The following is a 57,671-nucleotide window of genomic DNA, read 5'->3' as shown; positions in this document are numbered from 1 at the left end:
CAGGGCCGGGCTGCTGTCGGGAATCCCGACGCCGAAGTACAGATTCCACGGCAGGAACACCGCGACGACGAGCAGTGCCACCGCGGTCAGGTCGCTGACGATGGGCCGGCGCCGCCCCGTCCCCCCGGAGGCGGCCGGTGTGCCGCCGGTGGCGTGCGGGCGGATGATGCGTGCCGCGGGCGCCTGCTGGACCTGGCCGCCGATGGGGCCGGTCGGTGTGTCGTCGCTACTCTGGCTCACCATGCCCTCTCCGTTCGGACGCCGTGGCAGTGGCTGAGACCGGCCGCGGGGCGGAGATGATTCCGCGGCGACCGTCCTGTCGTTCGAAAAGCTGGTTACGCTGCGCTAGTAGGCGAACCTTGTCGCCGAATAACTGAGTACTGCCGACGGTATCGCAAGTGTAATGATGCCGGGACATTGCTGGTTGCGGGGTAGCCGGGGTGAAGGAGAAGCGGGATGGACGTCGTTTTGGGGGTTGCGGTCACCGGCCCCGTCGCCCGCTTGGCGCTTCTCGGGCCGGGCGCGCAGGGGGCCGACGTGATCGACCAATCCGTCGTCGACCTCGCTGACAATCCGGTCGGCACGCTCACCGAGACCGTGGTCGGAACCAATCGGCTGCTGGCCGACGAGAACCACCGGTTGGTCGGCACCCGGCTGTGCTGGACCGGCGATCCGCGGGCCGACCAGTTGCGCCGGGCGCTGGAGGATTCGGGCGTTCACAACGTCGCGGTGCTCTCGGAGTCGCAGGCGGTGGCCGCCCTGATGCGCGCGGCCGGGCGGCCCGGCGCGGCGCTGGTGATGGACGACGCGACGGCCACCCTGTCGGTGGTGGGTTCGGGCGGCGGCGACCCCGACGCGCCGCCGACGGTGTTGGCCACGGAGTCACTGGCCGGCGCCTCGGGGGGCAATGTGACCGGCGCCTTCCAGACGATGATGGCGAACCTGCGCACCGATCCGGATGCGCCGGGGGAGGTTTATCTCCTGGGTGCCTCGCCCGACCTCAATCGGGTCGCCGATGAACTTCGCGACGCGTCGACCATGCGGGTGCAGGTCGCCGACGACCCCACGTTTGCGCTCGCCCGCGGCGCCGCGATCGCCGCGGCGGCGCCCGCCGCCGGGGCTGCGACGGCCATGGCACCGGTGGCCGGTTTGACCGGTGACGCCACCGCGATGGCGCCCGCCGTCGGGGATGCGACCGCGATGGCACCCGCGGCGGGGCTCACCGGGGATGAGACGACGGTCGTGCCGGCGCCGGAGGCCGAGGAACCGCAGCTGGCGTACTCGATGGCCGACGAGGGCGGGGTCTATCCGGGCGAGATGGACGAGTACGACCCCGAGTTCGACGACTACGACTACGGTCCCGAATTCGGTGGCGACGCCGATGTCGACGAGGCCGCGCCGTCGAAGCTGTCGCCGCGATCGTTGGTGATCGGCAACGCGGTGGTCGCCTTCGCGGTCATCGGATTGGCGTCGCTGGCCACCGCGATCGCGGTCGCCGTTCGCCCGACCGCCAGCCAGCAGCCGGTGGTGGGCGTCCAGAACGGCACTCCGGGCAAGTTCATGCCGATCCTGCCGAGCCAGCAGCAGGCGCCGTTGCCGCCGCCCCCGGCCGACCAGCCCAACGCCGGATTCCAGGGCGGTACCGTCCCGGCTCCCAACTCCGGGCCGGTAGCCCCTCCGTCTGGAGGGGGCACGCCGGCCGTTCCCGAGGCCCCGGTCAACCCCGGTGTGGTACCCAATCCGGGTTGGGCACCGCACCCCAATCCTATTGTGCCGGTTCCCATTCCGATTCCCATCCCGATCCCTGGGTGGCAACCGCCCTACAACCCGCCCTATAATCCGACGCCGCCCTCCACGCCGTCGACCACCCCTTCCGAGCCGCCGACCACGACGTATTCACCCCCGACGACCACGTATTCGCCGCCGACCACGACATACTCGCCGCCGACGACCACGTATTCGCCCCCGACGACGACATACTCGCCGCCGACGACGACGTATTCGCCCCCGACGACCACGTATTCGCCGCCGACCACGACGTATTCGCCGCCGAGCACCAAGGCAACCACCCAGGCGCCGACGCAGACAAACACCCAGCAGACCGCGCCCCCGACCAATTCGCAGCAGCCGCTGTTCCCGCAGGAACCCCGCCCCCGCCACGGGTTCTGACGGGTGCCCGACACCGACGGCCTGGTCACGGTGGTCCTGCCCTGCCTCAACGAGGAGGAGTCGCTGCCGGCGGTGCTGGCCGCCATTCCCGCCGGCTACCGGGCGCTGGTGGTCGACAACAACAGCACCGACGACACCGCCGGGGTCGCGCGGCGCCACGGCGCCCAGGTCGTCACCGAACAGCGGGCCGGGTACGGCTCGGCCGTGCATGCGGGCGTGCTGGCCGCGACGACCCCGATCGTGGCGGTGATCGACGCCGACGGCTCGATGGATGGCGGCGACTTGCCACGGCTGGTCGCCGCGCTCGAGCAGGGTGCCGACCTGGTGGCCGGCCGGCGCCGGCCGGTGCCCGGGCTGCGCTGGCCGTGGGTGGCCCGCGTGGGCACGGTCGTCATGAGCTGGCGGCTGCGCACCCGCCACGGCCTGCCGGTGCACGACATCGCGCCGATGCGAGTGGCCCGGCGCGAGGCGCTGCTGGGGCTGGGCGTCGCCGACCGGCGATCGGGTTATCCGCTGGAACTCATGGTGCGCGCCGCGGCCGCCGGTTGGCGCGTCGTCGAACTCGACGTCAGTTACGGCCCGCGCACGGGCGGCAAATCGAAGGTCAGCGGATCGCTGCGGGGCAGCATCACCGCGATCCTCGACTTCTGGAAGGCGATCTCGTGACCGTGCTGCCGGTGACCCTGCTGGTGGTGGCCAAGGCGCCCGAGCCGGGCCGGGCCAAGACGCGGCTCGCGGCGACCGTCGGTGACCGGGTCGCGGCCGAGATCGCCGCCGCCGCGCTGCTCGACACGCTGGACGCGGTGGCCGCAGCGCCGGTGGCCGCGCGGGTGGTGGCGCTCACCGGGGAACTGGACGGCGCCGCGAGTGGGGCCGATATTCGAGAGCGGCTGGCGTCCTTCACCGTGATCACCCAGCGCGGCAAGGACTTTGGAGTCCGGCTTGCCAACGCGCACGCCGACGCATCGTCGGACGGGCTGCCGGTGCTGCAAATCGGGATGGACACCCCCCAGGTGACCGGCGATCTGTTGACCGGTTGCGCGCGGCGGCTGCTCGAGGCGCCGGCGGTGCTCGGGCTGGCCCGCGACGGCGGCTGGTGGGTGCTGGGCGTGGGCGCGCCGGCGATGGCCCGGTGCCTGCGCACCGTTGCGATGTCGGAACCCGACACCGGGGAGATGACGTTGAAGGCGTTGCGCGACAACGGTATCGACGTCACGACGGTGCCAACGCTGGCCGACGTCGACGTCGCCGGCGATGTCGCGGTGGTGCGCGAGGCCTGCGGACCCGACAGCCGCTTCACGCGGGTTACCCGCGCGGCCGGCCTGTAGCCGTCCCTACCAGTTCGTCAAGATGACCGTGTTGAGGGCCGCGGCGCCGACGGTGTTGAGCGCCAGCCAGATCCGGTGCGACCGCACCGGCAGCAGTGCGGCCGCCGCGGTGAGCCAGATGGTGAACGGCAACCAGATGCGTTCCACCTCGGCCTTGCTGAGCATGCTCAGGTCCGCGCACACGATGGCGGCCAGCACGCCCAACAACAACAGGTGAAAACCGGATCGACGGCGGATGGCGGCCCAGTCGAACACCCGGGCGAGCCCGGCGACACCGCCCAACCCGATCGCGCACACCACGCACGCCAGGTTGGCCCAGCTCCAATATTGAAATGGCCGGTCTTTGGCGATTCCCTGCCAATAGCGTTGTTGCACAAGGTGATAGCCGTCGAACCAGGAGAATCCCGCGATAGCGAAGGCCACCGCCACCGCGATCGCGGCCAGCGCCGCCGGACCCACGGCCCGCAGGATCGCGCGCCACCGGCCCCAGCGGTTGCCCGGGGGTTTTTGGGCGGACGCCAGCACCGCCAACGCCGGCAGCCCCATCAACATCAGGCCGTAGTTACAGAACACGCCCCAGCCCAGCAGCAGCCCGGCCCCGGCCGCCGTCAGGGCGGGGAACCGGACCGGGCGGTGCACCGCCACGGCCAGCAGCGCGATGCCCCACGCGGCCACCCCGGCGAAGTAGCCGTCGGCGGAGACCGCCACCCAGATCGCCGTCGGCGCCAGCACGACGAACGGGGCGGCCCGTCGCGCCGTCGGCTCGTCGGCCAGCGCTCGCACGGCGATCACCACAGCGGCCGCCGCGCTCGAGCCGACCGCCAGGCACAGCAGCCCGGCCCAGGCGCCGCCGTGCAGGCCGATCCGGTCCAGCCAGACGAACGTCAGCAGCGCACCGGGCGGGTGCCCCGACACGTGGGTGGTCCACGAGTCCGGTTGGTAGTCCACGATCCGGCTGGAGAAGGTGCGCAGCGCGGCCGGGATGTCGGTGATGCTCGGCACCTGCGACAGGTATTCGTCCCGGGTGGTCAGCCGGCCGGCGAAGCCGCGCTGCCAGCCGTCGATCATCGCCAGCGCGAACGCCCATCCGCCGGCGACGGCCCAGCTGCCCATCGTCAGTGCCCGCCACGAAAGGCGTTGCGCCAGAACAGGCCCCCAGGCTATGGCGGCGACGGCCAAGGCGATGGCCGGCCCGGTTCCCCAGCCGGCGTGGATCAGCCACTCGCCGAAGATCGGCGCGGCTCCGGCGTGGGTGGCGAATTTTTCCGGCCCGACATCGAGGCGCGGCCGGACGCCCGTGTTGATCCGCGGCAGCACGAACGCCGCCGCCACCAGCGCCGCCCCGGCCGCGACCGCGACCGCGACCCGCGCTGCCTCCCGTCGAGCGAGCCTCACGGACGAACAGCCTATTGATCGCTCGCGCCGGCGAAGCGGCGCACCAACGCCGCGCGGTCGACCTTGCCGATACCGTGGCGCGGCAGCGCGTCGACGATGTGCATCTCGCGCGGCGCGGCGGTGGCGTCCAAGGTGCGGGTCACCTGCGCGCGCAGCGCATCCAGGCTCGGCGCCGCGCAACCGTCGCGCACCACGATCGCGGCGGCCACCCGTCGCCCCAGGCGTTCGTCGGGCAGCCCGAACACGGCGCAATCGCTCACGGCCGGGTGGGTGCACAGCGCCGCCTCGACCGGTTGCGGCAGTACGGTCAGCCCGCCCGTGCTGATCGCGTCGTCGGCACGGCCCAGGACGGTGAGCACCCCCTGGTCGTCGATGGCGCCGAGATCGTCGGTCCTGAACCAGCCGGGCTCGGCGAACGGGTCGGGGTCGACCGGGTTGCGGTAGCCCTTGGCCACCGTCGCGCCCCCGATGACGATGCGCCCGTCGGCCACCCGTAGCCGCACGCCGTCCAGCGGGGCACCGTCGTACACGCACCCTCCGGCGGTCTCGCTCATGCCGTAGGTGCGGACCACGGTGATGCCGGCGGCGGCCGCGGCGTCCAGGACCGGCCGCGGGGCGGGTCCGCCGCCGAGCAGCACGGCATCGAGTTCGGCAAGTGAGGCCGCGGCCGCCGGCTCGGTGAGCGCCTTCGCCAACTGCGCGGCAACCAGCGAGGTGTATCGCCGACCCGAGCCCAAAACACTTATGGCACGCGGTAATTCGGTGACATCAAATCCTGCCGAGACGTCTATCTCGCCCGGTGCCGTGCCGGCGAGCACGCTGCGGACCAGCACCTGCAGCCCGGCGATGTGGTGTGGCGGCAGGGCGAGCAGCCAGCTGCCCGGCCCGCCGAGACGGTCGTGGGTGGCCGCCGCGCTGGCCTGCAGGGCGGCGGCGGTCAGCATGGCCCCCTTGGGTGTACCGGTGGTTCCCGACGTCGCCGCCACCAGGGCCACGTCGTCGTCGATGGCTTCCCCTACCCGCAGCCCCACTCGCAGCGCTTCCGACTCGCGATCGTCGGCCAGCGCCACCAGTGCGGGGTCGCGTCCCTGCAGCACCCGTTCCAGGGCGGGCAACAGCGTCGCGGCCGCCCAGCCCGGCGGGACGTGCAGCGCGCGCAGTACGGCTATGCGGGATCCCCGGCCTGGTCGGCGTCGTCGAACGGCCAGCCCTGGGCCGCCAATCGAACCCGTACCCGCTCGATGTCCTCCGGTGACGGCAGCTCGTCGGTGATCTGGGTGATCAGCACGCCGATGTCGACGTCGTCGAACTCGCCGCGCCGGACGAGCTCGCGAGCCACCTCCTTGGCCTCGTCGTTGGACAACCGGCGGGCCAGCAGCGCGAGCACCGGGAAGGTGTCGGTGGGTGGGACGCCCTCGGGATAGCCCGCGCGGAGCCACGAAACAATGGAATTGAGAAATCCGTTCACGCGGATACAGCTCTCCCCGGCATCCGGTTCGCCGACTCGGTGGGCATCGATCGATGCTACTTGGGCCTCGCTCCGAGGACCGGGTAGCCGGTGTGGTGGGCGATGAAGTCCCGGGCAATGTAGAGCAAGGCCAGCATGACCACCGCGATGACCAGCGCGTAGATCGCCCACGCCAGCGCGGTCAGCATCGGCTTGCGCCGGGGGGCGGCGCCGTTGGTGGCGCCGCCGGAGTCGATGTCGCCGGCACCCGCGGACTGCAGCCGGATCCCGAAGGCGAACAGTCCCGGCAGGGCGGCGCCGGCCAGCATGGCGAAGAGCAGAATCTTCAAGCTGGCTTGGTAGTTGAACCAGTCGTCGATGTGACTCACGAGGCGCTCGCTTTGAGCGAGGGGTCGTCGGTGTCGTACCGGCCGGCCGTGGGTCCGTCGTCCGTGGGCGGGTGCCGGCCGTCGGCCGCGTCCAGCCCGCTGGTCAGGTCGCCCTTCCATTCGGCGTTGACGTTGTTGTGGTCGACCTTGACCTTGCGCGACCGGACGTAGATGGTCGCCGAGACCGCGGCCAGCAGCGCGAAGCCGACGATCGCACCCGGATAACCACCGATCAGGTGCACGATCCCATAGGTGAGGGCGCCGACCAACCCGGCCAGCGGGAGGGTCACCAGCCAGGCCACCCCCATGCGGCCGGCGACACCCCAGCGGACCTCGCCGCCGGGCTTGCCGAGCCCACTGCCCAGCACCGAACCGGTGCACACCTGGGTGGTCGACAGCGCGTAGCCGAAGTGGGCGGACAGCAGGATCACCGCGGCCGAGGAGGACTCGGCCGCCATGCCCTGCGGCGACTGGATTTCGACCAGGCCCTTGCCCAAGGTGCGGATGATGCGCCACCCCCCGAGGTACGTGCCGGTCGCCATCGCCAGCGCGCAGCTCACGATCACCCACAGCGGCGGCATGGTGGCGGTCTTGCTGACCGAGCCGTAGGAGATCAGCGCCAGGAAGATGATGCCCATCGTCTTCTGCGCGTCGTTGGTGCCGTGTGCGAGCGAAACCAGCGACGCCGAACCGATCTGGCCGCGCCGGAAACCCGCTTCGGTGCGCGCTTTCGGGACACCGCGGGTGATCCGGTACACCAGCCAGGTGGCGACCGCGCCGATCAAGATGGCCAGGATCGCCGAGACGACGGCCGGGATGATGGCCTTGGACATCACGCCCTTCCAGATCACCCCGTGCACGCCGACCGCGGCGATCGTGGCGCCGACGATGCCGCCGATCAAGGCGTGCGATGAACTCGAAGGGATACCGAGGAGCCAGGTCAGCAGGTTCCAGACGACACCGCCGACCAGGCCGGCGAACACCAGCTCCAGCGTCACGATGTTGGAGTCGATCAGGCCTTTGGCGATCGTGGCGGCGACGGCGGTGGACATGAACGCGCCCACCAGATTCAGTGCCGCAGAGAGCAAGACCGCCGTTTTGGGCTTGAGTGCGCCACTGGCGATCGAGGTCGCCATCGCGTTGCCCGTGTCATGGAAGCCATTGGTGAAATCGAAAGCCAGAGCAGTGATTACGACAATGATCAAGAGGAACAATTGGATGTTCACAGCGCCTGATTCTGGTGGTAGGGGCGATCCATTGTCGAATGCGGCGTGACCCGAAACGCGGGTTTACCTCGAGTCGTCGCCAGATGTTACCTCTGGGTTAACCGGAATCTCCCCGTCATTCGCCTCGGGTGTCGCGGCGCAACGGATGGTCCGCGGGGATCTGAATGAAGATGAGCGTGATCCCGTCGGGGTCCAGCACGTGCATCTCGTGCAGGCCCCACGGTTCCTGGCGTGCCTCGCGGGCGATCGCCACCCCGCGGCCGCGCAGCTCGGCCTGGGTCGCCTCGATGTCGCGGACCTGCAGCCACAGCGCCCCCGGGAACGGGCCGCGGGAGTGGTCCGGGGAGCCGTATCCGGCGAGTTCCAGCAGTGACTGCCCCGCGAAAAACACTGTGCCGCCGCCGTATTCACGGGCTATCGCCAGGCCGATCTGGTCGCGATAGAAGGCCAGTGACTGCTGATAGTCCGCCGGCCGGAGCAGCATCCGGCTGGCCAGGATTTCCATAGCCTCGTGTCTATCACAGTGCCTGTTTGACAGGCCGGTCGCGCGGGCCGGGTCAGCTATCGCTCTCGCGGTTGGGCTGGATACTTTGGCGCTGCATCATGGCGTTGACCCAGCGCGGGCCGAAGGTGTCCAGCGCCTTGGCGGCGATCGCCATCCGCGGTGCGATGCGCACCGGCCGGGTGCGGGCGGCGGTGATCATCCACTCGCCGGCCTCTTCCGGCGTCAACGCGGGCATGCCCTGGTAGGCCTTCGTCGGCGCGATCATCGGGGTGGCCACCAGCGGGTAGTACAGCGCCGTGGAGTGCACACCCCGCTCGCCCCACTCCGTTTCGATGACGCGGCTCACCGTCGATAGCGCGGCCTTCGACGCGTTGTACACCGCGAACAGCGGCGATGCCTCCGAGAGCACCCCCCACGTCGAGACATTGATGATGTGGCCGTCGCCGCGCTCGATCATCCCCGGCGCCAGGCCGCGGATCAGCCGCAGCGGCGCGTAGTAGTTGAGCACCATGGTCCGCTCGACGTCGTGCCAGCGTTCCAGCGACTCGGCCAGCGGCCGGCGGATGGACCGGCCGGCGTTGTTGATCAGGATGTCGACCCCGCCGAGCCGTTCCTCGACGTCGGCGACCAGCGCGTCGACGGCGTCCATGTCCGAGATGTCGCAGGCGATCGCCATGGCGTCACCGCCGGCCGTGGTGATCCGCTCGGCCAGCGCGTCCAGCAGCTCTTGGCGCCGAGCGACGACGACCACCGTGGCCCGTTGGCGGGCGAACTGCTCGGCCGCGGCCTCGCCGATCCCCGACGACGCCCCGGTGATCAGGATGCGCTTTCCCGCCAGGTCGATCGGCTTGATCAGCGGCCGGTTGACCAGCACTTGCGGGGCCATGGGTGGCCGCATGGTGGCCAGCACCAGCTGGTCGGTCAACCGTCGAAGCGGACTCTTGCTCACGGGACGCGAGTCTAGGCGGGCGGGCGGCCTCAGAAGTACCGGGGAAACCGGCTCCAGTCGGGGTCCCGCTTTTCCAGGAAGGCGTCGCGGCCCTCGACGGCCTCGTCGGTCATGTACGCCAGCCGGGTGGCCTCACCCGCGAACAGCTGCTGGCCCACCAGCCCGTCGTCGAGCAGGTTGAACGCGAACTTCAGCATGCGTTGCGCCTGAGGGGATTTGGCGTTGATCTCGCGCGCCCACTGGACACCGACGCGTTCGAGGTCGGCGTGATCGACGACCTCGTTGACTGCGCCCATGTGGTGCATCTGCTCGGCGGTGTAGGCGCGGCCCAAAAAGAAGATCTCGCGGGCGAACTTCTGGCCCACCTGGCGGGCCAGATAGGCGCTGCCGTAACCGCCGTCGAAGCTGCCGACGTCGGCGTCGGTCTGCTTGAAGCGGGCGTGCTCGCGGCTGGCCAGGGTGAGGTCGCAGACCGCGTGCAGGCTGTGCCCGCCGCCGGCCGCCCACCCGTTGACCAGGCAGATGACCACCTTGGGCATGAACCGGATCAGCCGCTGGACCTCGAGGATGTGAAGCCGCCCGGCCCGCGCGGTGTCGACGGTGTCCGCGGTCTCGCCGCTGGCGTACTGGTAGCCGCTGCGCCCGCGGATGCGCTGATCCCCACCGGAACAAAATGCCCAGCCGCCGTCCTTGGGGGAGGGGCCGTTGCCGGTCACCAACACCACGCCGATGTCGGGGGACATCCGGGCGTGGTCGAGCACCCGGTAGAGCTCGTCGACGGTGTGCGGGCGAAACGCGTTGCGCACCTCGGGCCGGTTGAACGCCACCCGCACCGTGGCGTCGTCGACGTGCCGGTGATAGGTGATGTCGGTCAGGTCGTGGTAGCCGTCGACCACGCGCCAGGCGTGCGCATCAAATGGGTTGTCACTCAAAGCCGTTCAACTCCTATATCGGGTCGAGCCGAAATACCGCGCAGCGGCCGGCCAGCGCCTCGAACTCCTCGGGACGGCCGTGCGCGACAAGCCCCGCCCGCTTCATGAAACCGACGCCGGTGGGCACCTCGGCCGGGAAGGCCCGCAGGATCGGCCGCGCGTCGTCGGGGGACAACTCGGCCATTCGCACCCGCTCGGCGTGCCGGCCGCGGGCGATCGTCGCCTGCTGGGCGGCCCGCGCGTTGGCCACCCAGTCCGCGCCCGGGAATCCGGCGACGACGTACCGCTTGCCGTCCACCGTCATCGGCGTCACCGGGGTCGATCGCGGGGCGCCGGAGTTGCGGCCGCGCACGGTCAACACGACCGGGCTCTCGCCGCCGAAACTCATTCCCAGCCGCGACATCCGGATGAAGACCTTGTTCGCCGGTTTCAGCCACCACGGTGGCCGGACGCGTTTGCCGCTTCCCATAGGCAGCGACGTTACCTGTCGGCCCGTCGAACGGGACAGCACAGTCACGCTGGGTCTCGAACGTGACTGCTGTGTCACACTCGAGCAGAAACTAGCCCACCGCGCGGCCGGCGCCCTCCCAGAACCGCGCCCGCACGGCCTTCTTGTCCGGCTTGCCCAGCCCGGTCAACGGCAGCGAGTCGGCGATCACCACCCGCTTGGGCGACTGCACCGACCCCTTGCGGTCCTTGACCGCTGCCTGGATCTCGGCGGTCATCGTCTCGATCGCCGCGTCATCGCGGGACGCGTCGGCGCGCAGCACCACCACCGCGGTGACGGCCTCGCCCCACTTCTCGTCCGGCGCGCCGACCACGCACACCTGCGCGACGGCCGGGTGCTCGGCGACCACGTCCTCCACCTCGCGGGGAAAGACGTTGAAGCCGCCGGTGACGATCATGTCCTTGACCCGGTCGACGATGTAGTAGAAGCCGTCGGAATCCTCGCGGGCCATGTCGCCGGTGTGCAGCCATCCATCGCGGAATGTCTCAGCCGTCGCCTCCGGCAGATTCCAGTAGCCACCGGCCAAAAGCGGTCCGCTGACACAGATTTCGCCCGGCTCGCCCTGGGGAACCGGCTTACCGTCCTCGCCCAGCAGCGCCACCCGCGCGAACAGCGTCGGGCGTCCACACGAGGTGAGCCGCTTCTCGTCGTGCTCACCCTTGGCCAGGTAGGTGATGGCCATCGGCGCCTCGGACTGCCCGTAGTTCTGGGCGAAGATCTTGCCGAACCGGCGGATCGCCTCGGCGAGGCGCACCGGGTTGATCGCCGACGCGCCGTAATAGACGGTCTGCAGCGACGACAGGTCGCGGGTGTGCGAATCCGGGTGGTCCATCAGCGCATACAGCATCGACGGCACCAGGAATGTGGCCGTAATACGCTTCTCCTCAATGGTTTTCAGTACACCGGCGGGGTCGAACTTGGGCAGCACGTGCATTTCGCCGCCCTTGATCAGGGTGGGCAGGAAATAGGCCGCGCCCGCGTGCGACAGCGGGGTGATCATCAAGAACCGCGGCTCCTCCGGCCACTCCCACTCGCTGAGCTGGATCTGGGTCATGGAAGAGATCGACTGCGCGGTGCCCATCACGCCCTTGGGCTTGCCGGTGGTGCCGCCGGTGTAGGTCAGCCCGATGACCTGATCCGGCGGCAGGTCCGCGGCGGCCAGCGGCTGCGGGTCGTATTTGGCCGCCTCGGCCGCCAGGTCGACGGCGACCCCGTTCAGCGCCGCGGGCACCGGGCCGATGGTGAGGATCTGCTGGAGCCCCGGCACCTTCTCCAGCAGGGCCAGCGCCCGCTCGACGAACATCGGGTTGGGGTCGATGATCAGCGAGCTGATGCCGGCGTCGTTCAGCACATAGGCGTGGTCGTCGAGCGAGCCCAGCGGATGCAAGGCGGTGCGCCGGTAGCCGCGGGTCTGGCCGGCGCCGATGATCAACAGCACCTCGGGACGGTTGAGCGACAGCAGCCCGACCGCCACACCGGTGCCCGCACCCAGCGCCTCGAACGCCTGGATGTACTGGCTGATCCGCTCGGCCATCTGACCACCGGTCAGCGTGGTGTCGCCGAGGAACAACACCGGCTTGTCCTTGTGGCGCTTGAGCGCGCCCACCAGCAGATGGCCGTTATGGGTCGGGTTGCGCAACAGATCGTCACTCATCAGGCCAGACTAGAACGTGTTGCAATTTAGGTCAGCCGCGCCCTCGGACCGATAGCATCCGTGCACATGGCGCAGGCAGAACTCGTCGTTACCGGAACCGTATTGACCGTCGACGACGCCCGGCCCACCGCCGAGGCGCTCGCCGTCGCCGGCGGCCGCATCATTGCCGTGGGCACCCGCTCCGACGTCGCCGGCCTCATCGGCCCGAACACCCAGACCGTCGACGTCGGCGACGGCTGCGTCATGCCGGGATTCGTTGAGGCACACGGCCATCCGCTGATGGAGGCCGTCGCGCTGTCGGACCGTCTCGTCGACATCCGTCCGGTGACGATGCGCAGCGGCGACGACGTTGTCGAGGCGGTGCGCTCCGAGGTCGCCCGACGTGGATCCGACGGCGCCTACCTCAACGGCTGGGATCCGCTGCTGCAGAGCGGCCTTCCGGAACCGACGCTGAGCTGGCTCGACGGCATCGCGCCCGACGGCCCGCTGGTGATCATCCACAACTCGGGGCACAAGGCCTACTTCAACTCGCGCGCCGCCCGGCTGCACGGCCTGAACCGCGACACCCCCGACCCCAAGGGCGCCAGGTTCGGCCGCGACGCCCACGGTGAGCTCGACGGCACCGCCGAGGAGACCGGCGCGGTGTTCCCGCTGCTCGGCGGCGCCATCGACGTCGCCGACTACCCGCGGATGCTGCTCGCCGAGTGCGCTCGGCTCAACCGTGCCGGGTTGACCACCTGCTCGGAGATGGCGTTCGACCCCGGGTTCCGGCCGCTGGTCGAACGCCTGCGCGGGCAGCTGACGGTGCGGTTGCGCACCTACGAGATCTCCAACCCGCAGATGTCCACCGAGGCCACGCCCGGCGAGGGCGACGACATGCTGCGCCAGGTCGGCATCAAGATCTGGGTCGACGGGTCGCCGTGGATCGGCAACATCGACCTGTCGTTTCCCTACCTGGACACCGACGCCACCCGGATCATCGGCGTCACCCCGGGTTCGTGCGGGCACGCCAACTACACCGCCGAGCAGCTACGCGAGATCGTCGGCGCCTACTTCCCGCTGGGCTGGCCGATGGCCTGCCACGTGCAGGGCGACGCCGGTGTGGACACCATCCTCGACGTCTACGAAGAGGCGCTGCGCCACCATCCGCGCGACGACCACCGGCTGCGGCTCGAGCACGTCGGCGCGATCCGGCCCGAGCAGCTGCGGCGCGCCGCCGACCTCGGCGTCACCTGCAGCATCTTCGTCGACCAGATCCACTACTGGGGCGACGTCATCGTCGACGGCCTGTTCGGCGAGGAGCGCGGAACCCGTTGGATGCCAGCGGGATCCGCGGTGGCCACCGGCATGCGGATCTCGCTGCACAACGACCCGCCGGTCACGCCCGAGGAGCCGCTGCGCAACATCAGCGTCGCCGCGACCCGCACCGCACCCAGCGGCCGGGTGCTCGCGCCCGAGGAGCGGTTGACGGTCGAGCAGGCGATCCGCGCGCAAACCATCGACGCCGCCTGGCAGCTGTTCGCCGACGACGTGATCGGCTCGCTGGAGGTCGGCAAGTACGCCGACCTGGTGGTGCTCTCCGCCGATCCGCGAACCGTGCCGCCCGAGCGGATCGCCGACCTGGAGATCCGTGCGACGTATCTGGCCGGGCGCCGGGTCTACAGCGCGTGAGGCCGCCTTTAGAGGATCTACTGGACCGCCTGCACGTGGTGGCGCTGCCCATGCGGGTGCGGTTTCGCGGCATCACCACCCGCGAAGTCGCGTTGATCGAGGGCCCCGCCGGGTGGGGGGAATTCGGGGCTTTCGTCGAATACGGCCCGCCCGAGGCCGCGCACTGGCTGGCCTCCGGAATCGAAGCCGCCTACCGGGAGCCGCCGCCGGCGCGCCGCGAACGCATCCCGATCAACGCCACCGTGCCCGCCGTGCCCGCCGCCCAGGTGGGCGAGATCCTGGCCCGCTTTCCGGGGACCGGGACGGCCAAGGTGAAGGTCGCCGAGCCCGGGCAGACGCTGGCCGACGACGTCGCCCGGGTGAACGCCGTGCGTGCACGGGTGCCGATCGTGCGGGTGGACGCCAACGGCGGCTGGAGCGTCGAGCAGGCGGTCACCGCCGCCTCCGCGCTGACCGCGGACGGCCCGCTGGAGTACCTCGAACAACCCTGCGCGACGGTCGGCGAACTCGCCGAATTGCGGCGACGGGTCGACGTGCCGATCGCCGCCGACGAAAGCATCCGCAAGGCCGACGACCCGCTGGCCGTGGTCCGCGCCGGCGCCGCCGACATCGCGGTGCTCAAAGTCGCTCCGCTGGGCGGGATTTCGGCCATGCTCACCATCGCCGACCAGATCGACGTCCCCGTCGTGGTCTCCAGCGCGCTGGACTCGGCGGTGGGAATCGCCGCGGGCCTGACCGCCGCGGCGGCGCTGCCGCAGCTTCGGCACGCCTGCGGGCTCGGCACCGGCGGGCTGTTCGCCGAAGACGTGGCCGAGACCGCCGCACCCGTCGACGGCTGCCTCCGGGTCGGGCCCGTCGCGCCCGACCCGGAGCGGCTGCGCGCACTGGCGGCACCGCCGGAGCGGCGGCAGTGGTGGATCGACCGGGTCACGGCGTGCCATCCGCTGCTTGTACCGTCGTCCGGGTGATCAACCTGGCTTACGACGACCGCGGCTCCGGTGAGCCCGTGGTCTTTATCGCCGGCCACGGCGGTGCCGGACGGACCTGGCACCCCTATCAAGTCCCCGCGTTTCTGGCGGCCGGATACCGCGTCATCACTTTCGACAATCGCGGGATCGGCGGCACGGAGAACGCGGAGGGCTTCTCGACGCAAACCATGGTCGCCGACACCGTCGCGCTGATCGAAGGGCTGAACGCCGCCCCGGCCCGCATCGTCGGAATGTCGATGGGCGCCTTCATCACCCAGGAACTCATGCTCGCCCGGCCCGATCTGGTCAGCGCGGCGGTGCTGATGGGTACCCGCGGCCGCATGGACCGTGCGCGGCAGTTCTTTCGCGACGCCGAGGCCGAGCTGTCCGACGCCGGCGTGATACTGCCGGCCGCCTACGAGGCGAAAATCCGCCTGCTGGAAAACTTTTCCCGCAAGACGCTCAACGACGACACCGCGGTCGCCGACTGGATCGCCATGTTTTCCACCTGGCCCGTCAAGTCCACCCCGGGTACGCGCGCCCAGCTGGATGTCGCGCCGTACACGAGCCGGTTGTCGGCCTACCGCAGCATCGCGACGCCGGTGCTGGTGATCGGCTTCGCCGACGACGTGCTGACGCCGCCCTATCTGGGCCGGGAGGTCGCGGACGCGCTGCCCAACGGTCGTTACGTGCAGATACCCGACACCGGCCACCTCGGCTTCTTCGAGCGGCCCGACGCCGTCAACGCCGCGATGCTCAAGTTCTTCGCCGAGAAGAGATAGACCGCCCAACGTCGACTTGTCGGGCGAAAGCGCGGCGACTGTGCCCAACTACTCCACGTTGGGCGTGCGGTAAGTCGGCTGTGACACCCTGTAGGAGTGAACCCCTCGACGACACAGGCTCGCGTCGTCGTCGACGAGCTGATTCGCGGCGGTGTCCGCGACGTGGTGCTTTGCCCCGGTTCGCGGAACGCCCCGCTCGCCTTCGCGCTGCAGGACGCCGACTCCTCCGGCCGGATCCGGCTGCACGTCCGCATCGACGAGCGCACCGCGGGCTATCTGGCGATCGGCCTGGCGATCGCCGCCGGCGCGCCGGTGTGCGTCGCCATGACGTCCGGCACCGCCGTGGCCAACCTTGGCCCGGCGGTGGTGGAGGCCAACTACGCGCGGGTACCGCTGATCGTGCTGTCGGCCAACCGGCCCTACGAATTGCTGGGCACCGGGGCCAACCAGACCATGGAACAGCTGGGCTACTTCGGCACCCAGGTCCGGGCCGCCATCAGCCTGGGCCTGGCCGAGGACGCCCCCGAGCGGCTGGACGCGCTCAACGCCACCTGGCGCTCCGCCACCTGCCGGGTGCTGGCGGCCGCCACCGGATCGCGCACCGCCAACGCCGGCCCCGTGCAGTTCGACATCCCGCTGCGCGAACCCCTGGTGCCGGATCCCGAACCCCGCGGCGCGGTGATCCCGCAGGGGCGGCCTGACGGGAAGCCGTGGACCTACACGCCGCCGGTCAGCTTCGACCAGCCGCTGGAAATCGACCTCACACCCGACACCGTCGTCATCGCCGGCCACGGCGCGGGCGCGCACCCCGCGCTGGCGCAGCTGCCGACCGTCGCCGAGCCGACGGCGCCGGCCCCGGAAAATCCGCTGCACCCGCTGGCGCTGCCCTTGCTGCGGCCCAAGCAGGTGATCATGCTCGGCCGCCCCACCCTGCACCGGCCGGTGTCGGCGCTGCTGGCCGACCCCCAGGTGCCGGTGTACGCGCTGACCACCGGCCCTCGCTGGCCGGACGTCTCGGGGAACTCGCAGGCCACCGGCACGCGGGCGGTTACCACCGGGTCGCCGGACCCGGCGTGGCTGCACCGCTGCGCCGAGATGAACCGGCACGCGGTCGCCGCGGTGCGCGGCCAGCTCGCGGCGCATCCGCTGACCACCGGCCTGCACGTCGCGGCGGCCGTGGCCGACGCGCTGCGGCCCGGCGACCAGCTGGTGCTCGGGGCGTCCAACCCGGTCCGCGACGCCGCGCTGGTCGGTCTGGACGTCCACGGCATCCGGGTGCGCTCCAACCGCGGGGTCGCCGGTATCGACGGCACCGTGTCCACGGCGATCGGGGCGGCTCTCGCCCATGAACGGGACGGCGACGCGGACAGCCCGGCGCGCACCGTGGCGCTGATCGGCGATCTGACGTTCGTGCACGACAGCTCCGGGCTGCTGATCGGCCCCACCGAGCCCACCCCGCGCCACCTGACCATCGTGGTCTCCAACGACAACGGCGGCGGCATCTTCGAACTGCTCGAGCAGGGCGACCCGCGGTTCTCCGACGTGTCGTCGCGGGTTTTCGGAACCCCGCACGACGTCGACGTGGGGGCGCTGTGCCGCGCGTATCACGTGGACAGCCGGCAGATCGAGGTCGACGAATTGCACACCGCCTTGGACGAACCCGGCGCCGGGATGCGGGTGCTGGAAGTCAAGGCGGACCGGTCTTCGCTGCGGCAACTGCACGCCGCCATCAAGGCGGCGCTATGAGGCGCGAGTAGATGGCGAGATCTCCAAAGGTTCTGCTGCACATACTGATTCACGGACGCAGTGACGAACCGCCGAAAACGCGTGCCAGGGTCGTGTTGCGGTGGGCCCGGATCGCGGTACTGATCGTCACCGGCCTGGTCACGTTGCAGTCGATGCTGCTGGTGGCCGGCGCCTGGCGCGACGACCTCGCGATCACCCACAACAGGGGCGTCGCGCAGGCGGAGGTGCTCAGCGCCGGGCCGCGCCGCTCCACCATCGAGTTCGTCACGCCCGAGCGGGTCACCTACCGTCCCGAGCTCGGTGTGCTCTACCCGTCCCATCTGGCCACCGGGATGCGGATCTACGTCGAGTACAACAAGAACGATCCCAACCTGGTCCGCGTGCAGCATCGCAACGCCGGGCTGGCGATCATCCCGGCGGGATCCATCGCGGTGGTGGGCTGGCTGGGTGCGGCGGGCGTCCTGGCACTGCTGGCGCTGCTGGACAAGTGGCTGGACCGTCGCGCCGAAAGTGCCGGACCTGCAGATTTCGCGTGACGGATGCCCGGAGGCAACCTTGCCGACAGCCGGTGCTGACACGGTGGTGATGTGCGCGTTGCCATCGTCGCGGAATCTTTCCTGCCGGAAGTCAACGGTGTCAGCAACTCGGTGATCCGGGTGCTCGAGCACCTGCGCCGGACGGGCCACGAAGCCCTCGTGATCGCCCCCGACACGCCCCCCGGCCAGCCCCGGGCGGAGCGCATTCACGACGGCATCCGCGTTCACCGGGTGCCGTCGCGGATGTTTCCGAAGGTGACCACGCTGCCGCTCGGCGTGCCGACGCCCCGGCTGGTGAGCGTGCTGCGCGGATTCGATCCCCACGTCGTGCATCTGGCGTCGCCGGCGCTGCTGGGCTATGGCGGGGTACGGGCGGCGCGGTGGCTGGGGGTGCCCACGGTCGCGGTGTATCAAACCGACGTTCCGGGTTTCGCGGCGAGCTACGGCATTCCGATGACGGCGCGGGCCGCGTGGGCCTGGTTCCGCCATCTGCACGGCCTCGCCGACCGCACCCTGGCGCCGTCCAGTGTGACCATGGAATCGCTTGTCGCCCAACGATTTCCGCGGGTGCACCGCTGGGCGCGCGGCGTTGACTTGCTGCGGTTTGCGCCGTCGGCGCGCAACGAGGCGCTGCGCCGACGGTGGTCGCCGCACGGCAAGCCCATCGTCGGGTTCGTGGGCCGGCTCGCGCCGGAGAAACACGTCGAGCGCCTCATCGGTCTGGCCGCCGGCGACGCGGTGCAGCTCGTCATCGTGGGCGACGGTGTCGACCGCGACAGGCTGCGATCGGCAATGCCGACAGCGGTTTTCACGGGTGCGCTCTACGGCGACGAGCTCGCCGCGGCGTACGCCAGCATGGACGTGTTCGTGCATCCCGGTGAGCACGAGACGTTTTGTCAGGTCGTGCAGGAAGCGCTGGCGTCGGGGTTGCCGGTCATCGCCCCCGACGCCGGCGGCCCACGTGACCTCGTCACTCCGTGGCGTACGGGTCTGCTGTTGGGGGTCAACGAGTTCGAGGCGCGGCTGCCCGAGGCCGTCGCACACCTGATCGCCGAACGGCCGCGCTACGCGCCGGCCGCCCGGCGCAGCGTGGTCGGCCGCAGCTGGCCGGTCATCTGCGACGAACTGCTCGGCCACTACGAGGCGGTGCTGTCGCCGTTCGCCCGGCGGCGCCTCACCCCGCTACGCGGCCCGCATCGTCGCCGGGCGTAGCGTCTTGCGCGTGAGTCGCGCGGAGTTGGACAAGGACCCCCGGGACGTCGCGTCGATGTTCGATGGCGTCGCCCGCCGGTATGACCTGACCAACACCGTGCTGTCGTTGGGCCAGGACCGGTACTGGCGCAAGGCCGCCCGGTCGGCGCTGGCGATCGGTCCCGGTCAGCGGGTGCTGGACCTCGCCGCGGGCACGGCGGTATCCACCGTCGAGCTGAAGAAATCCGGGGCGTGGTGTGTGGCCGCCGATTTCTCGGTCGGCATGCTGGCGGCGGGCGCCGGGCGCGACGTGCCGAAAGTCGCCGGTGATGCCACCAGGTTGCCGTTCGGCGACGACGTATTCGACGCTGTAACAATCAGTTTCGGCCTGCGCAATGTCGTCGACACCCAGGCCGCGCTGCGCGAGATGGCCCGCGTCACCCGCCCGGGCGGCCGACTGGTGGTGTGCGAGTTCTCCACCCCCACCAACGGCGTGTTCGCCACGGTCTACAAGGAGTACCTGATGCGGGCGCTGCCGCGGGTGGCCCGGGCGGTGTCCAGCAACCCGGAGGCCTACGTGTATCTCGCGGAATCGATCAGGGCGTGGCCCGACCAGGAGGGGTTGGCGCAGCAGATCACCCAGGCGGGTTGGGTGGGGGTGCGATGGCGCAACCTGACCGGTGGCATCGTCGCCTTACACGCCGGGCACATGCCCCCGCGCTGAGAGAGTTCTAGTGATTACCGGCCGCTTGGACGACGTCGAGGTGCTCCGGGCAGTAGTGGTCGACCGCGGCGCCGAGGAACTGCAGCGACTGGCCCTCTGAGGTGCCGCGCGGCAGGTTGCGCTGGATGAAGGTCGCCGACTGGTGGGCGTCGTGGTCGACACCGTGGTCCAACCGGTCGCAGGTGATCTTGCCCAGCCATGCCAGCTGGTCCTGCGGCTGGTAGATGCCGAAGCCGTTGACGGTGCTCTTGAACGGCGCGTCGTAGTCGCTCGGGGGCGACGGTGTCCGCGGGGTCGGGTACGGCGCCGTCGGCGGCGGGTCGGCAAGTGCCGGCGCGGCAAGCGCGGCCAGTGCGATAGCAGCAGCAGCGGTGGCTCCGATAGTAGCCAGCCTCGTTCCCTTCATTAGCCGGACTATACACGCCCCGACCGGGGCGTGCCGACAAACGGCGGCCGCCGATCGCCGGCCCCATCGAGCGCGCCACACCCGCCGACCAGCGGCGATGCGGGTATTCGGTCAGCTGAACGGCGTTCGGCGATCGATCAGCCGCGACACCCTGCCGCCGCCCCGCCAGGCGCGCGCCACCCAGTCCGCGTCGTCGTCGGTGACCAGGTTGGCCATCACCCGCACGGCGATGGTCATCAGCGTCGTCGAGCGCATCGCGATCGGCCCGGTCGAGGGCAGGAATCGCTGAAAGGTGAGCAGCAGCGCCAGCCTGCGCGCCACCGAGAACCCCCGGCCGTAGTGCTGCCGCAGCAGCGACGGCCACATCTGCGACAGGTCGCGGCGATCCTGCAGCGCGAGCATTTCAGAGGCCAGCCGCCCCGTCTCCAGGCCGTAGTCGATGCCCTCGCCGTTGAGGGGGTTCACGCACGCCGCGGCGTCGCCGATCAGCATCCAGTTGGGGCCGGCCACCCCGGACACCGCGCCGCCCATCGGCAGCAGCGCCGAGGCCACCGCCCGGGGTGAGCCGGTGAAGCCCCAGTCGTCGCGGCGCAGGTCGGTGTAGTAGTCGATCAGCGGCCGCAGCGCCAGATCCGCCGGCCGTTTCGACGTCGAGAGCGCTCCGACGCCGATGTTCACCTCGCCGTTGCCGAGCGGAAAAATCCAGCCGTAGCCGGGCAACACCGCACCGTCGGGGGAGCGGAGCTCCAGGTGCGACGTCAGCCAGGGGTCGTCGGCGCGCGGCGTGCTCAGATATCCGCGGGCGGCGACGCCATACACCGTTTCCTGATGCCACCGCCGGCCCAGCTTGCGCCCCAGTGACGAACGGGCACCGTCGGCCACGATCAACTGGCGGCACCCGACGTCGGTGCCGTCGGCCAACGTCAGCGAGGTCACTCGGCCCGTTGAGTCATGTTGCACACCAACGGCTTTGGTTCCGAGCAGCATCCGTGCCCCGGAGTCCTCGGCGACTTTGCGGATCCGGTCGTCCAGCTCGAACCGGGCCACCGCGCTGCCGGTCGACGGGAACGACGGGCCGGGCCAGTCCACTTCCACCTCGCCGCCGAACCCGCTCATCCGCAGCCCCCGGTGCCGGATTCGGGTGTCCAGCCAGTCCCCGAGCCCGAGGCGTTCCAGCTCGGCGACCGCGCGCGGGGTCAGCCCGTCACCGCAGGCCTTGTCGCGGGGAAAGCTCGCCGAATCGATGACCAGGACCTCGTTGCCCGCGCGGGCGGCCCAGGCCGCCGCCGCCGAACCGGCGGGTCCGGCGCCCACGACCACCACCTGGGCTCGGGTCACTCCCGTCTTCATGCACACCAGTATGTTTGGTCCCGTGAATACTCCGGCGACGGTGGTGGCGGGCGTTGATCTCGGTGACGCGGCCTTCGCGGCGATCGTGCGCGACGGTGTCGGGCGGATCGAGCAGCTCATGGACACGGAGCTGTGCAGCGCCGACGAAATCATGACCGAGTCGCTGACCCATCTGTTCCGGGCCGGCGGCAAGCGTTTCCGGCCGCTGTTCACCGTGCTGTCGGCACAGCTCGGCCCCAACCCCGAGGCCGCGGACGTGACGATCGCGGGCGCCGTCATCGAACTGGTGCACCTGGCCACGCTCTACCACGACGACGTGATGGATGAGGCGGAGGTGCGTCGCGGCACGCCCACCGCCAACGTGCGCTGGGGCAACAATGTCGCGATCCTGGCCGGGGACTATCTGTTCGCCACCGCGTCGCGGTTGGTGTCCCGGCTGGGTCCCGAGGCGGTCCGGCTCATCGCCGAGACGTTCGCCCAGCTGGTGACCGGGCAGATGCGCGAGACCCGCGGTGTGACGGGGGCGGCCGAAGGGTCGGACCCGATCGAGCACTACCTGAAGGTGGTGTACGAGAAGACCGCGTGCCTGATCGCCGCGGCGGGCCGGTTCGGCGCGATGTTCTCGGGCGCCGACGCCGATCAGGTGGAGCGGCTGAGCCGCCTGGGCGGCATCGTGGGCACCGCTTTTCAGATCTCCGACGACATCATCGACATCGGCAGCGACTCCAGCGAGTCCGGCAAGCTGCCCGGCACCGACGTGCGCGAGGGCGTGCACACCTTGCCGATGGTTTACGCGCTGCGCGAACCCGGGCCCGAAGCGGCGCGGCTGCGCGAGCTGCTGGTCGGGCCCATCGACGACGACGAGGTGGTGGCCGAGGCGCTGGCGCTGCTGCGGGCCTCGGCGGGCATGGCCAAGGCCAAGCAGTCGCTGCAGCAGTACGCGGCGCAGGCACGCCAGGAGCTGGCCCTGCTGCCTGACGTCCCCGGCCGGCAGGCGCTGCGGACGCTGGTCGATTACACCATCAGCCGGCACGGCTAGCGGGTCACGGAACTCCTTCGGCCGTCCCGGGCGTTCAATAGTCGACAATGAACGAGTGTTCCGGAGCGTGCTCCGGTATGTCCTAGGAGGACAGCGATGACCTGGCATCCGCACACCAACAGGCTCAAGACTTTCGCCCTGTTGGTCGGCATGTCCGCGTTGATCGTGTTCGTGGGCTCGTTGTTCGGCAGGACCGCGATGTTCATCGCGGTGCTGTTCGCCATCGGCATGAACGTCTACACGTACTACAACAGCGACAAGCTGGCGCTGCGGGCGATGCATGCGCAGCCGGTCTCCGAGCTGCAGGCGCCCGCGATGTACCGGATCGTTCGTGAGCTGGCCACCGCCGCGCACCAGCCGATGCCCCGGCTCTACATCAGCGACACCAACGCGCCCAACGCGTTCGCGACCGGCCGCAATCCGCGCAACGCCGCGGTGTGTTGCACCACCGGTATTTTGGACATCCTCGGCGAGCGCGAGCTGCGTGCCGTGCTGGGACACGAGCTGTCGCATGTCTACAACCGCGACATCCTGATCTCGTGCGTGGCCGGTGCGATGGCGTCGGTGATCACCGCGCTGGCCAACATGGCCATGTTCGCCGGCATGTTCGGCGGTAACAACCGCGATGGCGAGAATCCCTTTGCGCTGCTGCTGGTTTCGTTGCTGGGCCCGATCGCCGCGACGGTCGTGCGCCTCGCGGTGTCCCGGTCGCGTGAATACCAGGCGGATGAATCGGGCGCGGTGCTGACCGGTGACCCGCTGGCCCTGGCGTCGGCCCTGCGCAAGATCTCCGGCGGGGTCCAGGCGGCTCCGCTTCCGCCCGAGCCCCAGCTGGCCAGTCAGGCGCACCTGATGATCGCCAGTCCGTTCCGGGCGGGCGAGCGGATCGGGTCGCTGTTTTCGACGCACCCGCCGATCGAGGACCGCATCCGCCGGCTGGAGCAGATGGCCGGGCGTTAGGGAACGGCGGCAAAACGCCGCGTGCACACAGCCCAAACCGCAAGTAACATCGGAGTTAGCTACAGTCCTTTGGGCTGGCCGTTGATGAAAGCGGTGATTGCGATGTTGGACACGCACTCAATCGATATTCACGAAGCCGGGCTGGCGTTGAATCTGCCCGATTTGATTTTCGAAACACGCGCCGGGGCCGGGATGAACCAGGACGACCTGGCGCAGGCGCTCGGTACCACCCGGGCCGACGTTGCCGCGTGGGAGAGCGGCGCCGAGGTGCCGCGCGTCGACGTGCTGCAGCGCCTGGCGGAGGTTTGCGGCAAGCGGCTGCACATCAGGATCGACGTCGACTGACCGACCCGCACCCCCTATGCTCGCCGGAGTCGCCGCGGCCGCCGCAGGGCAGGCCGCGTGCCGCGCAATTACGCCGCGGCCCCCGGGCTTTGCGCCTCGACGAGCGGTTCGTGCGCGTCGCGATGACCCGTCTTGACCGCACCCTGGAGGTGAACCGTCCCGCCCGTCGCCTCGTGCTGTAGCTGCCAGTCGGTAATCGCTTGGTGCGCAGCGTGATCGAGGTGGTGCACCGAAATGGCCACCGTCACCGTCGCGCCCCGCGGAACCGATGTCAGCACCCGAGTCAGTCTCGGTAGCGCCAGGAAGGTGCAGGCCGCGCCCTCGATGGCCACCCGCCATTCGCCGGCGCCCGGCTTGGCCTCGATCTTGGCCCGGATCACCCGCCATCCGGTCAGCGCGATGGCCAGCGCGAGTCCGATCAGCACCCCGTGCAGCAGGTTGAGGAAGATGACGCTGACGGCCGTCACCACGTACACCGTGAGATCGCCGTGCTTCATTGCGGTTTCGATGTGGGCCGGCTTCAGCAGCTGAATGCCGATGACGATGAGCAGACCGGCAAGCGCGGCGGTGGGGATCTCCTCGACCAGGCCGGCGAACGGAATGCTGAACAGCAGGATCCAGACGCCGTGCATGATCGCCGAGGCGCGGGATTTGGCGCCCGCGTAGACATTTGTCGAGCTGCGGACGATGACCCCCGTGATCGGCAGCCCTCCGACGGCGCCCGAGATGACGTTGGCGGTCCCCTGTCCCACCAGCTCGCGGTTGAAGTCGGTGCGTGGCCCGTTGTGCATCCGGTCGACCGACACCGCTGACAGCAGACTCTCGACGCTGGCAATGAGCGCGACGGTGATCACCCCGATGGTGAAGGCGCCCCAGTTGCCGTGGGGAAGGTCGGGTAGCCGCAGCGCGTCCAGCGGTGACCCCTCGAGGTTGATCCGGCTCACGTGGAACGGGAGGACGACCGACATCACCGTCACCGCGACGATCGCCACCAGGGGAGCCGGAACGCGGCGCACGTTGGCGGGCATCCACCGCCAGGCGACCAGGATGACGATCACCAGGACGCCCAGGATCAAACCCGGCCGGTGGGCACCCATGATTTGACCCGGTAGGCCGATCAGGTTGTGCCAGGCCGTGCTCTTGGACTTTCCGCCCAGCAACACGTGCGCCTGTTGTAGGGCGATTGTGATGCCGATGCCGGCCAGCATGGCGTGCACGACGACCGGCGAAATCGCAAGGGCGGCGCGCGCAACGCGGCTGAGCCCCAGCAGAACCTGCACGATTCCGGCGGCAACGGTGATCAAACACGTGACGCCCCAACCGAACTCGGAAATCAGGTCGGCAATGACGACGGTCAGCCCCGCCGCGGGGCCACTGACTTGTAGCGGGGATCCCCCCAGGGCTCCGGCGACGATCCCCCCGACGATCCCGGCGATCAGGCCGGCGAGCACCGGGGCGCCCGACGCGATCGCGATCCCCAATGACAGGGGAAGCGCGACCAGGAAAACCACCAGCGAAGACGGCAGGTCATGCCGGATGACGCCGCGCAATCGGTCGGCGCGCGGCTCGATGCGGCCCCGGTCGCCCACCTGTTCAGAGTTTTGCATCGGTCCCGTCCCTCGTTGGGTGTCAGCGGGGGATGTTCCGACATCCGCCGAATCCTGCGGTCAATCACGTCTTCGTAACATGTTGGCGTGCAGAGGATTACGACCGGATAACGCGTAGCGCGCACCCGCAAACCACTGGCTATCGGGTCTGACGGTATTTTGCCGGGAAACCGGGGTCAAGCTGACGCGACCGGCCCATAGAGAACGCAAAGATTTGAATTTCCCAGGGGTGCGGCGCCTAGGTCAGAAGCCCGAGCCGTACACCTCGTGGCCGGGGACCTCGGCGATCAGGCCCCGGTAGGCCTCCTCAACGGACGAGCCGTGGTTGATCACGGCGTCGACTTCACGGGCGATGGGCATGGTGAGGCCGAACTCGTTGGCGAATTCCATGATCACGCTGGCGGCTTTGACACCCTCGGCGACCTGGTTCATCGACGCGATGATCTCGTCGATCGGCTTGCCCGCCCCCAGTTGTTCACCGACGTGACGGTTACGGCTGCGCTGGCTGGTGCAGGTGACGATGAGGTCGCCCAGGCCGGCCAGCCCTGGGAAGGTATCGGGGTCGCCGCCCACCGCGACGCCGAGCTTCGTCATCTCGCGCAACGCGCGGGCGATCACCAGCGCGCGGGTGTTTTCGCCGATGCCCAGCGAGTACCCCATGCCCACGGCGATCGCGAACACGTTCTTGAGCGCCCCGGCCATTTCCGCTCCGATGACGTCGTCGGTGGTGTACACGCGGAAGCGCCGGGTGCGGAACACGCCCGACAGCCGCGTCGCCAGGTGTTGGTCGGGCATGGCCAGCACCGCGGCGGCGGCGTAACCCTCGGCGACCTCGCGTGCGATGTTCGGGCCGGCCAGGATGCCCGCGGGGTGCCCGGGCAACACCTCCTCGACGATCTGGGACATCCGCATGTTGGTGCCCTGCTCGAGCCCTTTGACCAGTGACACCACCGGCACCCACGGCCGCAGTTCCTTGGCCAGCTCGGTGAGCACCCCGCGGAAGCCGTGCGAGGGCACGCCCATGACGACGACGTCGGCCGAGTTCGCCGCCTCGGCGAAGTCGGTGGTCGCGCGCAGCGTGTCGCTCAGGATGACGTCGTTGCCGAGGTAGCGGCTGTTGCGGTGGTTGTCGTTGATGTCGGTGGCGGTCTCCTCGGAGCGCACCCACTGCAGGGTCGGCCCGCGGCGCGCGCAGATTGAGGCCACGGTGGTGCCCCAGGAACCGCCACCGAGGACAACGACTTCGGGTTCGCGCATCGCAGATGCCATGGCGATCAGCGTATTGCCGCCATCCGAGATTTAGAAGCAGTTCACCAACTCCCCCGCGCCTACCCGGCCAGGGGCTCCCGGTCGGCGACGCGGCCGAACACCATCGCCTCGTCGATGCGGTCGAAGCGGTAGTCGATCGCGTCGGCGAGATAGTTCTGCCGCACGTTCCACGGCCGCTTGGTGCCCGACTTCGGCAGCGCGTGCACCGAGCGCAGTACGTAGCCGGCGTTGATGTCCCACGACGGCTTCTCGGTCATCGGCTCGTTGCCGCGGTGCGGGGCGGCGTGCGTGTAGCCGTGAGAGGTCATGTGTTTCATGAGTTTTGCCGTTGCCCGGGCGGTGATGTCGGCCCGCAGCGTCCACGACGCGTTGGTGTAGCCGACACACCAGAACAGGTTTGGCACGTCTTCGAGCATGTGCGCTTTGTAGACGAAGCGGTCGCTGGTCTTGATCTCGTTGCCGTCCAGGCTGATCGTGGCGCCGCCGAGTGCCTGCAGCTGCAGGCCGGTGGCGGTGACGATGACGTCGGCGTCGAGGTGCCTCCCGGATTTGAGCGCGATACCCGTGGCGTCGAAATGGTCGATGTGGTCGGTGACCACGTCCGCGCGCCCGGAGGCGATGGCCTCGTACAGGTCGGCGTCGGGGATCAGGCACATCCGCTGGTCCCACGGGTTGTACCGCGGCTTGAAGTGGGTGTCGACGTCGTACCCCGCCGGCAGGCTGTTGATCGCCTTGCGCCGCAGCAGCCTTCTCACGAACCCCGGCGCCTTGCGGGACAACGCGAAGAACACCGCCTCGGTCAGTGCGCTGTACATGCGGACGACGAGATGAGCGGGCTTGCGGGGCAGTAGTTTCCGGGCGATCGCGGCGACGGTGCCGTACTTGGACGCCGAGATGAGATAGGTGGGCGAGCGCTGCAGCATGGTCACCTGGGCGGCGCGGTCCGACAGCGACGGCAGCAGCGTCACCGCGGTCGCGCCGCTGCCGATCACCACGACCTTCTTGCCGGCGTAGTCCAGGTCCTCGGGCCAGTGCTGGGGGTGCACCACCGTGCCCGTGAACTCTTCGATGCCCGGGAAGTCGGGGGTGTAGCCCTCGTCGTAGTTGTAGTAGCCACTGCCGAAGAACACGAAGCGACCGCGGTAGAGCTTGCGTGCCCCGTCCTGCTCGACGGTGACCGTCCAGGTGTCGGTCGAGGAGTCCCAGTCCGCCGAGCGCACGTAGCTGTTGAACCGGATGTGGCGGTCGATGCCGTACATGCGCGCGGTGGCATTCAGATACTCGCGGATGTGCACACCGTCGGCCACGCCCTCTTTGCGGGTCCACGGCTCGAACGGGAAGGACAGGGTGAAGATGCTGCTGTCCGAGCGCACCCCGGGGTAGCGGAACAGGTCCCACGTCCCGCCGATCTGCGCGCGCCGCTCCAGGACGGTGTACGTCAGCTGCGGATTGCGTTCGCTAATCCGATAGGCCGCGTCGATGCCGGAGATGCCGGCGCCGACGATGATGACGTCGAAGTAGTCGGCCTCGGTCGCGCCGTCGCCGGCGGCCTCCTGGGGAGTCACGGTCATCGTGAACCTCGCTCAAATCGTGGGACTCGTCACCAGCGTAGAGACCCACCGGTTGGTCGGGCTAGGAACCGGCCAAAACGGGTCACATTGCGCCGGCTAGGGCTCGCTTCGGACCGCGAGCGTAACCGCACTGCGAAAAAGTGCGCCCGAAATCGCAGTGCCGTTACGCTCGCGCCCCGGGGATCAGCGGTAGTTGACGAACTGCAGGGCCACGTCCAGGTCGGCCTGCTTCAGCATCGCTTGGACGGCCTGCAGGTCGTCCCGCTTCTTGCTGGTGACCCGGATTTCGTCGCCCTGGATCTGGGTCTTGACGGACTTGGGCCCGTCGTCGCGGATCAGTTTGGTGATCTTCTTGGCGTTCTCGCTGGTGATGCCCTGTTTGAGGTTGCCGCTGACCTTGTAGGTCTTGCCGGAGGCCTGTGGCTCGCCGGCGTCGAAGGCCTTCATGGAGATGTCGCGGCGGATCAGCTTCTCCTTGAAGACGTCGACGGCCGCCTTGACGCGTTCCTCCGTGGACGACGTCAGCTCGATAGCCTCGTCGCCCTTCCAGGCGATGGTGGTGTCGGTGCCGCGGAAGTCGAAGCGGGTGGCCAGCTCCTTGGCGGCCTGGTTGAGCGCGTTGTCGACCTCTTGGCGATCCACTTTGCTGACAATGTCGAACGATGAGTCCGCCATGCATTCCGTCCCTTCATCCGGTGATAGGCGTTTGTGCTTTGTCTACTCGCTCGTTGTAACCTTTCTGGCGGCAGGTTGCCCGAGCGGCCAATGGGAGCGGACTGTAAATCCGTCGCGAAAGCTTCACTGGTTCGAATCCAGTACCTGCCACCACCAGCTTTTGCAGGTCAAAGCGCCTTGATGGTCCCGTGCAGGATGCCCGCACCCTGCCGTCCGACGGTTGCAGGCACGCGGGCCGTCCGCAACCCGTGGGTTTTCGGTTTGCTCGGCGCCGTCGCCTCGCGCGCCGTGTGGTTTTTCCGTCACACCTGTGATGGCGCCGCCCAGGGCTGGGGGTGCCGCTGTGCGACACGTGCGCAATTTCTACGAAATTAGTTGTAAAAATTTGCGCCAAACCGGTGTGGCGGGTGCCGGTGCGGGTACCGCTGGAGGAGCGCGATTTCCTAGGGGGGCGACGTGTCCATGAGTCCCGCCACAATCTCAGTACTGCGCGAGTGCCGTACGGCACTGACCACGGCGCGCGAATCGGCCCTCTCCGCCCAGACCGACCTGGCCGGTGTCCGCACGGCGCGTGCCGCCGAGCTGGCCGAGAAGATCGCCGATGCCATGGCTTTCGTTGACCGGCTTTGCTTCGTCGTCCAATGCGACCAACGCGCCGGACAGTGAGGTTTGGCCATGAAAGACTCTGCCACAACACTTTTCACGCCAGCACCACCACCGGCGCCGGCGCAGTGACCAAGCAAGGCACCCTTTCGGTTCGACTCCTCCAATCCATCGACCGGGAGGGTGTCTTTTGCCGTCCGAACGGACGTCAGAACCAGGGCCCGGGGTAGTGACCGTCCTGGTCTTGCACCATGACGATCTCCTTGCATTCGCCATTGGACGACGGCGCGGTCTCACCACGGCACACGAGTGTCCATCCGGATATCCGCTCGAACGGGCGTATCGACCAGCTGGACGCGACGGGATCCGTTCGGGGTAGGGCGATCACCGAGAACGTGCCGCCGCCGGCGATGTAGAGGTGGTCTTCGAAGAACGCCAGCTTGGAAATCGACAGTTTCTTGGCGTCGTCCCGGTTCTTCAGGAGCTCCCACTGTTGGCTGCGCAGATTCCACACCCCGAAGCCGAACGAGGAGTTGTCTGAATTGTGGCCGTCGACAAACAGTTTCCCACCGGACAACGCCGCCGTCAGCCCGCCGCCGGAAATCCGATCCGAATCGCCGATCCTGATGATGGACTTTGCGTTGAGGTCATAGAACATCGTCGACACCGCCGGCGTGTTGTTCGAATCCCAGTGGGTGAGCTTTACCAATTTGTTTGGGCCGTCGGTCAACTCGGCGTCCACGGACTGCACGTCGTTGTCCTGATAGATCGCTTCCCCGCTCGGCCGGCGCAGCTCGGCCCCCGAGGTCTTGGCAGGCTCGGTGTTGCGTTGAAAGGAAAGAACGTCCTGCCAGACCCGAGCGGGCTGGGGATCGTTCCACATGATCGACAGGTCGGCGGCGGAGAGGACCACGGTCCGCGGCGGCGACGCGGCGGCGTGGCCGTCGGTGAAGGCGTTCACCCACGCCACGCCCGATGCGGTCGAGGCCAGTCCCCATTCCCTCGGGGCGGCCAACTTCAGGTCGGGCGACGGCGGCTGCAGTTCTTTGACGGCGACCTGCCGGCCCGTCGCCCAGTCGTAGGAATACGCGGTGGCCTTGGAGGTTTCGGGCGCCGCGGCCGGCGCCGGCTTGACGGTCGTGACCACGTACACGACCTTCAGGTCGTCGGCGCTGCCGGTCAGCGCGCACATGGCGCCGGTGAGGTTCTCACCGGCGGGAACCGCAGGGATGGCGGGGGCGACGTATTGTCCCGTTTTCGGGTCGAAGATTTTCGGCCGGATGTCCTCGAGTGCCAATTTGCCGGCCGAAAAAGCCTGTGGGCAACCGAAATACGCCGTGCCGCCGTAGCTTTTCCAGTCCTTTTCCAGCGGGCCCGTTATCGGGGCGGGCCCGGGCGCCGCACGGGTGCCGGTTTTCGAAGTCGACGTCGGGGAGGTGGGGGTGAGCGGGGGCGCCGACACGGTTTCCGAACAGGATGCCAGGACCAGGCAGGCGACCGACGCGACCGCCGGTCCCCAGGCGGACAGCCGGCGTCGCGCCGCATGCCCCTGGGCAGCACGCATCGAAAGCCCCCGTGAAGTTCGCATAACCACAGGAGCGTAAAGCCGCCCCGATGCAACCGCGACTCGGCGGATGACTAGCGGTCGAACTCCAGGGGCAAACTCAGGGGGCCGCTCAGGGTCCCCATCGGCTTCCACGGCGCCGGTCCGGCGATGCGTGGATTGACCAGGCGGCCGGTCAAGACGGTCAGCGCCTCGGCGATTTCGCGCCTGGCCAGGTTGGCGCCGAGGCAGTAATGCGCGCCGCCGCCGAACGTCAGGATGGGCGGGGCGCCCTCGCGGGTGATATCGACGCGGTCCGGGTCGTCGTAGACCGCGGGATCACGGTTTGCCGCACCGGTGTTCACCAGGACCATCGTGCCGGCGGGGAACACGTAGCCGTCGACGTCGGCGTCCTGGGCCACCAGCCGCAGCGTCCCGCACACGATCGGCGAGTGACGCATGGTCTCCTCGACGGCACGCATCGCCAACTCGGGCCGCCGGCGCAAGAGCTCCCACTGCCGCCGATGCCGGCACAGCAGGTGCACCGAGGCGGCGACCTGGTTGCGGGTGGTGTCCGTCCCCGCCAGCAGCAGGCCCCCGGCGAGCATGCGCAGTTCGGCCGCGTTGAGGCGGTCGCCCCCTGCCTCGGCGCGAATCAGGTCGGACAGCAGGTCATCGGTCAGGCTGTGCCGGCGGCGGGCGACCATCTCGTCGACGTAGGCGTCGAGCTGGTGCCACGCGCGCATCACGACGGGCTCGACCTCGGTCAGATCGACGGTGAAGCTGAAGGCCTTGAAGACGTCGTCCGCCCACCGGGAGAACTGTTGCCAGTCCTCGCGGGGCGCCCCGAGCAGCGCGCAGATGATCGGGACGGGATACGGGCGGGCGATGTCGGTGACGACGTCACAGCGGCCGTCGTCGGCCACCCGATCGACCAAGTCGTTCAGCACGCCGACCATGGTGTCGTGCAGGCGCAGCGTGGCCTTCGGCGTGAACGCCTTGGAGGTCAGGCTCCGCAGCCGGTGGTGCGCGTCGCCCTCGAGGCACAGCAGGCTGTTGACCACCTTGTCCCACAGCGGGCCCGAAGTGATGCCCTGGACAAGGAGATTCAGGCCGGGCGGGATCTGGAATCGCGTATCCCGCAGTATGGACCGGACCATGTGGTAGGAGAGCACCTCGGGGCCGTGCGGTCCCAGCGCGACGGGGGCCTGGCGTTGCGCCTCCCGCAGGCGCGGGTAGATCTCCGCGGGTGTTTCGTCGTCGCCGTAGGACAGGGTGGGTAGATCGGCATCGAAAACGCTTGGGGGAGCGGCACCGACGGTCATGACGGTCTCCTCATCGATCCCCCACCAGCTGCGGACGACTTTCAGACAATGTATGGCCACCGCAGGGGGCTGTCAACGACATCGGCGAACCGACGCGGTAACGAACCGGCCGTTCGGGGAAAACGCCATACACACGCAAGGAAATGCATTGCCGCGACGGGCGCGCCGCGATGCTCAATCGTGTGCGCGCAGCCGCACCATCCGCGTCGTCGACGTCTCATCCAGCTCGACGACGTCGGACCGCGAACGCAGGAAATCGCTGAATGACCGGAAACCCAAAGACTTTTCGCCGAACGAGGGATCCATGCGCCTCATCTGTGCCTTCACCGCGGAGTTGTGCAGCCAGTCGACGTCGTCTTTCTCCAAGCCGATCTGCAACGCCCGCGTCAGCAGCGCGGTGGCGGCGGCTTGCGCGTCGGGCGGCTCCGGCTCCTCGGGCTGAGCCGCCTTGGTGCGCCCGCCGCGTCGCTTCGGCGGGTCCGCCTCGGCCGGTGCGGGCTCGCGTTCGAGCACCGGAACCCCCGGCAGCGCGTCGTACACGACGAACTCCTCACAAGCCGCGGCCAGCGCCCGGCTCGAAGCACCGGCCACCCCAATGCCCACCACGTACCGGCCGAGCCTCTTGCAGCGCTGGGCCAATGGGATGTAATCGGAGTCGCCGGCCACGATCACCACGTGGGTCAGGTCGGGCAGCCGGAACATGTCCTCGACCGCGTCGACGGCCAACCGGATGTCGGCGCCGTTCTTGCCGTAGGCGGCCGCGGGGAACAGCTGCACCAGATCGACCGCGCGGGCCACCAACTGCCCGCGGTACCCGGCGTTGATATCCGCCGACCAGTCCGCGTAGGCGCGGGTGAGGACCAGGGTCCCGAACGACGAGGCGAAGTCGAGGATCGCGCCGACGTCGACCGTCGCCCGGTCCAGCCGCTCGGAACACTGCTCGAGCCCCTTGGCTTTGTCCTTCTGAAACGAATTCCGTCCGTGAATCTGGTCGTACCGGGAGATCACGATGTTGTCGAAGTCGAGGTAGACGGCCACGCGGGCCGCAACCGGTTCGGTCATGCACTAGATCATTGCCGAGCCGGCCCGTTATCGATAGCTACCGTCGTAGTCGGGCAGCTCGAAGTCGTCGCGCACATCGCCCGCGAGAAGCCTCGTCATCGGGCCAAAATTCATGGTGCGCATCGCCACGTTGCGCAACCACAGCCCGAATCGGGTCCGGGTGGCGAAGAACCCGATGAACCGTGCCGCACCGGCCTGCTTGCTTTCGATGAAGGGACGCAGGCGCGCCTCGTAGTCATCGAACGCGCGCCGATGGTCGCCCCCGGCGCGCGCGAGTTCACCGGCCAGCACGTAGGCCTCGGTGATGGCCAGGCCGGTGCCCTCGCCGCCTAGCAGCGAAATGCAGCCGGCCGCGTCGCCGACCAGCAGCACCCGGCCCCGCGACCAGCGGTCCATCTGGATCTGGCTGACGACGTCGAAGTAGAGGTCTTTGGCATCGTCGAGCGCGGCCAGCATGTCGTTGGCTTCCCAGCCGCAGTCACCGAACGTGTTGCGCAGCTGCGCTTTCGGTGACATGCCGGCGCCACCGTGTTCGGCGCGGAAGATGAACAGGAACGTGGTGCGGTCGCCGCGCAGCGCGAAACGCGCCAATTGGCGCCCGGGTACCGCGTAGGTGACGTAGGCCAGCTCGTCGCGCGGGCGGTATCCGTCGACCACGCAGGCCGCAACCTTGCAGCCCAGGTAGCGCTCGAATTGTTCCTCCGGGCCGAAGACCAGGCGGCGCACGTTGGAATGCAGTCCGTCGGCGCCGATCACCAGGTCGAATTCGCGTGTGCCGCCGCCCTCGAGGGTGAGCCGGACGCCGTCGTCGTCCTCGTCGACGGCGGCGATGCTGTCGCCGAAGACCGTTTCGACCTTGTCCTCGATGGTGGCGTAGATCGCGGCGGCCAGATCGCCGCGCGGCAGGCTGGTGAAGTCGGTGCCGAGGAGCCGGCGAAAGGCGTTCACGTCCACGTCCGCCTTGACCTCGCCGCGCGCGCCGACCGAACGGAGCAGTTCCATCTCGTATCCGGCGGCCCGGATCGGCCCCTCGATGCCCATGCGCGTGGCCACCTGGTAGCCGACGCCCCAGAAGTCGATCATGTAGCCGCCGGTGCGGAATTGCTGCGCCTGCTCGATCAGCGTCGGCGTGTGGCCGGTGCGATGCAGCCAGTGGGCTAGCGCCGCCCCGGCCACACCGGCACCGCTGATGGCGATTCTCATGACGCGACGGGGCGGCCGCCTCGATAGTCGACCTGCCAGTGCTTGATGCCGTTGATGAACGACGAACGCAGCCGCTGCGGGTCCTCCAACGGGGTCAGGTCGGGCAGGTGGTCGGCGAGCGCATTGAACATCAGGTCGATCGTCATGCGGGCCAGGTTGGCGCCGATGCAGTAGTGCGCCCCGGTTCCACCGAAACCGACATGCGGGTTGGGGCTGCGCACGATGTCGAAGGTGAACGGGTCGTCGAAGACCTCTTCGTCGAAGTTGGCCGAGCGATAGAACAGCACCACGCGCTGTCCCTTCTCGATGGTCGCGCCACCGAGCTCGGTGTCCCGGCACGCGGTGCGCTGAAACGCGGTGATCGGTGTGGCCCAACGGATTATCTCGTCGGCCGCGGTCGTGGGTCGCTGCGCCTTGAACAGCTCCCACTGGTCGGGATAGTCGGTGAAGGCCATCATTCCCTGCGTGATCGAGTTGCGCGTCGTCTCGTTTCCGGCGACGGCCAGCGTGACCACGAACATGCCGAACTCCGCCTCCGACAGGCGCTGGCCGTCCGCGCCGGCCTGGATCAACGTGGTGACGATGTCGTCACCCGGTTCCTGCCGCTTTTCGGCGGCCAATTGCATGGCGTACCACATCAATTCGCCCGCCGAGGCCAGCGCGTCGTTGCCGGCGAATTCCGGGTCGTCGCTGCCGATCATGTTGTTCGTCCAGTCGAACAGCTTGTCATAGTCCTGGTGCGGAACCCCGAGCAGCGCGGAGATGGCCTGCAGCGGCAACTCGCAGGCCACCTGGCGGACGAAATCGCCCGAGGCCGCCGTCGCGGCCTCGGTGACGATGCGCCGCGCCCGCTCGGAAAGTTCGGCCCGCAGCCGCTCGACCGCGCGGGGCGTGAAGGCCCGCGAGACGATCTTGCGCAACCGGCTGTGCTCGGGATCGTCCATCATGATCATCGACGCCCGGCCCGCCTCAATCTGCCCGGCCGCCAGGTCTTCCCGGTAGCGCGGGACGATCGACTTCGCCGCCGACGAGAACACGTCGCTGCGCAGCGAGACGTCACGAACGTCGCGGTGCTTGGTCACCGCCCAGTAGCCGCCATCGCCGAACCCGCCCTGTCCCGGCGCCTGCTCGTTCCACCAGACCGGTTCGGTGGCGCGCAGTTCGGCGAACTCCTGCACCGGCAACCGGTGCGCGTAGATGTCGGGATCGGTGAAATCAAAGTCCGGCGGAAGGTTCGGTGTGGCCATGGGATTTCTCCTCGGCTGTGGCTACGGACCGCGGCGGTCAGCAAGATGGTAGCCGCGTGCGGGCGCGATCGGTAGCAAAGCGAAGCGAAGCGTCGCGGGTCGGCGCGCCGTGCGCGCGTTCGCAGGCCCCTGTCCGCGAGCAGTCGCAGAATCGCACTCTCCCCGCCGGGACACACCTGAGCAAGCTAGTCTTCGACATCGTGACGGGGCCGACGCGGGCGAAGCTGGCTGACGGTCGTGACCTGCTGTTCTTTGCGTTGCCCGGGCATCGTCCCGCGCCGGTCGAGGATCGCCGGCCGCTGCCGGCGCGTGCCACCGAACCCGCTGCGCAGTCGCAATTGCGGTTCGACCGGACCACCGGGCAGTGGGTGATCATCGCGGCGCTGCGCCAGGACCGCACCTACAAGCCACCGCCGGAGGCGTGCCCGCTGTGTCCGGGCCCGACCGGGCTGACCAGCGAGGTGCCCGCGCGCGACTACGACGTCGTCGTGTTCGAGAACCGCTTTCCCAGCCTGTCCGGCGCGGGGACCCCGGCCCCCCTGCCCGCCGCCGGCGGCGTCGACGGCTTTGTGTCCGCCCCGGCGCATGGCCGCTGCGAGGTGATCTGCTTTTCGGCCGACCACACCGCGTCCTTCGCCGAGTTGACGCCGGCGCATGCGCGGCTGGTGGTCGAGGCGTGGCGGCACCGCACGGCCGATTTGCTGGCCGTACCGGGCATCGAGCAGGTGTTCTGTTTCGAGAACCGCGGTGAGGAAATCGGGGTCACGTTGACCCATCCGCACGGTCAGATTTACGGCTATCCCTATCTGACGCCGCGGACCGCCGCCATGCTGGAGCAGGCACAGGAATACCGAAAGCAGCACGGCGGCAACCTCTTCGGTGATCTGTTGGCCCGCGAGGTCGCCGACGGCGGCCGCATTGTCGCGCGCAATGAGTTGTTCACCGCCTTCGTGCCGTTCGCGGCGCGCTGGCCGGTCGAGGTGCACATCTACCCGAATAGGTTCCTGCCCAACGTGATAGGCCTCGACGAGGACGAAGTGGACGGGTTCGTGCATATCTATCTCGACGTGCTCCGGCGCTTCGACCGGATGTATTCCGAACCGCTGCCCTATATTTCGGCGTTACACCAGTATGCCGGCACCGGGGCCCAGGCGGAGGGGTACTTCCACGTCGAACTGATGTCGATCCGGCGCAGCGCCACCAAGCTCAAGTATCTGGCGGCCTCCGAATCGGCGATGGACGCCTTCATCGGCGACGTCACCCCCGAAAGCGTGGCGCAGCGGCTGCGGGAACTGCAGTGACGGTGCGGTACGCCGCGCCGGGGCGGGTCAACCTGATCGGCGAACACACCGACTACAACCTCGGCTTTGCGCTACCGATCGCGTTGCCGCAGCGCACCGTGGCGACCTTCGCGCCGGCCCACGACGACGCGATCACCGTGGTCAGCGATCGCGCGGAAGCCCCCGTGCGCATTCCGGTCGGCACCGCTCCGGGGGAGGTGACCGGCTGGGCGGCCTACGTGGCCGGGGTGATGTGGGCGCTGCGCCGAGGCGGCCACCCGGTGCCCGGCGGCGCGATGTCGATCACCAGCGACGTCGAGATGGGCTCGGGCCTGTCTTCCTCGGCGGCGCTGGAATGCGCGGCGCTGGGCGCGATCGTGTCGGCCGCCGATGTGCACATCGACGCAGGAGAGCAGGCCCGGCTCGCCCAGCGGGCCGAAAACGAGTATGTCGGTGCGCCAACCGGTTTGCTCGACCAGCTTGCCTCGCTATTCGGCCGGCCGGCGACGGCGGTGCTGATCGACTTCTGGAGCCTCGGCATCACGCCGGTGGCTTTCGACCCGGACGCCGCCGGAGTTGCCCTGCTGCTGATCGACTCCCGGGAGCGCCACCGCCACGCCGGCGGTGACTACGCGGCCAGGCGCCGGTCATGCGAGCGGGCGGCCGCCGATCTGGTGGCGTCGTCACTGCGTGAGGTGGGCGATCGCGGACCCGCCGACTTGGCCGCCGTGCGGGACCCGGTCGACGCCCGTCGCGCCCGCCACGTGCTCACGGAAAACCAGAGGGTCATCGATTGCGTTGCGGCGTTGCGCGATTCGAACTACCCCGAAGCCGGGTTGATCTTCACCGCCTCGCACGCCTCCATGCGTGACGACTTCGAGATCACCACGGAACGCATCGACCTGATCGCGGACACCGCGGTGCGGGCGGGTGCGTTCGGGGCGCGGATGACCGGCGGCGGATTCGGCGGCTGTGTGATCGCCCTGGTGCCGGTCGAGCGCGCCGGGCTGGTCGGTGAGGCGGTGCGGCGGGCCGCGGTCGATGCGGGTTTCGAGCGACCCCTCGTCACTCGGACCCGCGCGGCCGCGGGCGCGGGCCCGTGCGGGTGAGCGAGCCCAAAAGTTACTCGTCCGGCAATTTTGTTGATTCCGTGGTGACCACCGGTCAGAAACTGTAACCTCACGGCCATGGGGGTAGGTCGCTCCAGCATGCGCAATGCCAATTTTCCTGCCCGGGCGGCAGCGGTCCACCTGAGATCGCGAATGCTTTGCGCCGCCAGCCCGATTGCCCTCGACGCGAAACGTCCGCCGTGTCTTGGAAACTAGACGGCGTGGCCGGGGCGGTCGAGCGGGATCTGGCCGGCGCCATACCGCAGCGCGTGGGCTGGTTCCGCTTCTACTTCGAGGGCGAGCGCTGGGTGTGGTCCGACGAAGTCCAGCGCATGCACGGCTACCAACCCGGCACCGTGACACCCACCACCGAGCTGGTGCTGTCGCACAAACATCCGGCCGACCGCCCTCAGGTGACCGACGGCATCAACGACATGATCAGGCGTCGTCAGGCGTTCAGCACGCGGCATCGCATCGTGGACACCGGCGGCCTCATCCACCATGTCATCGTGGTCGGCGACCGATTCTGCGACGACAACGACGAGGTCATCGGGACCCACGGCTTCTACATCGAAGTCACACCGGTACTCAACCGCAGCCGCGAGGAATCCATCAGCGCCAAGGTCTCCGAGATCGCCGGGCGTCGCGGCGTGATCGACCGCACCAAGGGGATGCTGATGCTGGTCTACGGCCTCGACGAGGACGCCGCGTTCAACATGCTCAAAACGCTGTCCCAATCGAGAAACATGAAGGTCGGGCTGCTCGCCCAACGCATCGCCGAAGACTTCTCGGCGCTGGGCAAGGAAGTCATCACCGCGCGGTCGCGATTCGACCAGCGCCTGCGCGCGGTCACGCACCTGCACGCGCCCCGCGCCGGTGGTCATCCGGACGGCGGCAGCGGCTGAGCGCCTATTCGGCCGCGCTCAATCGGACCGCCCCCAGGTGGAGCCGGTCGACCGCCTCGGCGAACTCGTCGCGTGTCGGCATGCGGTGATCGCGGAACTTCAATCCGATCATGCGCTGTGCGCGCGCCACGCCATAGGACTCGGCGGCGCGCAACAAGAGATCCGAAACGACGGCCCGGTCGCGGATGAGCTCGCCGCGCATCGCCGTCGTCTTGCCGTCGTACACGACTTGGACGGGGCCGCCGTCGCGGAAGTTCTGCTTCCACGGCGCACCGGTCAGCGCGTAAAGCTGATCGTCAATCAGGTGTGCGCTCAACGGAATTGAATACGGACGCCCCGTCTTGCGCCCGGTGAAACTCAACACCATGAATTGCCTGCGCGCGGCGCCGGCGAAGGGACTGCGCAGCAGAAACCCCATCACCGGGTTGATGAGACGCAATAGCGCCGACGGTGGATGCCCGGCATCGACCGCATGTGACTGCTCCGTCATGCGTCTACCGTAGAGCGATCCGGCACGGCGGCCTACCCTTCGTCCGGTGGGGGTGGTCTGTTCGTCGGTGCCGCGCTGGTTTGCGACGCCGAGGTCGATGGGGACGTCTTGTCGCCGGATTTCTGGTGGTCGTGGCCGCAACCGGCAAGCGCCAAACTCAGCGCCATGGAAATGGTTGCTGGCGTCAAATGTTTCGTTAATCCAATCTCCCGAGGATCGGGCCGGTACCAGCGCGGGCCGCGCTGAAATGACAGCAATCGAAATGGCCGGCTAGTTCGCCAGAATCTTTTGGAGTCGGTGCCGCGGTCCCGGACGCCCGCCGATCGTTTTCCAATTCCTGGGTGGAAACACCACCGCAATGCACCGCTCTGTGGTCGTTATCCAGTAAGAGATCAGGTATGCGGTCACGAAGGGCGCTGGTTGCGGTCATCGCGGCGTCGGCCGTCTTCCTGACCTTCATCGCCGCGGTCCCGCCGAAGGGGTATGACGGCCCGCCCGTGTTCGTGGCGAATCCGGTCGACCACGTTGCGACGCTCATCGGCACCGGTACGGGCGGTGAGACGGTGGGAGAGATCAACAACTTTCCCGGAGCCACCGTGCCGTTCGGGATGGTGCAGTACTCGCCGGATACCGTCGGTAACTACGCCGGCTATAACTACGACAACCCACGCGCGAGTGGGTTCAGCATGACCCACGCGTCGGTGGGATGTGCTGCGTTCGGCGACATCTCGATGCTGCCGACCACCGGCGGGATCGGCCCGAAACCCTGGAACGCTTGGGAAAAGATCGCCCACGACGACACCGAGCAGGGTGTGCCCGGCTATTACACGGTGCGGTTCCCCGGCACCGGGGTGAAGGCGGAGCTGACCGCCACCGCGCACACGGGCGTCGGGCGCTTCAGCTATCCGGACAACGGCCGCACCGCCCGGCTGCAGGTGCGCTCGGGTTCGTCGCTGGCGGGCAACTCCCGCGCGACCATCGAGATCGGGGAGGACGACACCACGATCACCGGCTGGGCCACCAGCGGTGGGTTCTGCGACAAGCCGAACGCCTACACGGTGTATTTCGCCATGAAGTTCAGCCGGCCCTTCACCGCGTACGGATCCTGGGATGGCCGCGCGGTCTACGCCGGGGCCCGCGCCGCGAATGCGCCGTACAGCGGTGGCTACGTGGAGTTTCCGGCCGGTTCGGTGCTCGAGGTGCGCACCGCGATCTCCTACGTCGGGATCGAGGGCGCGCGGGCGAACCTGGCGGCCGAGGGTGCGGCGAGCTTCGACGACGTTCGCGCCGCCGCATCGAGGGAATGGAACGCCGCCCTGTCCCGAATAACGGTTGCCGGCAGGGACGTCGACGACCTGACGACCTTCTACACCTCGCTGTATCGAACCCTCCTGCACCCCAACACCTTCAACGACGCCGACGGACGCTACGTCGGGTTTGACGGCTCCATCCACGCCGTGGCCGCGGGCCACACGCAGTACGCCAACTTCTCCGACTGGGACACCTACCGGTGCCTGGCGGCGCTGCAGGCGTTGCTGTTCCCGGAGCGGGCCAGCGACATGGCCCAGTCCCTGGTGAACGACGCCGACCAAAGCGGTTCGCTGCCGCGCTGGGCGTTCGCCAACGCCGCGACCGGCGAGATGACCGGGGACAGCGTGGTGCCCCTCATCGTCAACCTGAACACCTTCGGAGCCAAGGACTTCGACGTTCATGCCGCGTTGCGCTACATGGTGGACGGGGCCACCAAAGGCGGGGTGGGGCTGGCCGGATACGTGGAGCGGCCCGGCATCGCCACCTACCAGCGGCTCGGCTACGCCCCGTTCACCTTGGAGTTCGGCCGCAACGGCTGGATCGCCAACGCGTCGATCACGCTCGAGTGGTCGATCGACGACTTCACCATCTCCCGATTCGCCGACTCGCTCGGCGATGCCGCGACCGCCGCCGAGTTTCAAAACCGTTCGCAGTACTGGCAGAACCTGTTCAATCCGACCACCCGATACGTGGTGCCCCGCAGCTGGAGCGGATTCTTCCGCCCCGGCCCCGCGTTCGTCGTGTCCCCGCAGAACTTCGGTCAGGTCGGCTATGACGAGGGCAACGCCGACCAGTACGTGTGGTCGGTGCCGCACAATGTCGCGGGTTTGGTGACCGCTCTGGGCGGCCGTGCGGCCGTGGCCCACCGGCTCGACCGCTTCACCGAGAAGCTCAACGTCGGCCCCAACCACCCCTATCTGTGGGCCGGCAACGAGCCGAGCTTCGGTGTGCCGTGGTTGTACAACTACGTCGGTCAACCGTGGAAGACCCAGCGCACGGTCGACCGGGTGCGCGGGCTCTTCGCGCCGACGGCCGACGGGGAGCCGGGCAACGACGACCTGGGTGCGCTGGCCGCCTGGTACGTGTGGGCGGCGCTGGGCCTGTACCCGGCCACCCCGGGAACGCCGATCCTCACCGTGGGCGCACCGCTTTTCGACCGTGCCGAAATCGCGCTGCCGGCAAACAAGTCCATCCGGATCTCCGCCCCGGGCGCGTCGGGGCCGCACCACCTCAAATACATCAGCGGCCTGAAGATCGACGGCCAGGCCACCGAGCACACGTCGCTGCCCGAGTCGATCATCGATACCGGCGGCACGCTGACGTTCTCGCTCGCCGCCTACCCCGACAAGCGTTGGGGCACAGCCGAAGCGGACACGCCACCGTCGTTCGGGGCGGGCGCCTCGGCGCTGACCGTCAACGTTGCCCAACCCGTTGTCACGATCGCGCCCGGGCACGCGGGCACGGTCAGCCTCGACGCGCAACGCATGATCGGCGGCACCGACGGTTACACGGTCTCCGGCACGTCCTCCGGTGCCGGGATCACCGTCGAGCCCACGGCCGGCCGATTCGACGCCGGCGGAGCGGCCGGCGTCGACATCCCGATCACGGTGGCACAGTCGGTGCCCGAGGACTACTACCTCGTGTATTTGACCACCACGGCCGGCCAAAGTGTGCGCAGATCAACGGTTTTCGTGGTCACGCAGGCCGAATCCGGCAACACCTGAGGCGGGTCACTCAGATCATCTCGTGGGTGGTCAACCACCGCATCACCGGCCACCCCACGAATACCGGTAGCCAGCAGGTCAGCATCCGATACAGCAGCACCGACGGCACACCGACGGCGGCCGGCACGCCGAAGGCGGCCAGGCCACCGATCAGCGCCGCCTCGACGGCACCGACGCCGCCGGGAGTCGGGGCGGCCGACGCCAGCGTCCCACCGACCATGGTGACCACGGTGACGGCGACGAATGTCGTGCCGCCGCCGAAAGCCTCGATGCTGGCCCACAGCGCCAGCGCCGCGCCCAGGGTGGTGCCCGCACAGCCCATCAGGATCAGGGCCAGCCGGCGCGGCTCGAGGGCGAGCCTCACCAGGTCGCTGACGACCTCGTTCAGCTTCGGGCGCACCTCGGTGGACAGCCACCTGCGCAGCGTGGGCACGAACAAGAATGTGCCGATGATGCCCAGTGCCACACCCGCGATCAGATACAGCAATGTCGCGCTCGGCACGAAATGCGAGAGATTCATCGAGGCGCCGGCGACGGCGCTGAACAAGACCAGCAGCGCGAGATGCGCGATCACCTGTACCGACTGCTGCAGCGCCACCGCCGCGGTCGCGCGCATCGCCGACAAGCCGCTCTTCTGCAGGAACCGGGTGGACAGCGCCAGCCCACCGACGCCGGCGGGGGTGGTGGTCGCGGCAAAAGTGTTGGCCACCTGCGCGATTGACAGCGTCCAGAAGCTCACCATGCCGTCGGCGCAGGCCCACAACGCGGCGGCCGCGCCGACGTAGGTCAGCGCCGACACCAGCAAGCCCAGCAGCGCCCACGACCAGTTCGCCGTCTTCAGTTCGGAGAAGAACGTCGGCGCCGTGCTGATGAAGGGATATGCGACATAGACCAGCGCACCGAAGAGCACCAGCTGAATCAACTGGCTGCGGGTGAAGCGGGTGATGGTCTGAGGCTTGATCTGATCGGCGCCGGTTTGGCGCTTCACCTCCGCGCGCGTACCGGAGATGACGGCGCCGGAGTCCGGCACCGACCGCCGAATGAACCTCGGCACAGCGACTTTGGTGAGCCGACGGGAGGCGGACAAAATGGTGTCCGGCCCGAACACGTCGATCGCGGCCCGCACCGCCGACTTCGGGTCATACAGCGCCGCGGTGGTCACCAGCAGCTGCGCGATATCCGACTGAAGCTGGGCGTCGGTCGCGCCGTATTCCGCGCTGCCGAAGCTGCCGAATAACACCGCACCGTCGTCGACCGTGATGTGCTGCCTGCGTAAGTCGCCGTGGGCGATCTGACGGTCGTTGAGGATTCGCAGCGATTCCCACAGTCGGTGAACGGGTGTCGTCGCCGCACAGTGGTCGATGGGTGTGCCGCGAGCAGGCTTGTGCGAGTGCAGCATCCATCCCCGATCCAGCGGGGCGAGGGCGACCGTTGCGGTGTTGGCCAGCCCGGCGTCACCGATGGCGATCGCCATCAACGCGCGATGCTCCACCGCGCGGCGCATGGACGTCACCAGGGGAGCGGTCTCGGCGTCGCGCAGCTTCAGCTTCCCCCAGAGCTGGCGCAGCGCGCCGCCGCTGCGTTGATGCGGGCCGTACAACTCGATCAGCGCCCGCTGTCCGGAATCCTCACCGTCGGCCGAAAGAATGAGCGGGCCGCGCCCGGCCGGCCGAACCACGGTGAGCCGCGACACCACAACGCCGGCTTTGGCCATGGCGCGCACCGCGGCGTCCAGCGGCACCTCGAGCGCGGGAGTGCCGACGACCAGCACCACCAGCGCCCCGACCAGCCAACCGACCGCCAGACCCACCAGCGATCGCGCCGGAACGACCGCACTGATCACGAGGTGGATGGGCACGAAGGCCAGCAGCAGCGCCCACCACCAGTGCCGCCAGCGCGCCGGCAGCCAGGGCCCCGACACCGTCAGCACCGCCGCCAGCATCCCGATCCACCGTGGGTCGTCGAGTAGCTGCGCCGGCAGCGTGCTCAGCCGGTCGAGGACGTCGAAGTGCCATCGGGGCGCCGCCAGGCCGGTGCCGCTGATCGACAACAGAACGATGGCGCCCAACCCCGCGGCCGCGTACGCGCCCAGCAGTTTCCACTGCCCGGCGACGATCAATCCGATGAGGATCATGAATGGCAGCGCGACGATCGCCAACCCGTACACCAGGTACACCACATCGGACTGGGTGGGCGACAAGACGCCGACGATCTGCGAGACGGACTTTTCCAGCGCGATCCACTGCGGGCGGGTGATCACCGAACCCGTGATCACCAGCGCCAGGAAGAGTGCGGCCAGGACCAGCCGCAGGATGTCGTTGGTCCGCCGGGTCAGCGGTTGCAGCAGGCTGCCGGAAACGGTGATGTCGCGCCCGTCAACTCGCATGTATCAACGATCCTTCGGATCCGCCCGGTATCGCTGACACCGCGCTCTCGCCCTGCTGATGGGCTCGCCGACAAGTTAACTTGAATACCCGGTTCGTTGACAGTTCCCACCCATCCGGCCCGCGTAGGGTCGGGTAGGTAGCCGTGCTAGCGAAGTGGAAGGACGTGCGCGTGGCCAGGACCGAGAACGACAGCTGGGAGATCACCGAAAGTGTGGGTGCGACCGCGCTGGGTGTGGCCTCGGCCCGCGCCGCCGAGACGCGCGGCGAAAACCCGTTGATCAGCGATCCCTTCGCCCAGGTTTTCCTCGACGCCGCCGGCGACGGCGTGTGGAACTGGCACACCGCGGGCCAGCTGCCCGACGAGGTCGTCGAGGCCGAACCGACCTTGCCGCTACAGATGCAGTCGATGGTCGGCTACATGGCCTCGCGCACGGCGTTTTTCGACACGTTCTTCCTCGAGGCCACCGGCGCGGGCATTCGCCAGGCTGTGATCCTGGCCGCGGGTTTGGATGCGCGGTCGTGGCGGTTGTCCTGGCCGGCGGGGACGACGGTCTACGAGCTCGACCAGCCCCGGGTGCTGGACTTCAAGGCGTCGACACTGGCCGAGCACGGGGCACAGCCCGCCTGTCACCGCGTCCCGGTTGCGGTGGACCTGCGCCAGGATTGGCCGGAAGCGTTGCGGCAGGCGGGTTTTGATGCCTCCGCGCCGAGCGTGTGGTCGGCTGAGGGGTTGATGCCCTATCTGCCGGCCGCGGCCCAGGAGTTGCTGTTCGACCGCATCCAGGAGCTCACCGCCGCCGGCAGTCGGGTCGCCGTGGAGGCGCTTGGGCCCAAGTTCCTCGACCCCGAGTTTCGCGCCAAGCGCCGGGAGCGGACGGACCGGATCCGGGTGCTGATGGCCAACACGGATCCGGATCGCGAGGTTCCGCGGACCGACGAGCTCTGGTATTTCGAGGAACGCGAGGACGTCGGCGAGTGGTTCGGCCGGCACGGCTGGGACGTGACGGTGACACCGTCCGACGAATTGATGGCCGGTTATGGGCGCGCTGCGCCGATCGAGGTTCGGGACTACGTGCCGGGGAATTTGTTTGTGGCGGCGCAGCGGACGGGATAGTAGCCGCTCCGGAAAGATCTGCGACACGCCGGTGGTCTGACCACCTGACTGGCCGTCGGCCAGCCACACTGGCCGCATGGCGCTGCAGCCCGTAATCCGCCGATCGGTGCCCGAAGCGGTTTTCGACCAAATCGCGACCGATGTACTCAGCGGCGAGATGCAGCCGGGTGCGGCGTTGCCCAGCGAGCGCCGGCTGGCAGCGGTTTTCGGGGTATCCCGGCCCGCTGTCCGCGAGGCGCTCAAGCGGCTCTCGGCGGCCAGCCTGGTCGAGGTGCGCCAGGGCGGCGTCACCACCGTGCGCGATTTCCGGCGGCACGCCGGCCTTGATCTGCTGCCCCAGTTGTTATTTCGCAACGGCGAATTGGACGCGAGCGTTTTCCGCAGCATCCTCGAGGCCCGTCTGCGTATCGGTCCGAAGGTCGCGGAACTAGCAGCCGAACAACACGACCCCGAGCTGGCTGCATTGCTTGAAGATTCGCTGCGCGGCCTCGAGGACTCCGAAGACCCGGTCGAATGGCAGCGCGTCACCCTCGGGTTCTGGGATCACCTGGTGGACAGCTCCGGGTCGATCGTATTCCGGTTGATGTACAACCCTTTTCGTGCCGCGTATGAGCGGGCTCTGGCTGTCCTGGCCGCCGCGATGAATGCCGAGGTCAACCGGACGGACACGTACCGGGAACTGGCCGAGGCCATCTGCGCCGGCGATGCGGCCGAAGCGAGGAAAGCCGCCCACAACGTACTCGAACTCGCCAACTCCACGATGCTGGCCGCGCTCGATCGTTGGGCGCAACGGTGGTGAGCACCCACACCGTGATCACCACCTATCTTCGTGGCCAGATCCAGCCCGGGGTCGACGCGATCGGCGGCTTTTTCCGGACCTGCGTGCTGACCGGTAAAGCGCTGTTTCGGCGGCCCTTCCAATGGCGGGAGACGATCGAGCAGGGCTGGTTCATCACCAGCGTCTCGTTGCTGCCGACCCTCGCGGTCGCGATCCCGCTGACCGTGCTGATCATCTTCACGCTCAACATCCTGCTGGCGGAGTTCGGCGCCGCCGACATCTCGGGCGCCGGCGCGGCATTGGGCGCGGTCACGCAACTGGGCCCGCTGACCACCGTGCTGGTGATCGCCGGCGCCGGATCCACGGCGATCTGCGCCGACCTGGGCGCGCGCACCATCCGCGAGGAGATCGACGCGATGGAGGTGCTCGGCATCGACCCGATCCACCGCCTGGTGGTACCCCGCGTCGTCGCCGCGACCATCGTCGCCACCCTGCTCAACGGTGCGGTGATAACCATCGGCCTGGTCGGCGGATTCGTGTTCGGTGTTTTCATCCAACACATCTCGGCCGGCGCCTACGTCGGCACCCTCACCTTGATCACCGGTTTACCGGAGGTGATCATTTCGGTCGTCAAGTCGGCCACCTTCGGAACGATCGCCGGCCTCGTCGGCTGCTATCGCGGGCTGACCACGAAGGGCGGCCCCAAGGGCGTCGGCACCGCCGTCAACGAGACGCTGGTGTTGTGCGTGATCGCGCTGTTCGCGGTCAACGTGGTACTGACGACGATCGGCGTGCGATTCGGGACGGGGCGCTGACATGACGGCGATATCGGCGCCCGGTGCGCTGCGTGCCCGCTACCCGCGGACGGCAGCCAACCTGAACCGGTATGGCGGCGGTACCGCCCGAAGGCTCTGGCAGATCGGTATTTTCGCGCGGTTCGCCCGGATCAGCGTCGGGCAGATCGGGTGGGCGTTACGCCGCTACCGGCGCGAGACGTTGCGGCTCGTCGCCGAGATCGGCATGGGCACAGGCGCGATGGCCGTCGTCGGCGGCACGGTCGCGATCATCGGATTCGTGACGCTGTCCGGAGGTTCGCTGATCGCCATCCAGGGCTTCGCGTCGCTGGGCAACATCGGCGTCGAGGCCTTCACCGGATTCTTTGCCGCACTGGCCAACACACGCATCGCCGCGCCCATCGTCGCCGGCGTCACGCTGGCCGCCACCGTCGGGGCAGGCGCCACCGCACAGTTGGGCGCCATGCGGATCAGCGAGGAGATCGACGCACTGGAAGTCATGGGCATCAAATCGATTTCGTTTCTGGTCTCCACGCGGATCCTGGGCGGGCTGGCGGTGATCATGCCGTTGTACGCCCTGGCGCTGGACATGGCGTTCACCTCGGGTCAGGTCGTGACGACCGTGTTCTATGGACAATCGAACGGCACCTACGAGCACTACTTCCGCACCTTTCTGCGGCCCGAGGACGTGGGCTGGTCGGTGCTGGAGGTCGTCATCATCGCGGTGGTGGTGATGATCACCCATTGCTACTACGGCTACACCGCCAGCGGCGGACCGGTCGGTGTCGGCCAGGCAGTCGGTCGATCGATGCGGTTCTCGTTGGTCTCGGTGGTGGTGGTGGTCCTGCTGGCCCAGTTGGCGCTCTACGGCGTCGACCCGAATTTCAATCTCACGGTGTAGCCGCCGTGACGACGCCGGTGACGCGGAAGACCCGACGCGCGTGGGTGTACGTCGAGGGTGTGCTGTTGCTGTTGGTCTGCGGGCTGGTGTTGATGCTGGTGTATCTGCAGTTTCGGGGGGATTTCACGCCCAAGACCGAGCTCACGATGGTCGCCACGCGGGCGGGCCTGGTGATGGAGCCGGGATCCAAAGTCACCTACAACGGGGTGGAGATCGGCCGGGTGGGCGGCATCGCGGAGATCGAGCGTGACGGAGCGCCGGCAGCCGAGCTGATGTTGGATGTGGACCCGCGCTACATCAAGCTGATTCCGGCCAATGTGGTGGCCAACATCGAGGCGGCCACCCTGTTCGGCAACAAGTACGTGTCACTGACATCACCGATCGCGCCGGAAAGGCCTTCGCGGCGGCGTATTTCGCCCCATGACGTGATCGATGCGCGGTCGGTGACCACCGAATTCAACACGTTGTTCGAGACGGTCAACTCGATAGCCGAGAAAGTGGATCCGATCGAACTCAACGCCACGCTGTCCGCGCTGGCACAGGCGCTGGACGGGCTGGGAGGCAAGTTCGGTGAGTCGATCGTCAACGGGAACGAGATTCTGGCGCAGGTGAATCCACGGCTGCCGCAGATCCGGTATGACGTGCGGCGGTTGGCGGACCTGGCCGATGTCTACACCAAGGCCGCACCCGACCTGTGGGGTTTTCTGCGCAACGCGGTGACCACCGCGCGCACGCTGACCCGCCAACAGAGCGACCTGGACGCCGCGCTGTTGGCGGCGGTGGGCGTGGGTCAGCGCGGCGAGGACATTTTCGCTCGGGGCGGGCCGTACCTGGTGCGCGGGGCCGCCGATCTGGTCCCCACCGCTGATCTGCTCGACATCTACAGCCCCGAACTGTTCTGCATGATCCGCAACTTCCACGACGCCGCACCGGAAGTGGCGAAAGCGGCGGGCGGCAACGGCTATTCGCTGTCGGCCGCCGGGTCGATCATCGGTGCGCCCAACCCGTATGTCTATCCGGACAATTTGCCACGCGTGAACGCGCACGGCGGCCCCGGTGGACGGCCGGGCTGCTGGCAGAAGATCACGCGGGAGCTGTGGCCCGCCCCATATCTGGTGATGGACACCGGCGCCAGCCTTGCGCCCTACAACCACCTCGAGATAGGCCAGCCGCTGGCCACCGAGTACGTCTGGGGACGCCAATACGGGGAGAACACGATCAACCCATGAAAGTCACTGGCACAGCGGTCAAACTCGGCATCTTCTGGTCTGTGTTGGCGATGTTCACCGTGATGATCGTCATCGTGTTCGGCCAGGTGCGATTCGACCGCACCACCGGGTACTCCGCGGTGTTCACCGACGCGAGTGGGCTGCGGGCGGGGCAATTCGTGCGGGCGTCGGGTGTGGAGATCGGCAAGGTCTCCAAGGTGACCTTGACCGACGGGGACACGCGGGTGTTGGTGGAGTTCAACATCGATCGCTCACTGCCACTGGATCAGGCGACGACCGCGTCGATCCGCTACCTCAACCTGATCGGCGACCGCTACCTGGAACTCAAACGCGGCGAGAGCGGCCGGCGGCTGGCCCCCGGCGGCCGCATCGCGCTCGAGCACACCCGGCCGGCGTTGGATCTCGATGCACTGATCGGCGGGTTCCGGCCGCTGTTCAAGGCATTGGACCCCAACAAGGTCAACAACATCGCCCAGTCGATCATCACCGTGTTCCAGGGACAGGGCGCCACCATCAACGACATCCTCGACCAGACCGCGGCGCTGACCGGGGCGCTGGCCGATCGCGACAAGGCGATCGGCGAGGTCATCAACAACCTGAATACCGTGCTGGCCACGACCGTCAAGCACGAGAAGGAGTTCGATCGAACGGTCGACAAGTTGGAACTGCTGATCACCGGATTGAAGAACAGGGCCGATCCGCTGGCCGCGGCCACCGCACACATCAGCGACGCGGCGGGAACCCTGGCCGGTCTGCTGAGCGACGACCGGCCATCACTCCACGGCACCCTCGGACACCTCGAGGGCATCCAGCAGTCGCTCATCAACGACCTGCCCACGCTTGATGACGTGCTGGCCAAACTGCCGGACGCGTTCCGCGTCATCGGCCGCGCCGGCGGCATCTACGGCGACTTCTACAACTTCTACCTGTGTGACATCTCGATCAAAGTCAACGGATTACAGCCTGGCGGCCCGGTACGCACCGTCAAGCTTTTCGGGCAGCCGACCGGGAGGTGCACGCCGCAATGAGGACGCTGACGGAGTTCAACCGCACCCGCGTCGGTCTGATGGGCACTCTGGTCACGCTGCTCGCCGTCGGTGTGGGGCAGAGCTTCACCAGCGTTCCGATGCTGTTCGCCACGCCGACCTACTACGCGCAGTTCGCCGACACCGGCGGCATCAGCGCCGGCGACAAGGTGGAAATCGCCGGGGTGAACGTCGGTTTGGTGCGTTCGCTCGTGATCCGCGGCGACCGCGTCCTGGTGGGCTTTTCGATGCCGGGCAAGACCATCGGGACGCAAAGCCGCGCCGCGATTCGCACCGATACCTTCCTCGGCCGCAAGAACATGGCGATCCAGCCCCGGGGTTCGGATCCGCTGCGGCCCAACGGAATCATCCCGTCGGGGCAGACCACCACGCCGTACCAAATCTACGACGCGTTCGTCGATGTCACCAAGGCGGCGACGGACTGGAACATCGACGTCGTCAAACGGTCGCTGAACGTCTTGTCGGAGACGTTCGATCAGACCGCGCCGCATCTGAAGGCCGCCCTCGACGGTGTGGCCAAATTCTCCGGCACCATTGGTAATCGCGACGACCAGATCAAACAGCTGCTGGCCAACGCCGACAAGGTCACTCGCGTACTCGGCGACCGTAGCCAACAGGTCGACGGGTTGCTGGTCAACGCCAACACCCTGCTGGCCGCGTTCCGGCACCGCAGCCAGGCGCTGAGCATACTGCTGAGCAACGTGTCGGCGGTGTCGACGCAGGTGTCCGGCTTCATCAAGGAAAACCCCCACGCCCACCAGGTGCTGCGGCAGTTGGGCACGGTCAGCGACGAGCTGGTCAAGCGCAAGAAGGAACTGTCCGACGTGCTCGTACTGGTCAGCAGGTACACCGCGTCCCTGACCGAGGCCGTGGCTTCCGGACCGTTTTTCAAGGCGATCGTGGCGAATCTGGTGCCCTACCAAGTCCTTCAGCCGTGGGTCGACGCGGCGTTCAAGAAGCGGGGCATCGACCCGGAGAACTTCTGGCGCAGCGCCGGGCTGCCCGCGTTCCGCTGGCCCGACCCCAACGGCACGCGGTTGCCCAACGGTGCCCCATCGCCGGCGCCGCCGGTGGCCGAGGGCACTCCGGATCATCCGCGCCCGGCCGTGGCGCCGGGATCGCCGTGTTCGTACACACCGGCTGCCGATGGCCCGCCGCGGCCCGAAAACCCTTTGCCCTGCGCCCTTTCCGGCCAAGGCCCGTTTGGCTCGGTCCCCGACGGTTTTCCGGCTCCGCTGGACGTTGGGGCGTCGCAGCAAAATCCCGACGGGCCGCCGCTCACACCCGGCATTCCGAGCGCGGGTCGGCCGGGTGAGGCGCCGCCGGACGTTCCGGGCACTCCGGTGCCGCTCCCGGCGCACGCCCCGCCGGGGGCGCGTACCGAGAACCTGGGCCCGACGGGGCCACCGGCGCGGCCGGGGCCGGGCCCGCGGCCGCCGGCACCGTCCGTCACGTCCGACGGGGCAGGGGGTAGCGGCCGATGAGCACCATCTTCGATATCCGCAGCCTCAGATTGCCCAAAGTGTCTGCCAGGGTGGTGGTTGTCGCAGGGCTGGTGGTGGTCCTCGTCTGCATCGCGGCGGCCGCGGGGGTGCAGCTCTACCGGAGGCTGACCAGCACCACCGTTGTCGCATATTTTTCCGAGACCCTTGCGCTCTACCCCGGCGACAGAGTTCAGATTATGGGCGTGCGGGTCGGTTCGATCGACAAGATCGAGCCGGCCGGCGACAAGATGCGAGTCACGTTGCACTACAACAACGAGTACCAGGTGCCCGCCAGGGCCACCGCATCGATTCTCAACCCGAGCCTGGTGGCCTCGCGCACCATCCAGTTGTCACCGCCTTACACCGGCGGCCCGGTGCTCAGCGACGGCGACGTCATCCCGATCGAACGCACCCAGGTGCCCGTGGAGTGGGATCAGTTGCGGGACTCCATCAACGGGATCTTGCGCCAGCTCGGCCCGACACCCCAACAGCCGGCGGGCCCGTTCGGCGACGTCATCGAATCTGCTGCGGACAACCTGGCTGGCAAGGGCAAGCAGGTCAACGAAACCCTGAACAGCTTGTCGCAGGCGTTGACCGCGCTCAACGAGGGCCGAGGGGATTTCGTCGCCATCACCCGAAGCCTGGCCCAGTTCGTCACCGCGCTGTACCAGAACAGTCAACAGTTCGTCGCGCTCAACGACAACCTGGCCCAATTCACCGACTGGTTCACCAGATCCGACCACGACGTGAGCGACACCATCACCCACATCGATGACGTGCTAGATGTGGCTCGAAAATTCTTGAACGACAACGGATCCACGCTGACGCACGATGTCGACAACCTCGATGACGTGACCACCACGATCCTGCAACCCGAGCCGCGGGACGGCCTGGAAACCGCATTGCACGTGCTGCCCACCTTTGCGGGTAACTTCAACAACCTCTACCAACCCGCACACAGCTCGCTGGTGGGCCTGTTCGCATTCCCCAACTTCGCCAACCCCCTTCATTTCATCTGCAGCGCCATTCAGGCCGGCAGCCGGTTGGGCTATCAGGACTCGGCCGAGCTGTGCGCACAGTATCTGTCGCCGGTTCTGGACGCCATCAAATTCAATTACCCACCGGGCAGCCTGAACTTGTTCAACTCGGCGGCCACTCTGCCCAAGGAAGTCGCGTACTCCGAGGAGCGACTGCGGCCGCCGCCGGGATACAAGGACACCACCGTCCCGGGAATCTTCGCGCGCGACACCCCACTTTCGCATGGCAACCACGAGCCGGGCTGGGTGGTCGCGCCCGGGATGCAGGGCACGCAGGTTCAGCCGTCTACCGCCGAGATGCTCACTCCCGAATCGCTGACCGAGCTCATGGGTGGTCAGGACATCGCTTCCCCGCCCCCCGGGGTCAATTCGCCCGGACCGCCGAACGCCTACGACGAGTCGAATCCGGTTCCCCCGCAGCGGTTTCCGCGACTCACACAGCCGGGACCGGGTCAGTGAGGCGCGGCGTGAGCGCAGTGGGCGCGAACGGCAAGCCGAACCGATGCGCACTGAGGCGCGGCGTGAGCGCGGTGGGCGCGAACGGCAAGCCGAACCGATGGGCACTGAGGCGCGGCGTGAGCGCGGTGGGCCGCGGCCTGATGTTCCTCCTGGCCGTGGCGATGTTGACGTCCTGCCAGTGGCGGGGTATCGCCGACATGCCGCTGCCGGTCGGCCGCGGCACGGGTGCCGACCACATGACGATCTACGTGCAGGTGCCGGATACGTTGGCGCTGAACACCAATAGCCGGGTAAGGGTCGCCGACGTATGGGTCGGCACGGTGCGCGCCATCACCCTGAAGAACTGGATGGCCACGCTGAGGCTGGATCTCGATCCGGGTGTGAAGCTACCGGCAAACGCGACCGCCAAGATCGGTCAGACCAGTCTGCTGGGCACCCAGCATGTCGAGCTGGCCGCACCGAAGAGACCGTCCGCGCGGCAATTGAAGAGCGGCGACACGATCCCCCTGAATAATGCCTCGGCATACCCCACCGTCGAACGGACGCTGGCGAGCGTCGCGGTGATCCTCAATGGCGGCGGCATCGCGAATCTCGACGCGATCCAGACCGAGGTCCTCAACATCCTCGATGGCCACGCCGATCAGATTCGCGGATTCCTCGCAAGGTTAGACACTTTCATCACCGAACTGAACCGCCAGCGCGACGACCTCACCCGCGCAATTGATTCGACCAACGAACTCCTGGCCATCTTCGCGGACCGCAAAGACACACTGGACCGGGTCCTGACCGACATCCCGCCGCTGATCCAGCATTTCGCCGATACCCGCGATCTGTTCGCCGACGCCACCGAATCCCTGGGCCGATTCAGCAGCGCCGCCAACCGGGCGTTGACCGGGGCCCGGCCCAACCTCGACCGGAACCTGCGGTCGCTACAGCGACCGCTGCGCCAACTCGTCCTGGCCTCCCCGTTCGTGGCCGGCGCGCTGAAGTTGGGTCTCACAGCGCCGTTCAATATCGACGACGTTACGCAGGTGATCCGCGGGGACTACGTCAACGTGTCCGCGGCGCTCGACCTGACGCTGTCGACCATCGATAACACGATGCTGACCGGAACCGGATTGTCCGGGGCGCTGCGGGCGCTCGAGCAGTCGTGGGGACGCGATCCGGACACCATGATCCCGGACGTGCGCTACACGCCGAACCCCAACGACGCCCCGGGAGGGCCGCTGGTGGAGAGGGGTGAATGAAAGATGCTGCCCCGCTTGATCAAAACGCAGTTGGTGCTGTTGACGGGCGTGGCGGTGGCCGCGGTCGTCGTCCTTGGCTGGTACTACCTGCGGATACCGAGCCTGGTCGGCGTCGGCCGCTACACCCTCTATGCCGAATTGCCGCAGTCCGGGGGCCTGTACCGCACGGCCAACGTCGCCTATCGGGGCATCACCATCGGCAAGGTCACCGGCGTCGAACCGACCGAGCGCGGCGCGCGCGCAACGATGAGCATCGAGACCGGCTACCAGATACCGGCCGACGCGTCGGCCAACGTGCACTCGGTCTCGGCGGTCGGCGAGCAGTACATCGACCTGGTATCGACCGCCAAGCGCGGCCCGTACCTGCGGAACGGGCAGACGATCCACAAGAGCACGGTTCCCAGCCAGATCGGCCCCGCCCTCGACGCCGCCAACCGCGGACTGGCGGTGCTCCCCAAGGACAAGGTGGCGTCGCTGCTGTACGAGTCGTCGCAGGCGCTCGGCGGGCTGGGGCCGTCGCTGCGGCGCCTGGTGGATGCCACCCAGGCGATCGCCCACGACGTGCGGGGCAGCATCGACGACGTCGACGACATCATCGGGCGGTCGGCACCGATCATCGACAGCCAGGCCGATTCCGCTGACACGATCAGGCGTTGGGCCACCAACCTGAACACAGTGGCGGCGCAGAGCGCGCAGAACGATCAGGCGGTGCGAAGCATTCTGGCCAACGCGCCGCCGACGGCCGCACAGGTCAACACCACGTTCGGCGACGTGCGGGACTCGCTGCCGCAGGTGCTGGCCAATCTCGAGGTCGTCATCGACATGCTCAAGCGCTACCACAACGGCGTCGAGCAGGCGCTGGTGTTCTTGCCGCAGTCGGGTGCGATCGCGCAGTCGGTGACCGCACAATCTCCCGGCCAGGCCGCCCTCGGCGTCGGCGCCATCTCGCTCAATCAACCACCGCCGTGCCTGACCGGCTTCCTGCCGGCCTCGCAGTGGCGGGCTCCGGCCGATACCACCACCGCTCCGCTGCCGGCCGGCACCTATTGCAAGATCCCCATGGAAGCCACGAATGTGGTTCGCGGAGCGCGCAATTACCCGTGTGTGGACGTTCCCGGCAAGCGGGCGGCGACCCCGCGCGAGTGCCGCGGCACCGAACCCTATGTGCCGCTGGGCACCAACCCCTGGTACGGCGACCCCGATCAGATACTCACCTGCCCCGCCCCGAGCGCGCGTTGTGACCAACCCGTGAAACCCGGTCAGGTGATCCCGGCGCCGTCGGTCGACAACGGCCTCAACCCGCTGCCCGCCGATCAGCTGCCGGGCACACCGCCGCCGAAAAACGATCCGTTGCAGCGGCCGGGATCGGGCAGCGTCGAATGCAATGGGCAGCAGCCGAACCCGTGCGTCTACACCCCGAGCGTGCTTCCCACGGCGCTGTACGACGTGCGCAGCGGCAAGGTCGTGGGTCCCGACGGTGTGGTCTATTCCGTTGCGAATTCGGCCAATATCGGAGACGAGGGCTGGAAGCAGATGCTCGGAACAGCGGGCTGACGGGGACGGACGACTGTCGGCGTGACGCTCGGCGAATTAGTGACATCAAATCCCTTGTGCCACTGCAGTTCAATGGCTGCAGGGGCGGGCGGTTTCTTTGGCGGTGGTGCCTCCTGACCTTGAGGCGGCCTCAATGGCGTCCGACAACCCTGTCAACAACGGCCTCGCCCGCAACAATTGGTGAACACCGTCACTGTGGGCGTTGATGAGGGCCTGCGGAGGTGCCGGGCTACCAGGTCGGCGGCGGTGCGGGTTGGGCTGTCGACCCCGATGCCCAGGACGGGGTAGTCAGTGGGTGGTGTGAACGAATCCCGTGGTGCCCCAACGTGTTGCATCTTCAAGGCACAGCACACTTTCGACGCGGCCCTGCCCGAGCTAGTTGTTTGTTGGTGGTGGTTGGGGTTGGAAGGGTGTGTACCACCACCAGTGGGCGCGCTCACCGGTGGGGCCCGGACATGGGGCCACCGCGGGTGGGGGCCTGGTGGGTGGGCGCGCCA

Annotated in this window: 53 protein-coding genes and 1 tRNA gene (1 of these 54 running past the window's edge); 29 read left to right on the top strand and 25 right to left on the bottom strand. The window is 68.3% G+C overall.

The features are described from left to right. Positions 1-243, bottom strand: partial view of a hypothetical protein gene (locus EPN51_RS01280; protein WP_293035168.1) — the 5' end (the start) only. The gene continues 1,467 nt to the left of window position 1, outside the view; the window shows 243 of its 1,710 coding nt (coding positions 1-243); the start codon lies at positions 241-243; its stop codon lies beyond the left edge, outside the window. Positions 244-456: 213 nt separating this feature from the next. Between EPN51_RS01280 and EPN51_RS01275 the strand changes: the two genes are divergently transcribed. From EPN51_RS01275 to EPN51_RS01265, 3 genes are read left to right on the top strand one after another with little or no spacing between them, the layout of a single operon-like run. Next, on the top strand, positions 457-2,169 hold the full coding sequence (locus tag EPN51_RS01275; protein WP_293035166.1) for a hypothetical protein: 1,713 nt from the start codon (positions 457-459) through the stop codon (positions 2,167-2,169). 3 nt (positions 2,170-2,172) lie between these two features. Beyond that, positions 2,173-2,835 carry a glycosyltransferase family 2 protein gene (locus tag EPN51_RS01270; protein WP_293035164.1) on the top strand — a complete coding sequence of 221 codons (663 nt, stop codon included), beginning with the start codon at positions 2,173-2,175 and terminating at the stop codon, positions 2,833-2,835. Further along, on the top strand, positions 2,832-3,497 hold the full coding sequence (locus tag EPN51_RS01265) for a DUF2064 domain-containing protein (protein WP_293035162.1): 666 nt from the start codon (positions 2,832-2,834) through the stop codon (positions 3,495-3,497). Before EPN51_RS01270 ends, EPN51_RS01265 begins: the two co-directional genes overlap by 4 nt. A 6-nt stretch (positions 3,498-3,503) precedes the next feature. On the opposite strand, the gene EPN51_RS01260 is transcribed toward EPN51_RS01265, so the two are convergent. From EPN51_RS01260 to fadD8, 10 genes are all read right to left on the bottom strand, one after another. Beyond that, on the bottom strand, positions 3,504-4,892 hold the full coding sequence (locus tag EPN51_RS01260) for a hypothetical protein (protein ID WP_293035160.1): 1,389 nt from the start codon (positions 4,890-4,892) through the stop codon (positions 3,504-3,506). Positions 4,893-4,903: 11 nt separating this feature from the next. Beyond that, complete coding sequence (gene menE, locus EPN51_RS01255) at positions 4,904-5,989, bottom strand: o-succinylbenzoate--CoA ligase (RefSeq protein ID WP_293035425.1); 1,086 nt, start codon at positions 5,987-5,989, stop codon at positions 4,904-4,906. A gap of 68 nt (positions 5,990-6,057) precedes the next feature. Further along, positions 6,058-6,360: a DUF3349 domain-containing protein gene (locus EPN51_RS01250; RefSeq protein WP_293035158.1), complete on the bottom strand. Its 303-nt coding sequence runs from the start codon at positions 6,358-6,360 to the stop codon at positions 6,058-6,060. 56 nt (positions 6,361-6,416) lie between these two features. After that, positions 6,417-6,728, bottom strand: coding sequence for a hypothetical protein (locus EPN51_RS01245; RefSeq protein ID WP_293035156.1), 312 nt, complete (start codon positions 6,726-6,728; stop codon positions 6,417-6,419). Beyond that, positions 6,725-7,954, bottom strand: coding sequence for an inorganic phosphate transporter (locus EPN51_RS01240; RefSeq protein WP_293035154.1), 1,230 nt, complete (start codon positions 7,952-7,954; stop codon positions 6,725-6,727). The genes EPN51_RS01245 and EPN51_RS01240 overlap by 4 nt, the downstream gene beginning before the upstream one ends. A 115-nt stretch (positions 7,955-8,069) precedes the next feature. Continuing rightward, on the bottom strand, positions 8,070-8,459 hold the full coding sequence (locus tag EPN51_RS01235) for a VOC family protein (RefSeq protein ID WP_293035152.1): 390 nt from the start codon (positions 8,457-8,459) through the stop codon (positions 8,070-8,072). Positions 8,460-8,511: 52 nt separating this feature from the next. Continuing rightward, a complete protein-coding gene (locus EPN51_RS01230; RefSeq protein ID WP_293035150.1) occupies positions 8,512-9,408 on the bottom strand; it encodes an SDR family oxidoreductase in 897 nt (298 codons plus the stop codon). A 29-nt stretch (positions 9,409-9,437) separates the two neighbouring features. Beyond that, positions 9,438-10,340, bottom strand: a complete 903-nt coding sequence (locus tag EPN51_RS01225; RefSeq protein WP_293035148.1) for a 1,4-dihydroxy-2-naphthoyl-CoA synthase — start codon at positions 10,338-10,340, stop codon at positions 9,438-9,440. 13 nt (positions 10,341-10,353) lie between these two features. Next, positions 10,354-10,809: a nitroreductase family deazaflavin-dependent oxidoreductase gene (locus tag EPN51_RS01220; protein ID WP_293035146.1), complete on the bottom strand. Its 456-nt coding sequence runs from the start codon at positions 10,807-10,809 to the stop codon at positions 10,354-10,356. 91 nt (positions 10,810-10,900) lie between these two features. After that, a complete protein-coding gene (fadD8, locus tag EPN51_RS01215; protein WP_293035144.1) occupies positions 10,901-12,502 on the bottom strand; it encodes a fatty-acid--CoA ligase FadD8 in 1,602 nt (533 codons plus the stop codon). Between the two features lie 66 nt (positions 12,503-12,568). Here fadD8 and EPN51_RS01210 point away from each other — a divergent pair, with 66 nt between their 5' ends. The 7 genes from EPN51_RS01210 (at position 12,569) to EPN51_RS01180 (ending at position 20,120) form a co-directional block, all read left to right on the top strand. Beyond that, complete coding sequence (locus EPN51_RS01210; protein WP_293035142.1) at positions 12,569-14,173, top strand: amidohydrolase; 1,605 nt, start codon at positions 12,569-12,571, stop codon at positions 14,171-14,173. Continuing rightward, on the top strand, positions 14,170-15,141 hold the full coding sequence (locus tag EPN51_RS01205; protein ID WP_293035141.1) for an o-succinylbenzoate synthase: 972 nt from the start codon (positions 14,170-14,172) through the stop codon (positions 15,139-15,141). The genes EPN51_RS01210 and EPN51_RS01205 overlap by 4 nt, the downstream gene beginning before the upstream one ends. After that, positions 15,138-15,923, top strand: a complete 786-nt coding sequence (locus tag EPN51_RS01200; RefSeq protein ID WP_293035140.1) for an alpha/beta hydrolase — start codon at positions 15,138-15,140, stop codon at positions 15,921-15,923. The genes EPN51_RS01205 and EPN51_RS01200 overlap by 4 nt, the downstream gene beginning before the upstream one ends. A 96-nt stretch (positions 15,924-16,019) precedes the next feature. Beyond that, positions 16,020-17,669 (top strand): 2-succinyl-5-enolpyruvyl-6-hydroxy-3-cyclohexene-1-carboxylic-acid synthase, encoded by a 1,650-nt coding sequence (menD, locus tag EPN51_RS01195; RefSeq protein ID WP_293035139.1) that lies wholly within the window; start codon positions 16,020-16,022, stop codon positions 17,667-17,669. Positions 17,670-17,680: 11 nt separating this feature from the next. After that, positions 17,681-18,205, top strand: a complete 525-nt coding sequence (locus EPN51_RS01190; RefSeq protein ID WP_293035137.1) for a DUF3592 domain-containing protein — start codon at positions 17,681-17,683, stop codon at positions 18,203-18,205. A gap of 51 nt (positions 18,206-18,256) precedes the next feature. Next, on the top strand, positions 18,257-19,417 hold the full coding sequence (locus EPN51_RS01185; protein ID WP_293035135.1) for a glycosyltransferase family 1 protein: 1,161 nt from the start codon (positions 18,257-18,259) through the stop codon (positions 19,415-19,417). A 10-nt stretch (positions 19,418-19,427) separates the two neighbouring features. Beyond that, the gene (locus tag EPN51_RS01180; RefSeq protein ID WP_293035133.1) at positions 19,428-20,120 is read left to right on the top strand and encodes a demethylmenaquinone methyltransferase; all 693 of its coding nucleotides are present in this window, start codon (positions 19,428-19,430) and stop codon (positions 20,118-20,120) included. 7 nt (positions 20,121-20,127) lie between these two features. Here the strand turns inward: EPN51_RS01180 and EPN51_RS01175 are convergent, their stop codons facing one another. Further along, entirely contained in the window at positions 20,128-20,526 is a 399-nt protein-coding gene (locus EPN51_RS01175; protein WP_293035131.1) for a DUF732 domain-containing protein, read from the bottom strand. Positions 20,527-20,637: 111 nt separating this feature from the next. Continuing rightward, entirely contained in the window at positions 20,638-21,876 is a 1,239-nt protein-coding gene (menJ, locus tag EPN51_RS01170) for a menaquinone reductase (protein WP_293035129.1), read from the bottom strand. A gap of 22 nt (positions 21,877-21,898) precedes the next feature. Here menJ and grcC1 point away from each other — a divergent pair, with 22 nt between their 5' ends. The 3 genes from grcC1 to EPN51_RS01155 all read left to right on the top strand — a co-directional run bounded on the left by grcC1 (position 21,899) and on the right by EPN51_RS01155 (position 24,220). Continuing rightward, entirely contained in the window at positions 21,899-22,915 is a 1,017-nt protein-coding gene (gene grcC1 / locus EPN51_RS01165) for a nonaprenyl/(2E,6E)-farnesyl/geranylgeranyl diphosphat synthase (protein ID WP_293035127.1), read from the top strand. Between the two features lie 96 nt (positions 22,916-23,011). Then, positions 23,012-23,875 (top strand): zinc metalloprotease HtpX, encoded by an 864-nt coding sequence (gene htpX, locus EPN51_RS01160; RefSeq protein ID WP_293035125.1) that lies wholly within the window; start codon positions 23,012-23,014, stop codon positions 23,873-23,875. Between the two features lie 84 nt (positions 23,876-23,959). After that, entirely contained in the window at positions 23,960-24,220 is a 261-nt protein-coding gene (locus EPN51_RS01155; RefSeq protein WP_293035123.1) for a helix-turn-helix transcriptional regulator, read from the top strand. A gap of 68 nt (positions 24,221-24,288) precedes the next feature. Here the strand turns inward: EPN51_RS01155 and EPN51_RS01150 are convergent, their stop codons facing one another. From EPN51_RS01150 to EPN51_RS01135, 4 genes are all read right to left on the bottom strand, one after another. After that, positions 24,289-25,827, bottom strand: a complete 1,539-nt coding sequence (locus EPN51_RS01150; RefSeq protein WP_293035121.1) for a SulP family inorganic anion transporter — start codon at positions 25,825-25,827, stop codon at positions 24,289-24,291. A gap of 243 nt (positions 25,828-26,070) precedes the next feature. Beyond that, positions 26,071-27,096 (bottom strand): NAD(P)H-dependent glycerol-3-phosphate dehydrogenase, encoded by a 1,026-nt coding sequence (locus EPN51_RS01145; protein WP_293035120.1) that lies wholly within the window; start codon positions 27,094-27,096, stop codon positions 26,071-26,073. A 59-nt stretch (positions 27,097-27,155) separates the two neighbouring features. Beyond that, positions 27,156-28,667 carry an NAD(P)/FAD-dependent oxidoreductase gene (locus EPN51_RS01140; RefSeq protein ID WP_293035118.1) on the bottom strand — a complete coding sequence of 504 codons (1,512 nt, stop codon included), beginning with the start codon at positions 28,665-28,667 and terminating at the stop codon, positions 27,156-27,158. A 183-nt stretch (positions 28,668-28,850) separates the two neighbouring features. Further along, complete coding sequence (locus tag EPN51_RS01135) at positions 28,851-29,342, bottom strand: YajQ family cyclic di-GMP-binding protein (RefSeq protein WP_293035116.1); 492 nt, start codon at positions 29,340-29,342, stop codon at positions 28,851-28,853. A 69-nt stretch (positions 29,343-29,411) separates the two neighbouring features. Here EPN51_RS01135 and EPN51_RS01130 point away from each other — a divergent pair. Together EPN51_RS01130 and EPN51_RS01125 are read left to right on the top strand one after the other, a co-directional pair. Further along, positions 29,412-29,495: transfer RNA gene (locus EPN51_RS01130), tRNA-Tyr, on the top strand. A 309-nt stretch (positions 29,496-29,804) separates the two neighbouring features. Continuing rightward, on the top strand, positions 29,805-30,008 hold the full coding sequence (locus tag EPN51_RS01125) for a hypothetical protein (RefSeq protein ID WP_293035114.1): 204 nt from the start codon (positions 29,805-29,807) through the stop codon (positions 30,006-30,008). Between the two features lie 145 nt (positions 30,009-30,153). Here the strand turns inward: EPN51_RS01125 and EPN51_RS01120 are convergent, their stop codons facing one another. From EPN51_RS01120 to EPN51_RS01100, 5 genes are all read right to left on the bottom strand, one after another. Beyond that, positions 30,154-31,509, bottom strand: a complete 1,356-nt coding sequence (locus EPN51_RS01120; protein ID WP_293035423.1) for a hypothetical protein — start codon at positions 31,507-31,509, stop codon at positions 30,154-30,156. Between the two features lie 74 nt (positions 31,510-31,583). Continuing rightward, a complete protein-coding gene (locus EPN51_RS01115) occupies positions 31,584-32,813 on the bottom strand; it encodes a cytochrome P450 (RefSeq protein WP_293035112.1) in 1,230 nt (409 codons plus the stop codon). Positions 32,814-32,987: 174 nt separating this feature from the next. Continuing rightward, positions 32,988-33,875: an NYN domain-containing protein gene (locus EPN51_RS01110; protein ID WP_293035110.1), complete on the bottom strand. Its 888-nt coding sequence runs from the start codon at positions 33,873-33,875 to the stop codon at positions 32,988-32,990. Positions 33,876-33,902: 27 nt separating this feature from the next. Further along, positions 33,903-35,078: an FAD-binding domain gene (locus EPN51_RS01105; protein ID WP_293035108.1), complete on the bottom strand. Its 1,176-nt coding sequence runs from the start codon at positions 35,076-35,078 to the stop codon at positions 33,903-33,905. Continuing rightward, complete coding sequence (locus tag EPN51_RS01100) at positions 35,075-36,325, bottom strand: cytochrome P450 (RefSeq protein ID WP_293035106.1); 1,251 nt, start codon at positions 36,323-36,325, stop codon at positions 35,075-35,077. The genes EPN51_RS01105 and EPN51_RS01100 overlap by 4 nt, the downstream gene beginning before the upstream one ends. Before the next feature lie 200 nt (positions 36,326-36,525). On the opposite strand from EPN51_RS01100, the gene galT reads away from it, so the two are divergent. The 3 genes from galT (at position 36,526) to EPN51_RS01085 (ending at position 39,619) form a co-directional block, all read left to right on the top strand. Next, positions 36,526-37,626 (top strand): galactose-1-phosphate uridylyltransferase, encoded by a 1,101-nt coding sequence (galT, locus tag EPN51_RS01095; RefSeq protein ID WP_366509360.1) that lies wholly within the window; start codon positions 36,526-36,528, stop codon positions 37,624-37,626. After that, positions 37,623-38,714 carry a galactokinase gene (locus tag EPN51_RS01090; protein ID WP_293035104.1) on the top strand — a complete coding sequence of 364 codons (1,092 nt, stop codon included), beginning with the start codon at positions 37,623-37,625 and terminating at the stop codon, positions 38,712-38,714. The genes galT and EPN51_RS01090 overlap by 4 nt, the downstream gene beginning before the upstream one ends. Before the next feature lie 200 nt (positions 38,715-38,914). Continuing rightward, complete coding sequence (locus tag EPN51_RS01085; RefSeq protein ID WP_293035102.1) at positions 38,915-39,619, top strand: PAS and ANTAR domain-containing protein; 705 nt, start codon at positions 38,915-38,917, stop codon at positions 39,617-39,619. 4 nt (positions 39,620-39,623) lie between these two features. On the opposite strand, the gene EPN51_RS01080 is transcribed toward EPN51_RS01085, so the two are convergent. Continuing rightward, the gene (locus EPN51_RS01080) at positions 39,624-40,109 is read right to left on the bottom strand and encodes a hypothetical protein (RefSeq protein WP_293035100.1); all 486 of its coding nucleotides are present in this window, start codon (positions 40,107-40,109) and stop codon (positions 39,624-39,626) included. Positions 40,110-40,507: 398 nt separating this feature from the next. On the opposite strand from EPN51_RS01080, the gene EPN51_RS01075 reads away from it, so the two are divergent. Further along, on the top strand, positions 40,508-43,144 hold the full coding sequence (locus EPN51_RS01075) for a GH92 family glycosyl hydrolase (protein ID WP_293035098.1): 2,637 nt from the start codon (positions 40,508-40,510) through the stop codon (positions 43,142-43,144). A gap of 10 nt (positions 43,145-43,154) precedes the next feature. Here the strand turns inward: EPN51_RS01075 and EPN51_RS01070 are convergent, their stop codons facing one another. Continuing rightward, positions 43,155-45,530 (bottom strand): lysylphosphatidylglycerol synthase transmembrane domain-containing protein, encoded by a 2,376-nt coding sequence (locus tag EPN51_RS01070; RefSeq protein WP_293035096.1) that lies wholly within the window; start codon positions 45,528-45,530, stop codon positions 43,155-43,157. 170 nt (positions 45,531-45,700) lie between these two features. On the opposite strand from EPN51_RS01070, the gene EPN51_RS01065 reads away from it, so the two are divergent. From EPN51_RS01065 to EPN51_RS01020, 10 genes are all read left to right on the top strand, one after another. Then, on the top strand, positions 45,701-46,645 hold the full coding sequence (locus EPN51_RS01065; protein ID WP_293035094.1) for a class I SAM-dependent methyltransferase: 945 nt from the start codon (positions 45,701-45,703) through the stop codon (positions 46,643-46,645). A 76-nt stretch (positions 46,646-46,721) separates the two neighbouring features. Continuing rightward, a complete protein-coding gene (locus EPN51_RS01060) occupies positions 46,722-47,444 on the top strand; it encodes a FadR/GntR family transcriptional regulator (protein WP_293035092.1) in 723 nt (240 codons plus the stop codon). Beyond that, positions 47,441-48,238, top strand: a complete 798-nt coding sequence (locus tag EPN51_RS01055) for an ABC transporter permease (RefSeq protein ID WP_293035090.1) — start codon at positions 47,441-47,443, stop codon at positions 48,236-48,238. The genes EPN51_RS01060 and EPN51_RS01055 overlap by 4 nt, the downstream gene beginning before the upstream one ends. 1 nt (position 48,239) lies before the next feature. After that, entirely contained in the window at positions 48,240-49,118 is an 879-nt protein-coding gene (locus EPN51_RS01050; protein ID WP_293035088.1) for an ABC transporter permease, read from the top strand. A 5-nt stretch (positions 49,119-49,123) separates the two neighbouring features. Beyond that, positions 49,124-50,347 carry an MCE family protein gene (locus EPN51_RS01045; RefSeq protein WP_293035086.1) on the top strand — a complete coding sequence of 408 codons (1,224 nt, stop codon included), beginning with the start codon at positions 49,124-49,126 and terminating at the stop codon, positions 50,345-50,347. Beyond that, a complete protein-coding gene (locus EPN51_RS01040; protein ID WP_293035084.1) occupies positions 50,344-51,375 on the top strand; it encodes a virulence factor Mce family protein in 1,032 nt (343 codons plus the stop codon). The genes EPN51_RS01045 and EPN51_RS01040 overlap by 4 nt, the downstream gene beginning before the upstream one ends. Continuing rightward, positions 51,372-52,877, top strand: coding sequence for an MCE family protein (locus EPN51_RS01035; RefSeq protein WP_293035082.1), 1,506 nt, complete (start codon positions 51,372-51,374; stop codon positions 52,875-52,877). Before EPN51_RS01040 ends, EPN51_RS01035 begins: the two co-directional genes overlap by 4 nt. Continuing rightward, the gene (locus EPN51_RS01030) at positions 52,874-54,373 is read left to right on the top strand and encodes a virulence factor Mce family protein (protein WP_293035080.1); all 1,500 of its coding nucleotides are present in this window, start codon (positions 52,874-52,876) and stop codon (positions 54,371-54,373) included. Before EPN51_RS01035 ends, EPN51_RS01030 begins: the two co-directional genes overlap by 4 nt. 116 nt (positions 54,374-54,489) lie before the next feature. Then, a complete protein-coding gene (locus EPN51_RS01025; protein WP_293035419.1) occupies positions 54,490-55,620 on the top strand; it encodes a virulence factor Mce family protein in 1,131 nt (376 codons plus the stop codon). A gap of 3 nt (positions 55,621-55,623) precedes the next feature. Next, entirely contained in the window at positions 55,624-57,174 is a 1,551-nt protein-coding gene (locus EPN51_RS01020; RefSeq protein ID WP_293035078.1) for an MlaD family protein, read from the top strand. A gap of 375 nt (positions 57,175-57,549) precedes the next feature. Here the strand turns inward: EPN51_RS01020 and EPN51_RS01015 are convergent. After that, positions 57,550-57,671, bottom strand: a 122-nt coding sequence (locus tag EPN51_RS01015) for a hypothetical protein (RefSeq protein WP_293035417.1), incomplete at its 5' end; no start/stop codon positions are given.

It is taken from the genome of Mycobacterium sp. (assembly GCF_004298145.1).
Taxonomy (GTDB): Bacteria; Actinomycetota; Actinomycetes; order Mycobacteriales; family Mycobacteriaceae; genus Mycobacterium.
This window is presented reverse-complemented; position numbering and strand designations above follow the sequence as displayed.

Bases quoted from the DNA above. Each gene is read 5' to 3' on its own strand.
- EPN51_RS01140 (WP_293035118.1), bottom strand. From the start codon at position 28,667: ATGACCGTGACTCCCCAGGAGGCCGCCGGCGACGGCGCGACCGAGGCC.
- EPN51_RS01135 (WP_293035116.1), bottom strand. From the start codon at position 29,342: ATGGCGGACTCATCGTTCGACATTGTCAGCAAAGTGGATCGCCAAGAG.
- EPN51_RS01115 (WP_293035112.1), bottom strand. From the start codon at position 32,813: ATGACCGTCGGTGCCGCTCCCCCAAGCGTTTTCGATGCCGATCTACCC.
- EPN51_RS01040 (WP_293035084.1), top strand. From the start codon at position 50,344: ATGAAAGTCACTGGCACAGCGGTCAAACTCGGCATCTTCTGGTCTGTG.
- EPN51_RS01220 (WP_293035146.1), bottom strand. From the start codon at position 10,809: ATGGGAAGCGGCAAACGCGTCCGGCCACCGTGGTGGCTGAAACCGGCG.
- EPN51_RS01100 (WP_293035106.1), bottom strand. From the start codon at position 36,325: ATGGCCACACCGAACCTTCCGCCGGACTTTGATTTCACCGATCCCGAC.
- EPN51_RS01035 (WP_293035082.1), top strand. From the start codon at position 51,372: ATGAGGACGCTGACGGAGTTCAACCGCACCCGCGTCGGTCTGATGGGC.
- EPN51_RS01020 (WP_293035078.1), top strand. From the start codon at position 55,624: ATGCTGCCCCGCTTGATCAAAACGCAGTTGGTGCTGTTGACGGGCGTG.
- EPN51_RS01235 (WP_293035152.1), bottom strand. From the start codon at position 8,459: ATGGAAATCCTGGCCAGCCGGATGCTGCTCCGGCCGGCGGACTATCAG.
- fadD8 (WP_293035144.1), bottom strand. From the start codon at position 12,502: ATGAGTGACGATCTGTTGCGCAACCCGACCCATAACGGCCATCTGCTG.
- menJ (WP_293035129.1), bottom strand. From the start codon at position 21,876: ATGAAGACGGGAGTGACCCGAGCCCAGGTGGTGGTCGTGGGCGCCGGA.
- EPN51_RS01275 (WP_293035166.1), top strand. From the start codon at position 457: ATGGACGTCGTTTTGGGGGTTGCGGTCACCGGCCCCGTCGCCCGCTTG.
- EPN51_RS01030 (WP_293035080.1), top strand. From the start codon at position 52,874: ATGAGCACCATCTTCGATATCCGCAGCCTCAGATTGCCCAAAGTGTCT.
- htpX (WP_293035125.1), top strand. From the start codon at position 23,012: ATGACCTGGCATCCGCACACCAACAGGCTCAAGACTTTCGCCCTGTTG.
- EPN51_RS01175 (WP_293035131.1), bottom strand. From the start codon at position 20,526: ATGAAGGGAACGAGGCTGGCTACTATCGGAGCCACCGCTGCTGCTGCT.
- EPN51_RS01105 (WP_293035108.1), bottom strand. From the start codon at position 35,078: ATGAGAATCGCCATCAGCGGTGCCGGTGTGGCCGGGGCGGCGCTAGCC.
- EPN51_RS01210 (WP_293035142.1), top strand. From the start codon at position 12,569: ATGGCGCAGGCAGAACTCGTCGTTACCGGAACCGTATTGACCGTCGAC.
- EPN51_RS01060 (WP_293035092.1), top strand. From the start codon at position 46,722: ATGGCGCTGCAGCCCGTAATCCGCCGATCGGTGCCCGAAGCGGTTTTC.
- EPN51_RS01120 (WP_293035423.1), bottom strand. From the start codon at position 31,509: ATGCGTGCTGCCCAGGGGCATGCGGCGCGACGCCGGCTGTCCGCCTGG.
- EPN51_RS01080 (WP_293035100.1), bottom strand. From the start codon at position 40,109: ATGACGGAGCAGTCACATGCGGTCGATGCCGGGCATCCACCGTCGGCG.
- EPN51_RS01150 (WP_293035121.1), bottom strand. From the start codon at position 25,827: ATGCAAAACTCTGAACAGGTGGGCGACCGGGGCCGCATCGAGCCGCGC.
- EPN51_RS01070 (WP_293035096.1), bottom strand. From the start codon at position 45,530: ATGCGAGTTGACGGGCGCGACATCACCGTTTCCGGCAGCCTGCTGCAA.
- EPN51_RS01155 (WP_293035123.1), top strand. From the start codon at position 23,960: ATGAAAGCGGTGATTGCGATGTTGGACACGCACTCAATCGATATTCAC.
- EPN51_RS01190 (WP_293035137.1), top strand. From the start codon at position 17,681: ATGGCGAGATCTCCAAAGGTTCTGCTGCACATACTGATTCACGGACGC.
- EPN51_RS01125 (WP_293035114.1), top strand. From the start codon at position 29,805: ATGAGTCCCGCCACAATCTCAGTACTGCGCGAGTGCCGTACGGCACTG.
- EPN51_RS01075 (WP_293035098.1), top strand. From the start codon at position 40,508: ATGCGGTCACGAAGGGCGCTGGTTGCGGTCATCGCGGCGTCGGCCGTC.
- EPN51_RS01110 (WP_293035110.1), bottom strand. From the start codon at position 33,875: ATGACCGAACCGGTTGCGGCCCGCGTGGCCGTCTACCTCGACTTCGAC.
- EPN51_RS01050 (WP_293035088.1), top strand. From the start codon at position 48,240: ATGACGGCGATATCGGCGCCCGGTGCGCTGCGTGCCCGCTACCCGCGG.
- EPN51_RS01145 (WP_293035120.1), bottom strand. From the start codon at position 27,096: ATGGCATCTGCGATGCGCGAACCCGAAGTCGTTGTCCTCGGTGGCGGT.